Annotated in this window: 48 protein-coding genes (2 of these 48 running past the window's edge); 13 read left to right on the top strand and 35 right to left on the bottom strand. The window is 57.5% G+C overall.

What is annotated here, in order from left to right; genetic code table 11:
* Nucleotides 1–973, bottom strand: partial view of a CoA-acylating methylmalonate-semialdehyde dehydrogenase gene (locus tag ELK40_RS16795; RefSeq protein ID WP_127731940.1) — the 5' portion only. Its footprint begins 533 nt before the window's first position; 973 of the gene's 1,506 nt are visible here — the first part of the coding sequence; the start codon lies at nt 971–973; its stop codon lies off the left edge, out of view.
* Between the two features lie 292 nt (nt 974–1,265).
* On the opposite strand from ELK40_RS16795, the gene ELK40_RS16800 reads away from it, so the two are divergent.
* The gene (locus ELK40_RS16800) at nt 1,266–2,096 is read left to right on the top strand and encodes a MurR/RpiR family transcriptional regulator (protein ID WP_008502123.1); all 831 of its coding nucleotides are present in this window, start codon (nt 1,266–1,268) and stop codon (nt 2,094–2,096) included.
* Nucleotides 2,097–2,152: 56 nt separating this feature from the next.
* Here ELK40_RS16800 and guaA read toward each other — a convergent pair whose 3' ends face one another.
* Together guaA and guaB are read right to left on the bottom strand one after the other, a co-directional pair.
* Nucleotides 2,153–3,730: a glutamine-hydrolyzing GMP synthase gene (gene guaA / locus ELK40_RS16805; RefSeq protein ID WP_127731942.1), complete on the bottom strand. Its 1,578-nt coding sequence runs from the start codon at nt 3,728–3,730 to the stop codon at nt 2,153–2,155.
* 67 nt (nt 3,731–3,797) lie between these two features.
* A complete protein-coding gene (guaB, locus tag ELK40_RS16810) occupies nt 3,798–5,264 on the bottom strand; it encodes an IMP dehydrogenase (protein ID WP_008502128.1) in 1,467 nt (488 codons plus the stop codon).
* A gap of 158 nt (nt 5,265–5,422) precedes the next feature.
* Here guaB and xseA point away from each other — a divergent pair, with 158 nt between their 5' ends.
* From xseA to ELK40_RS16825, 3 genes are read left to right on the top strand one after another with little or no spacing between them, the layout of a single operon-like run.
* A complete protein-coding gene (gene xseA, locus ELK40_RS16815; RefSeq protein WP_127731944.1) occupies nt 5,423–6,796 on the top strand; it encodes an exodeoxyribonuclease VII large subunit in 1,374 nt (457 codons plus the stop codon).
* Nucleotides 6,797–6,854: 58 nt separating this feature from the next.
* Complete coding sequence (locus tag ELK40_RS16820) at nt 6,855–7,874, top strand: M4 family metallopeptidase (protein WP_127731946.1); 1,020 nt, start codon at nt 6,855–6,857, stop codon at nt 7,872–7,874.
* Complete coding sequence (locus ELK40_RS16825) at nt 7,875–8,225, top strand: protealysin inhibitor emfourin (RefSeq protein ID WP_021241848.1); 351 nt, start codon at nt 7,875–7,877, stop codon at nt 8,223–8,225. It abuts the gene before it with no gap.
* On the opposite strand, the gene ELK40_RS16830 is transcribed toward ELK40_RS16825, so the two are convergent.
* From ELK40_RS16830 to ELK40_RS16885, 12 genes are all read right to left on the bottom strand, one after another.
* Nucleotides 8,222–8,443 carry a zinc ribbon domain-containing protein gene (locus ELK40_RS16830; protein WP_127731948.1) on the bottom strand — a complete coding sequence of 74 codons (222 nt, stop codon included), beginning with the start codon at nt 8,441–8,443 and terminating at the stop codon, nt 8,222–8,224. The genes ELK40_RS16825 and ELK40_RS16830 overlap by 4 nt on opposite strands.
* A 58-nt stretch (nt 8,444–8,501) precedes the next feature.
* Nucleotides 8,502–10,043 carry a peptide MFS transporter gene (locus tag ELK40_RS16835; RefSeq protein WP_127731950.1) on the bottom strand — a complete coding sequence of 514 codons (1,542 nt, stop codon included), beginning with the start codon at nt 10,041–10,043 and terminating at the stop codon, nt 8,502–8,504.
* A gap of 300 nt (nt 10,044–10,343) precedes the next feature.
* On the bottom strand, nt 10,344–11,819 hold the full coding sequence (gene der, locus ELK40_RS16840; RefSeq protein WP_127731952.1) for a ribosome biogenesis GTPase Der: 1,476 nt from the start codon (nt 11,817–11,819) through the stop codon (nt 10,344–10,346).
* Between the two features lie 112 nt (nt 11,820–11,931).
* A complete protein-coding gene (gene bamB, locus ELK40_RS16845; RefSeq protein ID WP_008502135.1) occupies nt 11,932–13,110 on the bottom strand; it encodes an outer membrane protein assembly factor BamB in 1,179 nt (392 codons plus the stop codon).
* A gap of 10 nt (nt 13,111–13,120) precedes the next feature.
* Nucleotides 13,121–13,741, bottom strand: coding sequence for a YfgM family protein (locus tag ELK40_RS16850; RefSeq protein ID WP_115875997.1), 621 nt, complete (start codon nt 13,739–13,741; stop codon nt 13,121–13,123).
* Between the two features lie 13 nt (nt 13,742–13,754).
* Nucleotides 13,755–15,029, bottom strand: a complete 1,275-nt coding sequence (hisS, locus tag ELK40_RS16855; RefSeq protein ID WP_032622984.1) for a histidine--tRNA ligase — start codon at nt 15,027–15,029, stop codon at nt 13,755–13,757.
* Between the two features lie 80 nt (nt 15,030–15,109).
* On the bottom strand, nt 15,110–16,228 hold the full coding sequence (gene ispG, locus ELK40_RS16860; protein WP_111965152.1) for a flavodoxin-dependent (E)-4-hydroxy-3-methylbut-2-enyl-diphosphate synthase: 1,119 nt from the start codon (nt 16,226–16,228) through the stop codon (nt 15,110–15,112).
* A gap of 26 nt (nt 16,229–16,254) precedes the next feature.
* Complete coding sequence (gene rodZ, locus ELK40_RS16865) at nt 16,255–17,268, bottom strand: cytoskeleton protein RodZ (protein WP_115875999.1); 1,014 nt, start codon at nt 17,266–17,268, stop codon at nt 16,255–16,257.
* A gap of 292 nt (nt 17,269–17,560) precedes the next feature.
* A complete protein-coding gene (locus ELK40_RS16870; RefSeq protein ID WP_014171168.1) occupies nt 17,561–18,727 on the bottom strand; it encodes a bifunctional tRNA (adenosine(37)-C2)-methyltransferase TrmG/ribosomal RNA large subunit methyltransferase RlmN in 1,167 nt (388 codons plus the stop codon).
* A 169-nt stretch (nt 18,728–18,896) separates the two neighbouring features.
* Entirely contained in the window at nt 18,897–19,328 is a 432-nt protein-coding gene (gene ndk / locus ELK40_RS16875; RefSeq protein ID WP_003860625.1) for a nucleoside-diphosphate kinase, read from the bottom strand.
* Nucleotides 19,329–19,484: 156 nt separating this feature from the next.
* Nucleotides 19,485–21,809 (bottom strand): peptidoglycan glycosyltransferase PbpC, encoded by a 2,325-nt coding sequence (gene pbpC, locus ELK40_RS16880; RefSeq protein ID WP_127731954.1) that lies wholly within the window; start codon nt 21,807–21,809, stop codon nt 19,485–19,487.
* 1 nt (nt 21,810) lies between these two features.
* Entirely contained in the window at nt 21,811–26,763 is a 4,953-nt protein-coding gene (locus ELK40_RS16885) for an alpha-2-macroglobulin (RefSeq protein ID WP_127731956.1), read from the bottom strand.
* Nucleotides 26,764–27,049: 286 nt separating this feature from the next.
* Here ELK40_RS16885 and ELK40_RS16890 point away from each other — a divergent pair, with 286 nt between their 5' ends.
* From ELK40_RS16890 to ELK40_RS16905, 4 genes are all read left to right on the top strand, one after another.
* Nucleotides 27,050–28,594, top strand: a complete 1,545-nt coding sequence (locus ELK40_RS16890; protein WP_115876002.1) for a PTS transporter subunit EIIC — start codon at nt 27,050–27,052, stop codon at nt 28,592–28,594.
* Nucleotides 28,595–28,606: 12 nt separating this feature from the next.
* Complete coding sequence (locus ELK40_RS16895; protein WP_115876003.1) at nt 28,607–29,974, top strand: 6-phospho-alpha-glucosidase; 1,368 nt, start codon at nt 28,607–28,609, stop codon at nt 29,972–29,974.
* A 91-nt stretch (nt 29,975–30,065) separates the two neighbouring features.
* The gene (sseA, locus tag ELK40_RS16900; protein WP_127731958.1) at nt 30,066–30,911 is read left to right on the top strand and encodes a 3-mercaptopyruvate sulfurtransferase; all 846 of its coding nucleotides are present in this window, start codon (nt 30,066–30,068) and stop codon (nt 30,909–30,911) included.
* Nucleotides 30,911–31,681: a MurR/RpiR family transcriptional regulator gene (locus ELK40_RS16905; protein ID WP_115876005.1), complete on the top strand. Its 771-nt coding sequence runs from the start codon at nt 30,911–30,913 to the stop codon at nt 31,679–31,681. Before sseA ends, ELK40_RS16905 begins: the two co-directional genes overlap by 1 nt.
* A gap of 17 nt (nt 31,682–31,698) precedes the next feature.
* Here ELK40_RS16905 and sseB read toward each other — a convergent pair whose 3' ends face one another.
* The 11 genes from sseB to trmJ form a co-directional block, all read right to left on the bottom strand.
* Nucleotides 31,699–32,475, bottom strand: coding sequence for an enhanced serine sensitivity protein SseB (gene sseB / locus ELK40_RS16910; RefSeq protein ID WP_115876006.1), 777 nt, complete (start codon nt 32,473–32,475; stop codon nt 31,699–31,701).
* A gap of 73 nt (nt 32,476–32,548) precedes the next feature.
* Nucleotides 32,549–33,835, bottom strand: a complete 1,287-nt coding sequence (pepB, locus tag ELK40_RS16915; RefSeq protein ID WP_127731960.1) for an aminopeptidase PepB — start codon at nt 33,833–33,835, stop codon at nt 32,549–32,551.
* Nucleotides 33,836–33,895: 60 nt separating this feature from the next.
* Nucleotides 33,896–34,096: a Fe-S cluster assembly protein IscX gene (gene iscX, locus ELK40_RS16920; RefSeq protein WP_003860650.1), complete on the bottom strand. Its 201-nt coding sequence runs from the start codon at nt 34,094–34,096 to the stop codon at nt 33,896–33,898.
* A gap of 1 nt (nt 34,097) precedes the next feature.
* Nucleotides 34,098–34,433: an ISC system 2Fe-2S type ferredoxin gene (fdx, locus tag ELK40_RS16925; RefSeq protein WP_003860652.1), complete on the bottom strand. Its 336-nt coding sequence runs from the start codon at nt 34,431–34,433 to the stop codon at nt 34,098–34,100.
* A 1-nt stretch (nt 34,434) separates the two neighbouring features.
* Nucleotides 34,435–36,285: a Fe-S protein assembly chaperone HscA gene (gene hscA / locus ELK40_RS16930; RefSeq protein ID WP_127731962.1), complete on the bottom strand. Its 1,851-nt coding sequence runs from the start codon at nt 36,283–36,285 to the stop codon at nt 34,435–34,437.
* A 14-nt stretch (nt 36,286–36,299) separates the two neighbouring features.
* Nucleotides 36,300–36,815: a co-chaperone HscB gene (hscB, locus tag ELK40_RS16935; protein ID WP_115876009.1), complete on the bottom strand. Its 516-nt coding sequence runs from the start codon at nt 36,813–36,815 to the stop codon at nt 36,300–36,302.
* A gap of 80 nt (nt 36,816–36,895) precedes the next feature.
* Nucleotides 36,896–37,219 (bottom strand): iron-sulfur cluster assembly protein IscA, encoded by a 324-nt coding sequence (gene iscA / locus ELK40_RS16940; protein ID WP_003860659.1) that lies wholly within the window; start codon nt 37,217–37,219, stop codon nt 36,896–36,898.
* Nucleotides 37,220–37,232: 13 nt separating this feature from the next.
* The gene (gene iscU, locus ELK40_RS16945) at nt 37,233–37,619 is read right to left on the bottom strand and encodes a Fe-S cluster assembly scaffold IscU (RefSeq protein WP_003860661.1); all 387 of its coding nucleotides are present in this window, start codon (nt 37,617–37,619) and stop codon (nt 37,233–37,235) included.
* A gap of 24 nt (nt 37,620–37,643) precedes the next feature.
* Nucleotides 37,644–38,858 (bottom strand): cysteine desulfurase, encoded by a 1,215-nt coding sequence (iscS, locus tag ELK40_RS16950; RefSeq protein WP_008502157.1) that lies wholly within the window; start codon nt 38,856–38,858, stop codon nt 37,644–37,646.
* A 119-nt stretch (nt 38,859–38,977) separates the two neighbouring features.
* Complete coding sequence (gene iscR / locus ELK40_RS16955; protein WP_045399615.1) at nt 38,978–39,469, bottom strand: Fe-S cluster assembly transcriptional regulator IscR; 492 nt, start codon at nt 39,467–39,469, stop codon at nt 38,978–38,980.
* A 216-nt stretch (nt 39,470–39,685) separates the two neighbouring features.
* Nucleotides 39,686–40,411, bottom strand: a complete 726-nt coding sequence (trmJ, locus tag ELK40_RS16960) for a tRNA (cytosine(32)/uridine(32)-2'-O)-methyltransferase TrmJ (RefSeq protein WP_111965142.1) — start codon at nt 40,409–40,411, stop codon at nt 39,686–39,688.
* Between the two features lie 131 nt (nt 40,412–40,542).
* Between trmJ and suhB the strand changes: the two genes are divergently transcribed.
* Nucleotides 40,543–41,346 carry an inositol-1-monophosphatase gene (suhB, locus tag ELK40_RS16965; protein ID WP_003860668.1) on the top strand — a complete coding sequence of 268 codons (804 nt, stop codon included), beginning with the start codon at nt 40,543–40,545 and terminating at the stop codon, nt 41,344–41,346.
* 40 nt (nt 41,347–41,386) lie between these two features.
* Here suhB and ELK40_RS16970 read toward each other — a convergent pair whose 3' ends face one another.
* On the bottom strand, nt 41,387–42,367 hold the full coding sequence (locus ELK40_RS16970) for a nickel/cobalt transporter (RefSeq protein ID WP_115876010.1): 981 nt from the start codon (nt 42,365–42,367) through the stop codon (nt 41,387–41,389).
* Complete coding sequence (locus ELK40_RS16975) at nt 42,358–42,996, bottom strand: DUF1007 family protein (RefSeq protein ID WP_127731964.1); 639 nt, start codon at nt 42,994–42,996, stop codon at nt 42,358–42,360. The genes ELK40_RS16970 and ELK40_RS16975 overlap by 10 nt, the downstream gene beginning before the upstream one ends.
* A 125-nt stretch (nt 42,997–43,121) precedes the next feature.
* On the opposite strand from ELK40_RS16975, the gene csiE reads away from it, so the two are divergent.
* A complete protein-coding gene (gene csiE, locus ELK40_RS16980) occupies nt 43,122–44,399 on the top strand; it encodes a stationary phase inducible protein CsiE (protein WP_127731966.1) in 1,278 nt (425 codons plus the stop codon).
* Here csiE and ELK40_RS16985 read toward each other — a convergent pair whose 3' ends face one another.
* Nucleotides 44,400–45,539 carry a 3-phenylpropionate MFS transporter gene (locus tag ELK40_RS16985; RefSeq protein ID WP_127731968.1) on the bottom strand — a complete coding sequence of 380 codons (1,140 nt, stop codon included), beginning with the start codon at nt 45,537–45,539 and terminating at the stop codon, nt 44,400–44,402.
* A gap of 173 nt (nt 45,540–45,712) precedes the next feature.
* Here ELK40_RS16985 and ELK40_RS16990 point away from each other — a divergent pair, with 173 nt between their 5' ends.
* Nucleotides 45,713–46,135, top strand: coding sequence for a DoxX family protein (locus ELK40_RS16990; protein ID WP_023615984.1), 423 nt, complete (start codon nt 45,713–45,715; stop codon nt 46,133–46,135).
* Nucleotides 46,136–46,189: 54 nt separating this feature from the next.
* On the opposite strand, the gene glyA is transcribed toward ELK40_RS16990, so the two are convergent.
* Entirely contained in the window at nt 46,190–47,443 is a 1,254-nt protein-coding gene (gene glyA, locus ELK40_RS16995) for a serine hydroxymethyltransferase (RefSeq protein WP_008502165.1), read from the bottom strand.
* A 304-nt stretch (nt 47,444–47,747) separates the two neighbouring features.
* Here glyA and hmpA point away from each other — a divergent pair, with 304 nt between their 5' ends.
* The gene (gene hmpA / locus ELK40_RS17000) at nt 47,748–48,938 is read left to right on the top strand and encodes an NO-inducible flavohemoprotein (RefSeq protein ID WP_127731970.1); all 1,191 of its coding nucleotides are present in this window, start codon (nt 47,748–47,750) and stop codon (nt 48,936–48,938) included.
* A gap of 73 nt (nt 48,939–49,011) precedes the next feature.
* Here the strand turns inward: hmpA and glnB are convergent, their stop codons facing one another.
* The 5 genes from glnB to purL all read right to left on the bottom strand — a co-directional run bounded on the left by glnB (nt 49,012) and on the right by purL (nt 57,343).
* Complete coding sequence (glnB, locus tag ELK40_RS17005; RefSeq protein ID WP_003860685.1) at nt 49,012–49,350, bottom strand: nitrogen regulatory protein P-II; 339 nt, start codon at nt 49,348–49,350, stop codon at nt 49,012–49,014.
* 80 nt (nt 49,351–49,430) lie between these two features.
* Nucleotides 49,431–50,768, bottom strand: a complete 1,338-nt coding sequence (glrR, locus tag ELK40_RS17010; protein ID WP_021241871.1) for a two-component system response regulator GlrR — start codon at nt 50,766–50,768, stop codon at nt 49,431–49,433.
* A complete protein-coding gene (gene qseG, locus ELK40_RS17015) occupies nt 50,755–51,492 on the bottom strand; it encodes a two-component system QseEF-associated lipoprotein QseG (RefSeq protein ID WP_127731972.1) in 738 nt (245 codons plus the stop codon). The genes glrR and qseG overlap by 14 nt, the downstream gene beginning before the upstream one ends.
* 1 nt (nt 51,493) lies before the next feature.
* Complete coding sequence (gene qseE, locus ELK40_RS17020) at nt 51,494–52,921, bottom strand: two component system sensor histidine kinase QseE/GlrK (protein WP_127731974.1); 1,428 nt, start codon at nt 52,919–52,921, stop codon at nt 51,494–51,496.
* Between the two features lie 534 nt (nt 52,922–53,455).
* On the bottom strand, nt 53,456–57,343 hold the full coding sequence (gene purL / locus ELK40_RS17025) for a phosphoribosylformylglycinamidine synthase (protein ID WP_115876016.1): 3,888 nt from the start codon (nt 57,341–57,343) through the stop codon (nt 53,456–53,458).
* Nucleotides 57,344–57,610: 267 nt separating this feature from the next.
* Between purL and mltF the strand changes: the two genes are divergently transcribed.
* Nucleotides 57,611–57,671, top strand: partial view of a membrane-bound lytic murein transglycosylase MltF gene (gene mltF / locus ELK40_RS17035; RefSeq protein ID WP_127731976.1) — the 5' end (the start) only. 1,490 nt of this gene lie beyond the right edge of the window; only the first 61 of its 1,551 coding nucleotides appear in the window; the start codon lies at nt 57,611–57,613; its stop codon lies beyond the right edge, outside the window.

The following is a 57,671-nucleotide window of genomic DNA, read 5'->3' on the forward strand; positions in this document are numbered from 1 at the left end:
GCCCCATTTCGTTTTCCGGCGACTGGTCCAGCCCCGGCCCGACGCGCAGCGCGGCAATCTGTTTTTCCAGCCGGGCGCAGAGGTCATCGGCGGTGTTATCGCCCACCGCCAGCACCACCGAGAGCGCCATGCAGCGCTCGCCCGCCGCGCCGTAGGCCGCGCCCATGATGGCGTTGGTCGCCATCTCCATGTCGGCATCCGGCATTAAAATGCAGTGGTTTTTCGCACCGCCCAGCGCCTGGCAGCGCTTACCGTGGGCGGACGCGGTCTGGTAAATGTATTCCGCAATCGGCGTGGAGCCGACAAAGCTCACCGCCTGCACGCGCGGGTCGGTCAGGAGCACGTCAACGGACTCTTTATCGCCCTGCACCACGTTGAAGACGCCGTCCGGCAGGCCGGCTTCTTTCAGCAGCTGCGCCAGCGCAAGCGCCAGAGAAGGGTCTTTTTCCGACGGCTTCAGCACGAAGGTGTTGCCGGTCGCCAGCGCAATCGGGAACATCCACATCGGCACCATCGCCGGGAAGTTAAACGGCGTGATCCCGGCGCAGACGCCGAGCGGCTGCATCAGCGAGTGGCTGTCGACGCCGGTACCGACGTTCGCCGAGTGTTCTCCCTTTTGCAGATGCGGGATGCCGCAAGCAAACTCCACCACTTCCAGGCCGCGGGTCAGTTCGCCCACCGCGTCGGAGAAGACCTTGCCGTGCTCTTCGCTGATGAGGCGGGCCAGGCGATCCATGTTCTCTTCAAGCAGCGCTTTGAAGCGGAACATCACGCGCGCGCGCTTAAGCGGAGCATGACGCGCCCACGCCGGAAACGCCTGCTGCGCGGCGGCAATCGCCTGCTCCGTTTCCTGTGCCGTACTCATCACCACCTGGCGGATCTGCTCGCCGGTGGCCGGGTTGAAGATCGCCTGTACGCGCTGGCCTGAACCGGTGACACATTCGCCGTGAATAAAATTCGCTACCGTCTCCATCCTTAACCTCTCGCTGTTGATACGTGACTGTTACCTGAACGCTGTGTACTGAACACTATATATGAAACAAATATTCCATTTTAAGTTGAAATAAAATAAATGATGATTATTGTGATCAAGGATGGATTTTTATGTTAACAGCCAGCACCACTGACGCCGCGTGCGCTATTAAGGAATTTCGGGCGAGGAAATGACTGAAGCTTCTGTTTCATTTTTGCTGCCAGATGGATGGCCGACATTTAAAAGACGCGGTTTTGCGTTTAGAATCATATGACTGTATTTGGGGGATAAGATGACGACAGCAACCAGCCTGAACGAACTGCAGCAGCAAATCCGCGATCGCTACGATAGCCTGAGCAAGAGGCTGCAGCAGGTCTCACGCTACGTGCTGGACAACACCAACAGCGTGGCGTTTGATACGGTTGCCGTCATTGCCGAGCGCGCCGACGTGCCGCCCTCGACGCTGATCCGCTTTGCCAACGCCTTTGACTTCACTGGCTTCAACGAAATGAAACAGCTGTTTCGCATGAACCTGGTAGAGGAGACCGCCAGCTACAGCGACCGCGCCCGGCTGTTCCGCGAGATGGAGAGCGAGGCCGTGCCGGAAACGCCGCTCGATATCCTGCAGGAGTTTGCCCGCTCGAACGCGCAGGCGCTGCAGCAGCTGGCCGCCCGCGCCGAGCCGGAGATGCTGGAGCGCGCGGTACAGCTGCTGGCCGACGCCGACACCATCTACATCGCCGGGCTGCGCCGCTCCTTTAGTGTCGCCGCGTATCTTACCTATGCCCTGAGCCATCTGGAGTGCCGCCCTATCCTGCTCGACGGCATGGGCGGGATGCTGCGCGAGCAGATCAGTCGCATTAAGGCGCGCGACATCGTGGTGTCGATCAGCTTCTCGCCGTACGCGGAAGAGACGGTGATGGTCAGCGAAACCGCCGCCAGCGTTGGCGCGCGGCAGATTGTGATTACGGACAGCCAGATAAGCCCGCTGGCGACGTTCAGCGATCTCTGCTTTGTGGTGAAAGAGGCGCAGGTGGACGCGTTTCGGTCTCAGTCGGCGACACTGTGCCTGGTGCAGTCGCTGGTGGTGGCGCTGGCGTATCGGTTGGGTGAAGGGAAGTGAGGAAAGAAAAACCCCCTGCATAGGCAGAGGGTTTTGGGGTTAGATCAGAGGGGGGATTATTCCCACTCAATCGTAGCCGGTGGCTTACCGCTGATGTCATACACCACGCGGGAAATGCCGTTCACTTCATTGATGATGCGGTTAGACACGCGGCCTAAGAAGTCATACGGCAGATGCGCCCAGTGCGCGGTCATGAAGTCGATGGTTTCCACCGCACGCAGGGAAACAACCCAGTCGTACTTACGGCCATCGCCCATGACGCCGACGGAGCGAACCGGCAGGAACACGGTGAACGCCTGGCTGACCTTGTTGTACAGGTCAGCTTTGTGCAGCTCTTCGATGAAGATCGCGTCCGCGCGACGCAGCAGATCGCAGTACTCTTTCTTCACTTCACCCAGCACGCGCACGCCAAGACCCGGGCCCGGGAACGGGTGACGGTAGAGCATGTCGTACGGCAGACCCAGTTCCAGACCGATCTTACGCACTTCGTCTTTGAACAGCTCGCGCAGCGGTTCAACCAGGCCCATCTTCATCTCTTTCGGCAGGCCGCCCACGTTGTGGTGAGATTTGATGACGTGCGCTTTACCGGTGGCGGAAGCCGCAGATTCGATCACGTCAGGGTAGATGGTACCCTGCGCCAGCCACTTCACGTCTTCCAGCTTGAGCGCTTCTTCGTCGAACACTTCCACGAACACGCGGCCGATGATTTTACGTTTGGCTTCCGGATCGTTCTCGCCTTTCAGCGCGTCCAGGAAGCGCTGCTCGCCTTCCACGTGAACGATGTTCAGACCGAAGTGGTCACCAAACATGTCCATAACCTGCTGGGCTTCGTTCAGACGCAGCAGACCGTTGTCCACGAAGACGCAGGTCAGGTTTTTGCCGATGGCGCGGTGCAGCAGCATCGCGGTCACGGAGGAGTCCACGCCGCCGGAGAGGCCGAGGATCACTTTGTCATCGCCAACCTGCTGGCGGATACGCTCAACGGCGTCGTCGATAATTTTTGCCGGGGTCCACAGGGCTTCACACTGGCAGATGTCGCGCACGAAGCGCTCCAGCATGCGCATACCCTGACGGGTGTGGGTCACTTCCGGGTGGAACTGCACGCCGTAGAAGCGTTTTTCTTCGTTCGCCATGATGGCAAACGGGCAGTTTTCGGTGCTGGCAACGGTCACGAAGTCAGACGGGATGGCGGTAACTTTGTCGCCGTGGCTCATCCACACGTCCAGCAGCGGTTTGCCGTCTGCGGTCAGGGAGTCTTCGATACCGCGCACCAGCGCGCTGTCGTTAACCACTTCAACCTGCGCATAGCCGAACTCGCGCTCGCTGGAGCCTTCTACGTGGCCGCCCAGCTGCATTGCCATGGTCTGCATACCGTAGCAAACGCCGAATACCGGCACGCCAGCTTCGAATACGTACTGCGGCGCGCGCGGGCTGTTCTCTTCGGTGGTGCTTTCCGGGCCGCCGGACAGGATGATGCCGCTTGGATTGAATTCGCGAATCTGTGCTTCCGTGACATCCCACGCCCACAGTTCACAGTAAACGCCCAGTTCACGCACGCGACGCGCCACCAGCTGAGTGTACTGAGAACCAAAGTCCAGGATGAGAATGCGATGTTTATGAATGTTTTCCGTCATTGACGCTAATTCCGAGGCAAGTGAAACAAAAACAGAGCGCCCGGCAGAAGCCGGGCGCGGAAATTAATCAGGAGCCCAGACGGTAGTTCGGGGACTCTTTGGTGATCGTCACGTCGTGAACGTGGCTCTCCTGGATACCCGCACCGCTGATGCGCACGAATTCCGCTTTAGTACGCAGCAGGTCAATGGTACCACAGCCGGTCAGACCCATACAGGAGCGCAGGCCGCCCATCTGCTGGTGAATGATCTCTTTCAGACGGCCTTTATAGGCAACGCGACCTTCGATACCTTCCGGCACCAGTTTGTCTGCGGCGTTATCGGTCTGGAAGTAACGGTCAGAGGAACCTTTGGACATCGCGCCCAGAGAACCCATACCGCGGTAAGATTTGTAAGAACGGCCCTGGTAGAGTTCGATTTCACCCGGGGATTCTTCAGTACCGGCCAGCATGGAGCCTACCATCACCGCAGCTGCGCCCGCTGCGATCGCTTTCGCGATGTCGCCAGAGAAGCGGATACCGCCGTCAGCGATAACCGGAATACCGGTGCCTTCCAGCGCTTCAACCGCGTCAGAGACCGCGGTGATCTGCGGAACGCCCACGCCGGTCACGATACGGGTAGTACAGATAGAGCCAGGGCCGATACCCACTTTCACCGCGCTGCAGCCGGCGTCAGCCAGCGCCCGAGCGCCTGCGCCCGTCGCCACGTTACCGCCGATGATCTGCAGGTCAGGGTATTTGGCACGGGTGTCACGGATACGCTGCAGAACGCCTTCGGAGTGGCCGTGAGAGGAGTCAATCAGCAGGACGTCAACGCCCGCTGCAACCAGCGCGTCAACGCGCTCTTCGTTACCGGCACCTGCGCCAACCGCAGCGCCGACGCGCAGACGGCCATGCTCGTCTTTACAGGCGTTAGGCTTACGTTCTGCTTTCTGGAAATCTTTAACGGTGATCATGCCGCGCAGGTGGAAGTTGCTGTCAACAACCAGCGCTTTTTCAACGCGTTTTTCGTGCATTTTTGCCAGCACCACGTCGCGGGTTTCACCTTCGCGAACGGTAACCAGACGCTCTTTTGGCGTCATGTACACGCTAACAGGCTGGTTCAGGTCAGTCACGAAACGCACGTCACGACCGGTAATAATACCAACCAGTTCGTTCTCTTCGGTCACCACCGGGTAACCGGCAAAGCCGTTACGCTCGGTCAGGGCTTTCACTTCGTGCAGCGTGGTGGTTGGCAGAACGGTCTGTGGGTCAGACACGATGCCGGATTCATGCTTCTTCACGCGGCGAACTTCTTCTGCCTGACGTTCGATGGACATGTTTTTGTGGATAAAGCCAATGCCGCCTTCCTGTGCCAGGGCAATAGCCAGGCGCGCTTCAGTCACGGTGTCCATTGCCGCAGAGAGCATAGGAATGTTCAGGCGAATGGTTTTCGTCAACTGCGTGCTGAGGTCGGCAGTATTCGGCAGAACGGTGGAGTGAGCGGGAACGAGGAGGACGTCGTCAAACGTCAGTGCTTCTTTAGCGATACGTAGCATGGGCAATATCTCTGACCTGGGTGGTTAAATATTGCCGTGGCATTATACAGAGCGTAACCGATTGCATCTACACTTTTTTATAAAAAAGCTTGCGATTGCCTCTCAGCAGGTTACTATCGACTGAATAACTTGCTGATTTAGAATTTGATCCCGCTCACATGTTATCCTCTCAATCCCCCTCAATTTATACCGTCAGCCGCCTGAATCAGACGGTGCGTTTGCTGCTTGAGCAGGAAATGGGGCAGGTCTGGATCAGCGGTGAGATCTCTAACTTCACGCAGCCGTCCTCCGGTCACTGGTACTTTACCTTAAAAGACGACACCGCCCAGGTGCGCTGCGCGATGTTCCGCAACAGCAACCGCCGCGTGATGTTCCGCCCTCAGCACGGCCAGCAGGTTCTGGTTCGCGCCAATATCACCCTGTATGAGCCGCGCGGCGACTATCAGATTATCGTCGAGAGCATGCAACCCGCGGGCGAAGGCCTGCTGCAGCAGAAGTATGAACAGTTAAAAGCCCGGCTCTCTGCCGAGGGGCTGTTCGACCAGCAGTACAAAAAGACGCTGCCCTCCCCCGCCCACTGCGTTGGGGTCATCACCTCGAAAACCGGTGCGGCACTGCACGATATTTTGCACGTGCTGAAGCGTCGCGACCCTTCCCTGCCCGTCATCATCTACCCGACCGCCGTGCAGGGTGACGATGCGCCGGGCCAGATTGTGCGCGCCATTGAGCTGGCGAACGCGCGTCAGGAGTGCGACGTCTTAATCGTCGGACGCGGCGGCGGCTCGCTGGAAGACTTGTGGAGCTTTAACGACGAGCGCGTGGCGCGGGCAATCTTTGCAAGCCTTATCCCCGTGGTGAGCGCCGTCGGCCACGAAACGGACGTAACGATCGCCGATTTTGTCGCGGATCTCCGCGCGCCGACGCCGTCCGCGGCGGCGGAAGTGGTCAGCCGCAACCAGCTGGAGCTGCTGCGTCAGATTCAGAACGGCCAGCAGCGTCTTGAGATGGCGATGGACTACTACCTCGCCAACCGGACCCGGCGCTTTACCCAGCTTCACCACCGTCTACAGCAGCAGCACCCACAGCTGCGTCTGGCGCGTCAGCAGACCGTTCTGGAACGTCTGCGTCAGCGCATGAACGTTGCGGTGGACGCGCAGCTTAAGCGCGCAATATCGCGCCAGCAGCGCGCGATCCAGCGCCTGAACCAGCAGAACCCGCAGCCGAAAATTTATCGCGCGCAAACGCGAATTCAGCAGCTGGAGTATCGTCTGGCGGAAACTATCCGTGCGCGACTGAGCACCACCCGCGAACGCTTTGGCAATGCGGTGACCCACCTTGAAGCGGTTAGCCCCCTCTCCACGCTGGCGCGCGGCTATAGCGTGACGACGGCGACGGACGGCAAAGTGCTGAAGCAAACCAAACAGGTGAGTACCGGCGATGTGCTGACGACGCGCCTGTCAGACGGCTGGGTAGAAAGCGAAGTGAAATCAATTAAACCGGTGAAAAAAACGCGTCAGCGTAAAACCGGATAATTCTTCGCCGGTTACTTACTATACTGCTGCTATTCCCTTTTTTAATAAGGAGAGCAGCATGACCCATCTTAATAGCGTTATTCCGCCGTATATTCTTCGTCGTATTATCGAAAGCGGTTCCGAACCGCAGCAGCGCTGTGCCCGCCAGACCTTAACCCATGTCCAGACGCTGATGGCACATATGCCCGGCAAACCCGCTGCGCCGCACGTGAATAAAGCCGGGCAGCTTGAGCGTGATATTTACGACGCAAAGCAGACTCAGGAACTACCAGGTACGCAGGTGCGTTACGAAGGCCAGCCGTCGAACGGCGATATAGCGGTGGATGAGGCCTACGAGTATTTAGGTATTACCCATGATTTCTTCTGGAAGGAATATCAGCGCGATTCGCTCGATAATAAAGGGCTTATTTTAACCGGTACCGTTCACTATGGCCGGGAATATCAGAACGCCTTCTGGAACGGACAGCAGATGGTATTCGGCGACGGTGACGGGGAAATATTTAACCGCTTTACCATCGCCATAGACGTCGTGGCGCACGAGCTGAGCCACGGCGTGACCGAGACCGAAGCCGGGCTTATCTACTTTGAGCAGTCCGGCGCGCTGAACGAGTCGCTGTCGGACGTGTTTGGATCACTGGTGAAGCAGTACCATCTGAAGCAAACCGCCGATAAAGCGGACTGGCTGATTGGTGAGGGATTACTGGCAAAAGGCATCAACGGCAAAGGGCTGCGCTCGATGTCTGAACCGGGCACCGCCTACAACGATCCGCTGCTCGGCAAAGACCCGCAGCCTGCACACATGAAAGATTTCATCAAAACGCGTGAGGATAACGGCGGCGTGCACTTGAACTCCGGCATCCCCAACCGGGCATTTTATCTGGCCGCGACGGCGATCGGCGGCTACGCCTGGAAAAAAGCGGGTTATGCCTGGTACGACACGGTTTGCGATCGCAATCTGGCGCAGGATGCGGATTTTGAGGCTTTCGCAAAACTGACGATCGCGCACGGAGAGAAACGTTCCGGCGGCGACGTTGGGGCGGTCATTAAACAAGCCTGGGAACAGGTGGGAGTGTTGTAAATGCAGGTTCCGGAACTGACGGATGACGCCGTGGTTGAGCTGGCCCGGGAAGGCGGCGTCGCCTATATTCCCAAGCTGAGCGGCCAGCGCACCATCGCGCTCTCCTCGCTCAATGAGGCCCAGCGCCAGCGTCTGGTAAGCATCCTGGAGCAGGCCTTTCCGCGCGGTCAGCCGCCGGGACAGGCCTCGTCACCCGGCAGCGGCGACCAGCGCTATTTCCGCATCCAGATAATCTGGACCGGGCAAAATCAGGCGCACTACGCCGATATCATCGTGCTGGTACCGGAGCAGGAAGCGCCCGAGTCGCTGGTCGAGCTGTGGAAGAAAGGCGAAGGCTGCGTGTGCGATTAACCTTCGGCCCGAACGAACTCCACGAGTTTTTTGGAGATAAGACCATGGCCGTTCTGGCAGAAATAATCCACCGCCCCGCAGGCTTTTAAGACCTGGAGTGGCTGATGGCACTCCGGGCAGCGGGCTTCAAGCGCAATATCCTTATTACAGCTCTCGCAGTGTGCCACCCCATTCAGGGGCTCAAGCGGTGCCCGGCAATCCGGGCAGGTAATCGTCATATTCTCTCCTGTTGGGTTTTATCGGGGCAAGATAACTGCCCCGCCAGGGTGAATTTTATCAGGCTTCAGCCGCCGGTTTAGTCTGCGCATTTTCCAGCATGCGGCGTACCGGAACAATGAGGACGATCAGTACCGCTGCACAAATCAGCAGCGCGATGGAGCAACGCGCAAAGAGATCCGGCAGCATATCCAGCTGGTCGGCCTTCACATGGCCGCCAATCAGGCCCGCCGCCAGGTTACCCAGCGCGCTCGCACAGAACCACAGCCCCATCATCTGGCCGCGCATTCTTTCGGGCGCAAGCAGCGTCATGGTCGCCAGGCCAATCGGGCTCAGACACAATTCGCCGAGCGTCAGCATCAGGATGCTGCCCACCAGCCAGAACGGCGATACGCCCGCCCCACCGCTGCTCAGCACGTTCTGTGCCGCCAGCATCATCAGGCCAAAGCCCGCTGCGGCACACAGAATACCGATAACAAACTTGGTGATGCTGCTCGGACGAATGTTCATGCTCGCCAGCTTCGGCCACGCCCAGCTGAACACCGGTGCCAGCAGGATGATGAACAGGGCGTTGATTGACTGGAACCACACCGCCGGGACTTCGAAATCGCCGATCATGCGGTTAGTGTAGTCGTTGGCAAACAGGTTGAACGAGGTTGGCTTCTGTTCAAACGCGGACCAGAAGAACGCCGCGGAGATCAGCAGAATAAAGCAGACCAGCAGCCTGGCGCGCTCTTTACGGTTCAAGCCTGCAAAAACAAACAGATAAATAAAGTAGAGGGCAACGGACGCCGCAATCACGTAGACCAGCACGCTGGCTACCGCGACCGGGTTAATCACAATCACGCCCTGCGCAATCAGCGTCACGAGCGTTGCCACGCCTGCCGCCAGCGCCAGCAGCCAAACGCCCACGCCGTTACGCTTCACCACCGGGCTGTTCCAGGTGGAGTCGAGGCCAACTTCGCCGTCATAGCGTTTCATGGCCGGAACGGCAAACACGCGGAAGATAATCAGCGCTACCAGCATCCCGATACCGCCAATACCAAAGCCCCAGTGCCAGCCGTGGGTTTTAATCAGCCAGCCGGAAATCAGCGGCGCGATGAACGAGCCCATGTTGATACCCATATAGAACAGCGAGAAACCGCCGTCACGACGCGCGTCGCCTTTTTTATACAGGGTACCGACCATTACCGAGATACAGGTCTTAAACAGCCCGGAGCCGAGCACGATGAACATCAGGCCGATAAAGAACAGGTTGTTCCCCATCACCGCCGAGAGCGCAATCGACAGGTGACCAAGCGCAATCAGAATCGAACCGTACCAGACGGCTCTCTGCTGGCCGAGCCAGTTATCCGCCAGCCAGCCGCCCGGCAGCGCGGCCAGGTACATGGTACCGGCAAAGATACCGACAATCGCCGAGGCGTTTTCTCGCGCCAGGCCCATCCCGCCGTCATAGACTGTGGCGGCCATAAACAGGATCAGTAACGGACGAATGCCGTAAAACGAGAAACGCTCCCACATCTCGGTGAAGAACAACGAACCGAGCGGATACGGGTGGCCGAAGAACGTTCGGCTCTCTTTTTGATTAACAGTGGATTGCATAATTCTCCCGAAAGGTATGTCGTCGTGCTTGTAAACACCAGCAGGTACGCCGGCCAGTTACGTATCTGGCCGATTTTTTACATGCGGCGAAAAGTTAGTTAACCATTTGATAACCAGGCGCTAGTTTTGTCTAGTACCGGACCCTGGACTTTAAGATGAAAATTCGACGATTGTCTACTTTCTTAGATTTAAACATGGTTAAAAGTGAATAGTGATTGACTTCACACAGAGAAAACCGGCGGTATGATTGGGTAAAAAAAAGCCCGCGATATTCGCGGGCTTTCGTGAGAGCAGCAAAGCTTATTTGCTTTTCTTAATGTGTTTGATCAGGCGCTTACGCTTACGCATCTGGTTTGGCGTCAGGGTGTTGCGCTTGTTGGCGAACGGGTTTTCCCCTTCCTTAAACTGGATACGGATAGGCGTGCCCATCACGTCCAGCGATTTACGGAAGTAGTTCATCAGGTAGCGCTTGTAGGAGTCCGGCAGGTCTTTCACCTGGTTGCCGTGGATCACCACGATTGGCGGGTTATAACCACCGGCGTGGGCGTATTTCAGCTTCACGCGACGACCGCGCACCAGCGGCGGCTGATGGTCTTCCGCAGCCATGTTCATGATACGGGTCAGCATGGCGGTGCTCTGACGACGGGTGGAGCTGTCGTAAGCTTCACGCACGGATTCGAACAGGTTACCCACACCGCTGCCGTGCAGCGCAGAGATAAAGTGCACGCGGGCAAAGTCGATAAAGCCCAGACGGAAGTCGAGGGTCTCTTTCACCTGCTCGCGCACTTCGTTGCTCAGGCCATCCCATTTGTTGACCACGATAACCAGTGAGCGCCCACTATTGAGGATAAAGCCGAGCAGAGAGAGGTCCTGATCGGAGATCCCTTCGCGTGCGTCGATGACGAGCAGCACTACGTTAGCATCTTCGATCGCCTGCAGGGTTTTGATAACGGAGAATTTCTCCACCACATCGGTGATTTTCCCGCGCTTACGCACCCCGGCGGTGTCGATGAGAACATATTCACGCTCATCGCGCTGCATCGGGATGTAGATGCTGTCGCGGGTGGTCCCCGGCATGTCATAAACGACCACGCGCTCTTCGCCCAGAATACGGTTAGTAAGCGTAGACTTACCTACGTTTGGACGACCGACGATAGCCAGCTTGATCGGCAGATCCTGCGGGTTGAAGTCGTCTTCAGGCTCTTCTTCTTCGCCCTCTTCTGCGTCTTCAAACTGCGCCCAGTATTCAGCGTCTTCGTCCACCTCTTCCGGCGGGTTCACTTCGTCAACCCACGGCAGCAGAACGGTTTCCAGCAGGCTGGTAACGCCACGGCCATGCGATGCCGCGATAGGATAGATTTCACCCAGGCCCAGAGACCAGAAATCCGCGATGGCCTGATCGGCATCGATACCGTCAGTTTTGTTCGCCACCAGGAAGGTCGGCTTTTCGCGTGAACGCAGGTGTTTGGCAATAGCGGAGTCCGCCGGCATCAGGCCAGCGCGTGCATCCACCATGAACAGCACCACGTCCGCTTCTTCAATCGCCAGCAGCGACTGTTCCGCCATGCGGGTTTCCACGCCGTCTTCCGTGCCGTCAATACCGCCGGTATCAATACAGATGAACTCGCGTCCTTCCACCTCTGCACGACCGTACTTACGGTCACGCGTCAGCCCCGGGAAATCCGCAACCAGCGCATCACGGGTGCGTGTTAAACGGTTAAAAAGAGTGGATTTTCCAACGTTAGGGCGCCCGACAAGCGCGACCACAGGTACCATGTTTGAAGCCTCATAAAATTCAAAATAACGTCGCTTTCGCGGCGTTTTTAAAAATGTCAAAACGGCTCCTGAGTGAACAGGAGCCGTTTAGTATACTACAACCGCCGGGTAATTAACGCGTGATCGCGTACAGCGTGCCGTCTTTTGCCTGAATCAGCAGTTTGCCGTCGGCCACAACCGGGTCGGTCAGGAAACCGGAGCTGTCGACTTTTTGCTGCGCAACAAAGCGGCCGTTATCCGGATCGATCCAGTGCATATACCCTTCGCTGTCGCCGACAACCAGGCTACCGTTGTACAGCGCCGGTGCGGTCAGGAGACGGTGCAGCAGGTCGCTTTGCGTCCACAGCGTTACGCCGCCTTCGGTGCTCAGGGCCAGCAGACGGTCGTTCTGGTCTACCATATAGATACGGTTACCCTCAACGATGAAATCGTTCACCGAGCCCAGCTCACGTTTCCACATGATCTGGCCGCTGCGCAGATCCAGCGCGGTCAGGTTGCCGTTATAGGCCAGCGCGTAAACCACACCGTTAACGATAACAGGCGTTGTATCCACGTCGCTCAGACGGTCAATTTCCGTTGAGCCAGTGGCCTGAGAGATACGCTGCTGCCAGATCATCTGGCCCTGCTGCATCAGCACTGCGCTCACGCGACCGTTATCACCGCCCACAATGGCAGCACCAAATGCGGTAGCCGGGGCAGATTCGCCGCGCAGAGAGAGCGCAGGCATATCCAGGTTAACGGTCCATTTCACCAGACCGTCCGCTTCGTTCAGCGCCTGCAGCTGGCCGTTGCTGGTATGAATCAGCACCAGGCCGTCGCTCACCACCGGACGAGACAGGGATTCACCCGCCACGGTTGTTTGCCAGGCAATGGAGCCGTCGCTGCTGTTCAGCGCATACACCTGCGCCTTTTCGCTGCCCACGTAGACGTGGCCACCAGCAACGGTCAGACCGCCAGAGAGCAGTGCAGGTTTACGGGAGAACCAGCCGTCTTTTTCCGCCAGGTTAACGGACCATACTTCCTTCCCGTCATCGGCGTTCACCGCTTTCACGGTACCTTTGCGGTCAGCGGCATAGACAACGCTGTCTGCATACGCAGGATGAAGGTTGGAATAGAAATCACCAATCCCATTGCCCACGGAGACATCCCACGCGGTGGATGGGGTAAACTGGTTTTCAACCGTCGGCAGTGGGGACATTTTCACAACGTCTTCTTCGCCACTGAACAGTGAACAACCACTCAATAACGTAACAGAAAGCAGTCCTGGCAGAAGTAATTTACGCAATTGCATCGGGTCCCTCTCAGACGGACAAATTATTTATTTTCATCTGCATCATTTCGCTCAGCGCAGGTGAAGCATTGCTCTCTACGCCAGCTTGCCACGCTTTACGCGCGCCCGCTTTGTCACCTTTGCTCAGCAGTGCTTCACCGCGCAGATCGGCAACGATGGCAGCAAAGCCTTCGCCTTTGATGGTATCGAGCGTTTTCAGCGCATCGTCAGCTTTCTTCTGCTGAACCTGAATACGTGCCAGGCGCAGATTGATCACCGCTTTCAGGTTTTCATCACTGGCGGCAGCAAGGCCCTGAGACAGCTGTGCAGCGGCTTTATCCAGTTCATTCTTATCAACGTACTGCTGAGCCACTTCCAGCGCAGCCAGTGCACCGTAGGTGTTTTTGTTGTCAGCCGCAAACTTTTCTGCCGCCGTCAGCGTTTGAGGCTGATCGGCACGAATTGCGCTCACGGTATTTTCATAGGACAGAGACGCGCCGCGCGCGGAATCTGCCTGATGATTGTTCCAGTAACGCCAGCCCACCAGCGCACCGATACCTAAAACAACCCCAACAACCAGCGCTTTGCCGTTTTCAACAAAGAAGCGCTTAATCGCGTCGACCTGATCGTGTTCGTTCTCGTAAATTTCCACGCAGTCCTTCTCCTTAGCCCAATAGAGTGCGCAAGTGCGCCGCAACGCCGTCCTGCGTTACCGTTGTCTGCTCACCAGAGCGCAGGTCCTTCACCACCACTTCGCCGTTAGCCACTTCGGACTCGCCCAGCACCAGTGCAATACTTGCGCCCCACTTATCGGCACGAGCAAACTGTTTTTTAAAGTTGCCGCCGCCATGGTTGGTCATCAGCTTAACGCCCGGCAGCGCATCGCGCACGCGTTCGGCAAGCTGCATCGCCGCAGACTGCGTTTCCGCGCCTGAGGCCACCAGGTATATATCGACAACGGAATCTGCTTTAAATTCCGGATTAACTGCCTGAACCAGCAAAACAAGTCGCTCAAGACCCATCGCGAAGCCAACAGCAGGTGCTGCGCGACCGCCAAGTTGCTCTACCAGACCGTCATAACGACCGCCCGCGCACACGGTGCCCTGAGAGCCGAGGCTCGTGGTCACCCACTCAAACACGGTACGGTTGTAGTAGTCCAGACCGCGCACCAGGCGCTGGTTTACGGTATAGGCGATGCCTGCCGCTTCAAGGAGCTTGCACAGGCCCGCGAAGTGTTCGCGAGATTCTTCATCCAGATAGTCACCCAGCGCAGGCGCATCGTTCAGCAAAGCCTGAACATCGGCGTTTTTGGAATCCAGAACGCGCAGCGGGTTGCTGTACATACGACGTTTGCAGTCTTCGTCCAGCTTCTCTTTATGCTGTTCCAGGAACGCCACCAGCGCATCGCGGTAGTTAGCGCGCGCTTCCAGAGAACCAATAGAGTTCAGCTCAAGGGAAACGTGATCGGCGATACCGAGGGCGCGCCACCAGCGGGCGGTCAGCATAATCAGTTCGGCGTCGATGTCCGGGCCCTGCAGACCAAAGACTTCCACACCCAGCTGATTGAACTGGCGATAACGACCTTTCTGAGGACGTTCGTGGCGGAACATCGGGCCGATATACCACAGGCGCTGCTCCTGATTGTACAGAAGACCATGTTCGATGCCGGCGCGTACGCAGCCCGCCGTACCTTCCGGACGCAGGGTCAGGCTGTCGCCGTTGCGGTCCTCAAAGGTGTACATCTCTTTTTCAACCACGTCGGTGACTTCACCGATCGCGCGTTTGAATAACGGGGTCTGCTCTACAATCGGCAAACGGATTTCGCTGTAACCGTAGCTGCCGAGCACCTGCTTCAGCGTGCCTTCAATGCGCTGCCAGATGGCGGTTTCGCCAGGCAGATAATCGTTCATGCCGCGGATGGCTTGAATGTTTTTTGCCACGTTTATTCTCTTTCTATATACAAAAAAAACCCAAAGAATGGGTTCAATCATACATGGGAAGCGGCACGCTTCCCATCACGTTATTTTTCAACCTGCTGGATGCTGATACGCTGTGTCTCGTCCATCATGGCGGCTTTGGCGCGGATGCGGGCTTCAAGCTGGTCGATCATGTCGCTATTATCCAGACGATCTTTACGAACGCCATCTTCATAGAGACCACTTTTCTTGTTACCGCCGGTCACGCCCAGGGTTGACACCAGCGCTTCACCCGGACCGTTCACCACGCAGCCGATGATGGAGACGTCCATCGGGGTGATAATGTCTTCCAGGCGTTGCTCCAGGGCATTCACCGTCCCGATCACATCAAACTCCTGACGTGAGCAGGTTGGGCAGGCAATGAAGTTGATCCCACGCGCGCGAATACGCAGCGACTTCAGGATATCGAAACCGACCTTGATCTCTTCGACCGGATCGGCCGCCAGCGAGACGCGCAGGGTGTCACCGATCCCTTCAGAGAGCAGCAGCCCAAGACCGATCGCGGATTTTACCGAGCCGCTGCGCAGGCCGCCCGCTTCGGTGATCCCGAGGTGCAGAGGCTGGTCGATCTGCTTTGCCAGCAGGCGATAAGACTCTACCGCCAGGAACACGTCGGACGCTTTTACGCTGACTTTGAACTGTTCGAAGTTAAGACGATCAAGATGATCGACGTGACGCATCGCGGATTCGAGCAGCGCCTGTGGCGTAGGCTCGCCGTATTTTTCCTGCAGGTCTTTTTCCAGGGAACCGGCGTTAACGCCAATACGGATAGGGATATTTTTATCGCGGGCGCAGTCCACGACCATGCGGATACGCTCTTCGTTACCGATGTTGCCCGGATTAATACGCAGGCAATCGACGCCGTATTCGGCCACTTTCAGTGCGATGCGGTAGTCGAAGTGGATATCAGCCACCAGCGGAACGCTGACCTGCTGTTTGATCAGTTTGAACGCCTCTGCGGCATCCATGGTCGGGACGGAGACGCGAACAATGTCCGCACCTACACGCTCTAATGCTTTGATTTGGTTGACCGTCGCTTCCACATCGGTGGTGCGCGTGTTGGTCATCGACTGAACGGCGATAGGTGCCCCATCGCCGATTGGCACATTCCCAACGTAAATCCGTTTCGATTTTCTACGTTGAATCGGAGCCTGGTTATGCATGAAAAATCTCCCGCGTTGCCCGTCTGTTACTGTGCTGCTGATTGTTCGGCATTAACGGTAAGACGTGCAACCTGGTTAGTTCTGATAAAGCGGCTCAGGTCGACAGGTTTTCCTTGATACTGGATCTGTACCGCTGCCGGAGCGCCGATTTTAAGTTTATAAGGAGCCTGGCCGATTAGATTTAACGTGCCATCTTTACGCTGCAGGCCGCTGAACAGTTTTTTACCTGTCGCGTCAGTAACTTCCAGCCAGCAGTCGGCGCTGAAGTTCATCACCAGTGCGTTAGGATCGGCTGCTGTCGCCGTACCCGCCGGGCTGGTTGGCAAAGACGCTGCGGTATTATCTGCAGGCTGAGTAGCCGCAGGCGCGTTCGCCGCCGTATCAACATTTGCCTGAGAAGGGGCAACAACCGCGTTTTGATCCTGAGCCTGCGGCGCAGCGGTGTCAGCTGTTGCTGCAGGAGCCTGTGCCGCACCGGTTGCAGACGCGTCTGGCGCTGCGGTCTGTGGTTCGCTGGAGGACGCCGCACCGTCGGTATTCAGCGGCACGCTCTGGGCGTTATCATTTCCGGCCTGGTTGAGTTCAGCAGACGATTGATCGGCCATGGTGGTGATCTCTTCCTGCTGCGCCTTGTGGTTTTGCCACCACCATGCACCGGTCAGACCGATCACCACAAACAGCACAAGCCAGGTAAAGCTCATCAGCCAGCCGTCACGTTTTTTACGACGTTTTCCCAGAGAGAAGGTCTGCATCGGCGCAACTTTTGCTGCACGGACCGGCGCCTGCTTCTCCATCATTGGCAGTAATTCGTTTTCGGGGATATGCACCAGTTTTGCGTAAGAGCGGATATAACCGCGCAAGAACGTTGAAGCCAGATCGGCAGGCGCCTTATCTTCTTCAATATCGCGAACCGTGGAAACCTTCAGGCACAAGCGTTCCGCAACGGCTTGCTGGCTGAGTCCGAGTTGTTCACGGGCGTTGCGAAGACGAACGCCAGTGGAGAGTGCTTCATGTTGGTCGTGAGTGGCTTCAGTATTCATTCGCTACAACTACTGGTACGTGAAAAATAAGGGTTCAGGCGCCGGTGAGTCACAATGCCACCCGCACCGCGAAACTTCTGGTCAGTTAACCTTGAACAGAGAGTATAAGACTGTCAGCCCGGAGATGACAGTACAGCCCTGCCCGTTCGGCTAAACTGTTGTTACGTCGTTACATACTGCCCGAAAGTCGGATGAAACGCACCGTAATTATTGATCAGTCATCACGAATCTGACTGATTATTCATAAGACTATGCCTCACGGCGCAGATAATGCGCCGTGAGTGCATAATAATCAAACAGCTTTAACCGCGATCGTCTCGCCCTGCATGCGTTTACGCAGGGTACGTTTGGTACGGTCAATAACATCACCCGCCAGCTGTCCGCATGCGGCATCAATGTCATCACCACGGGTTTTACGCACGATGGTGGTGAAACCATACTCCATCAGCACCTTGGAGAAACGGTCGATACGGCTGTTCGAGCTACGGCCATACGGCGCGCCCGGGAACGGGTTCCATGGGATCAGGTTGATTTTGCATGGCGTATCTTTCAGCAATTCAGCCAGCTGATGCGCATGTTCAGTACCGTCGTTGACGTGGTCAAGCATCACGTACTCGATAGTGACGCGGCCCTGGTTGGCGTTTGATTTCTCCAGGTAGCGACGCACCGCAGCGAGGAAGGTTTCGATATTGTACTTTTTGTTGATCGGCACAATTTCGTCACGAATTTCATCGTTTGGCGCGTGCAGGGAGATCGCCAGCGCGACGTCAATCATGTCGCCGAGCTTGTCCAGCGCAGGCACAACGCCAGAAGTAGACAGCGTGACGCGACGCTTGGACAGACCAAAACCGAAGTCATCCAGCATGATTTCCATCGCCGGAACGACGTTGGTCAGGTTCAGCAGCGGCTCACCCATCCCCATCATCACCACGTTGGTGATAGGACGCGTACCGGTTACTTTTGCCGCGCCCACGATTTTCGCGGCACGCCAGACCTGGCCAATAATTTCTGAAACGCGCAGGTTACGGTTAAAGCCTTGCTGCGCGGTTGAGCAGAATTTGCACTCCAGCGCGCAGCCAACCTGGGAGGAGACGCACAGCGTAGCGCGGTCTTCTTCCGGGATGTAGACGGTTTCAACGCGCTGATCGCCAACCGCAATCGCCCATTTGATGGTGCCATCCGCGGAGCGCTGCTCTTCCACCACTTCCGGCGCGCGGATTTCAGCCACTTCTTTGAGCTTGTTGCGCAGGACCTTGTTGATGTCAGTCATGTCATCAAAATTGTCGCTGCAGTAATGGTACATCCACTTCATGACCTGATCGGCACGAAACGGCTTTTCGCCCATCTCTTTAAAGAACTCGCGCATCTGCTGACGGTTCAGATCCAGCAGGTTGATTTTTCCATTTTTATTGGGAACCGCAGGAATGGCGACTTCGGAGGTATTCACTAATTCAGACATAATATTTACCGGCCTCGTTGTTACACGTTATGGCCCATGGAGGGTTGAATAGAAACGCCCCGGAAAGCGGTCTGCTCGTCCGGGGCGTTGCATTGTACAAAGTCTGGCGCAGGGATGCCACGTCTGGACGCGGCATTTACGAAAATAATGTGTAAACGAAACCGTTAAATTAACGGGTACGTGGACACACTTCGCCTTCAGCGAAGAAGAAAGCGATTTCGCGTGCAGCAGATTCAACAGAGTCAGAACCGTGGGTACCGTTCTCGGTGAAGCTATCTGCATAATCAGCGCGCAGAGTACCAGCCAGCGCGTTGTCCGGGTTGGTTGCGCCCAGCAGGTCGCGGTGACGCTGTACGGCGTTTTCGCCTTCCAGCACGGAGACCACGATTGGACCGGAGGTCATGAACTCAACCAGGCCGTCAAAGAATGGGCGACCTTCGTGCTCAGCGTAGAAGCCGCGAGCCTGCTCAACGGTCAGGTGCAGCATTTTGGTGCCAACAATTTTGAACCCTGCAGATTCAAAGCGAGCGAAGATGCTGCCAATAACGTTTTTTGCCACCGCGTTTGGTTTGATGATGGAAAAAGTACGTTCAATAGCCATGATAACCTCTGTCAATGTTCTGTTGTTTTGCATACCTGAGTATGGTGTGGCGCGGATTATAATGAGCAATGGCGCCATTGCCTATGGATTCAGGTAACATTTTTTTAAAATAAGACGAGTTTTAGCAACAGCTCACATCAGAAAGCTTTTTTCAGGTCACTGCAGCGTAAAATTCACCGTCGCGACCTGCCCGGTCTCATCCATAACGAGTAACTGATAATCGCCCGGTTTATCAAGCTGTAATGTGTAAACTCTTCCCTTCACATTCAGCGGTTCACCGTTCAAAAACCACCAGCGCTCACCGCTATTGCCGGTCGCCTGAAGCGGCAGCGAAACGCGGGGTTCCCCCGGCAGACGTTTGATGACGGCCCCTTCGCGCACGCCTGTCAGAATGAGTGGCGCAGGTGCGTCCTGCGACAGCGGAGGACAGGTTGTTGATGAAGGAGGGACCCGTACCGCACGACGCTCGGTTGCGGGTAGCCACGGCTCCAGCGGCAGTGGCCAGACATCCAGGACTTTCTCTGTAGCATCCGGGCAATCTGCCGCCACGCGTTTACCTGATTTATCCAGCCAGACCGGGAAACGGATCCCGCGTATGCCTTCCTGTTCGGGCAAGAGCAGCGTGGGCGGTTCACTCCCATCCAGCAGCCAGGTCGACAGGCGACGTCGACAGTTTTCACTGCCTTCAGGCAGCGACTGGCCGCCCGGCCAGCAGATCACGCCCCGCCCGACGCCTGCCGGACGCGGATCGCGCGGCAGGCGGGCTTCGTCTACCGTTGAGCGCGACTGAAGCAGGTTATTGACCTGGTTTAATAGCGGCACCGCGCTGGCAAACCCAAACTGTCCCGCCACGGGCGTACCGTCCGGTCGCCCGGTCCAGATGCCTATCACGTAACGGGCATTCAGACCGATGGCCCAGGCATCACGGTAGCCGTAGCTGGTGCCGGTTTTCCACGCCAGCGGCGCAACCTGCGGTAGCGCATTATCCGGCAACGGCTGCGCTTCATTGGCCAGAATACGGCGAATAATCCACGCCGAGCCTGGCGATAATAAAGGGCGTTCAGTGAGCGGATCGCCCGGCTGCAGGCGCAGCCTTCCCGCCTTACCGTGTCGGGCAAAGGCGCTGTAGGCAGCGGCGATATCTGCCAGCCGCGCGCCTGCCCCGCCGAGGATCAGAGACAGATTTGGCTGCGCCCCCGCTGGCAGGATCAGCGGCAAGCCTGCATTGCTCAGCATCCCGGCAAACCGTTTTGGTCCGTAGGCTTCCAGCACCTGTACGGCCGGCAGGTTGAGAGAGCGCACGAGCGCTTCACTCATGCTGACCGGTCCGTGGAAACCGCTGTCAAAATTTCCCGGGCGATAATCACCGGTTTTTCTTGGAACGTCCTGAAGCAGCGAGGCGGGATGGATCAGTCCTTCATCCAGCGCCATGCCGTAGATAAAGGGCTTTAACACCGATCCCGGAGATCGGATCGCATTGACCATATCCACGTGGCTGAAACGCGTGTCATCGTTGATATCCACCGATCCCACCCAGCCGCGCACTTTCATATCGGTATGATCGACCACGACCATCGCCAGCGAGCTGCGTGCCGGCAGACGAGATTTCCAGTTCATCGCCAGCTCTTCCAGCTGCCGCTGCAGTCCGGCATCCAGCGTGGTGACTATTTTCGTGGCGCGACTTTTGCCGAGCATCATGCGCGCAAAGAGCGGCGCCAGCTGCGGCATCTGTCGGGGTGCCAGCCATACCGATTCTTCACGGGATTCTTTAACCTGCTTTGCGGACCAGACGCCCTGGCTCATCATGCGTTCGAGCACTTTGTTGCGTGCCGCTTCGGCCCGCTCAGGCCAGCGATCCGGGCGTAAACGACTCGGTGCCTGCGGAAGCACCGCCAGCAGCGCCGCGTCGGAATAGCTGAGCTGCGACGGCGGCTTGCCCAGATACGTCCAGCTTGCTGCCCCCACACCCTGCAGCGTACCGCCAAACGGGGCGCGGTTGAGATAGAGCGTAAGGATCTCGCGTTTGGAAAGATGCCACTCCAGCTGCATCGCCCGCCAGAGCTGGCGAATTTTGCCGCCAATGGTGCGCGGATGCGGGTCCACCAGTCGCGCGACCTGCATGGTGAGCGTGCTGCCGCCGGAAACCACTCTTCCGGAAGTGAGATCCTGCCAGGCAGCACGCAGAACAGAGAGCGGGTTTACGCCGGGGTGATCCCAGAACCAGCGATCTTCATACTGAATCAGCGCCTCAAGATAACGGGGAGATACCTCTTCGATCGTCACCGGATAGCGCCAGATCCCATCGCTATCGGCAAAACGCCAGAGCGGCGTGCCCTTCTCATCCACCACCACCCGGGCAGGGTTAACCTCTTTCAGAGGCAACGGCCACAGGCGGTCGGCGGCGACAATTAGCCCCCATAAAACGAGAAGCGCTCCCGCCAGCCAGAGCCAGCGGGAGCGTGTCAAACGTGCCATTCGCATATTACGGAACAACAATCAGCGGGCCACTGGCCGCCCCCGTTGCCCGCCACTGCGGCACATACATGGACTCGACCATCGGAACCGGCACCTGGTAGGTTCCCGGCGTCACGGCGCGCGCCAGATAGACCAGCGTGACCGGCTGACCTTCATTTACCGGCACGGCGGCCACAAAGCGGTCGTCGCGGAATTCCATATGCTGAATGTCCGCCTGCTGCATCTGGCTGAGCAGGTTCTGTACTTCACTACCGCTGTCCTGCAGGCTGGCGCTGCTGCTTGCCAGGTTCTGGTTTTCCAGCTCCAGACCCGCAGGGAGGAGATCCACCACCAGCGCATCCGGCACGTTCTGGCTGGCTTTAACTTCCAGCCACACCAGCACCAGCTCACCGCTCTTCAGGGAAGAGAGTGATTTAGTACTGCCGTCGGTTGCCAGGATATGACGTTCAACCTGCAGCACGTTCGCGCTCGGCTGAGGGGCGTATTCCGGATAGCCGGTGCTGTCCAGACGCACCCACAGCGGAGTCGTGCCGGTATTGGTCACCTGCAGCGCGCCAAGCTGGTCGCCGCTCACGTTTTGTACCAGTGACTTATCGCCGCCTGATGCGGTCTCAGACAGAGAGGTTTTCGCCTGCCATGTACCGGACAAGGTTTGCAGCGAACGTCCGGCCAGGAACAGCGCGTTGCTCTCCTGCGTTGACAGCCAGCGCTGGCTGAAGGCCTGTTCAGACAGAGCATTCAGCAGCGTATTCTGCGCATCCGGCAGCAGCTTGTACTCCGCCAGCAGGGAGAGCATCAGCGCGTTATCGCGAAGCTGGCTGCCGTAATCGGCCATCCAGGTTTTGCTGTCGTTACGCGGTGTTTTGAGCGCCAGATCCAGCGCCTGCTGGCTGCGCGGCGCATCGCCCATCAGCTTGAGCGCCATGCCCAGCTGCATCAGCGGTAGCCCGGACGCCGCCTGAGCGTGACGTTCCCAGATTTCACGCAGCGCGCCCAGCGGTGCTTTTTGCTGACGTGCCAGCACCAGAGCGGCATAGGCCTGCACGGCAAATTTACTGGCCTGAGTATCGTCGCTGTAGCGAATGGACATCATGCCCGGATCCTGCAGGTAGCGCAGCAGGCGGCTATTGGCGTTATTCACCGCATCGGCAGGTACGCTGTAACCCTGCTCGCCCGCGCGCACCAGGAAGTCGGTCACGTAGGCCGTCAGCCAGTACTCTTCCGGACCGTTTTTATCCCACAGCGCGAACCCGCCGTCTTCACGCTGCATCTGCAGCAGACGGGAAATACCGATATCAATGGCGGCACGGCGCTTGTCATCGGTGTCGCCCTTGATGCCAAGTGCAGTAAGCTGCGCCGCGTTGGTGTAGAGCGACGGGAACAGGCCGCTGGCGGTCTGCTCCAGGCAGCCATACGGATAGGCCTGCAGCTCACGAATGTAGCGCGCCAGGTTGAGCGGTGGTTTTCCGCTCAGCAGCAGTTGCCCCTGCAGGGTGGCAGGAGAGAAACCGTTACTGTGCTGCGCCGGTGCGGTCCAGGATTCGCCAGGGTTCAGCATGGCACCGGTATTGACCGTCTGCGCCGGGAACGCCGGACGCACGCCGATTTTCCAGCTCTTCTGCTGTGGCGCAAAGGTCTCGCCAGGAAGCTGCAGGCCGGTAACCTGTGCTGTCACCTCACCGTCACCATAGCCTTCCAGCGCACGCACCGGAATAAAGAGGGTGGTTCGTGCCCCCGGAGGCAGTTGCACCGGCTGCGGCTGCCCGCCTTCCAGCGATAATTTGCCTGTTGCGGTCAGGGCAACGTTCAGCGTTTGCGGCTGGTCGGTCAGGTTGGTTAGATCCAGCGTCAGGCGTGAGGTGTCCCCACTTGCCAGGAAGCGTGGGGTATTAAGCTCGGTAATAACCGGCGCGGCCACAATAATCTTGCTTTCACTGCTACCGAAATCGTCCTCCGTCCAGGCCTGCGCCATCAGACGCAGCTCACCGTTAAAGTCTCCAATCGGCAGCGTAATCGTGCCTTCCCCGTTGGCATCCAGCGTGACCGGCTGTGCCTGCTGGGCAATGATGGTGACGTGGTTCACCGGCGGTTTGCCGCCGCGCTTCAGTTCATCCCCATCGCCACCGAAGCGCAGCGCGGCCAGGCGGCCCTGCCCTTCAATGACCTGGCCATAAATGTCGTAGATATCCGCGCCGTAGCGCTTCTGACCAAAGAAAGCCTGCCAGGGATCAGGCGTCACGTAATCGGTAATGTTCAGCACGCCGCTGTCCACCGCCGATACCAGGACGTTCACCTTCTGCGGCACGGCCCCCTCTTTCACGCTGGCTTTCACCTTCACCGAGAGCGTCTGGTTTGGACGCATTTTCTGTGGGTTATCGAGCGCAATATTCAGGCGACGGTTTTCGTCGCCCATCGGCAGATGCAGCAGGCCGACCGCGCGTTTCGGCGTAGCGGATTTTGATTTATCCCCAGGACGCACCACCAGCGTACTCAAATAAAGATCGTGACGTTTCCACGCCTTGTCGACCGGGATAGCGAGATCAAGCCCGTTTGCCGGTACGTCGATCTCCTTCCACCACAGCGGCCCTTCGCTGGATTCGATCATCGCATAGCCCTTGCCTGCGGCCGGCGCTGCAATGTGCAGGTTGATGGTATCGCCTGGCTGATAGGCTGGCTTATCCAGCTTCAGCGTCACGCGATCAGGGCGCGCTGCCCCGGTGCCGTCGCTGTTATCCTGCCAGCTGTACCCCGCCCAGAAGCGCACGCTGCTGACCATCTCATCAGGCGCTTTCACCTCCAGACGATAAGAGCCCCACTCCACCGGGAAGGTGACTTTACCCGTCTCATCGGCCTTGAGAGTTAGCTCCTGCTCGCCCTCGACCAGGTCTTTCTGATCGAACTGAGACTGCCAGCCTTCGCTCTCAGACCAGTTCCAGAAGTAGTCCCGACGCTCGCGAATCAGACGAACCTGTAACCCGGAAACCGCTTTTTTCGCTCCGCTGGCATCGGCATACACGATGTCGAAGCTGGCGTTGCCGTTCTCGTCAACAATCGGTTGGTTGACGGTGGTATCGGTGCGGTAGTCATAAACGGCTTTACTGGCGAACTGAGGGCGAATCCCCGGCAACTCAGCCGCCGGCCAGATAGCCTGCTCAGCACGACGCGTTACCGGACGGCCGCCGGACTCCAGCAGGCTGGCCTGCAATATCAGCTGCAGCGGAGAATGCACCTCTTTCCACTGGCTTTCGGTAGAAACCTGCCCACGCCCCTGCTCATCAAGCGTAAGCTGCACTTCATCCAGACTGCGGCTCAGGTTCTCTTCGGCGATATCGCCAAACTGGAAGCCCGGCAGCGCAGACACCGCGTCACGCAGCGGACGCAGGAAAAGCTGGCCCTGCAGAGAATTACCGTTGGCCGGTGCGCCATACAGGTAATAGCCCACCACGTTAAAGTCGACGTTATCCTGCGGTGATAGCGGCGTTTTTTGTCCGCTCAGGTTGAGCGCCATGCGCTCTGGCATGAAGTCTTCGACATGGAAGTCCCACAGACGCTGCAGGTTATCGCCCGTGTTGGCGCGGATATGCCACATGCCGGTCTGCGCTCCGCTGTCCAGCGTATAGTTAAAGCGATAGAGCCCGTTCTCTGGCTTGACGACAATGGTACGCGCGACCTGTCCATCCGGACGCAGCACGTCAAGCTTCACGGGCTGATCCGGAAGTGGCTTACCGTCACTGTCGCGCAGCAGGCCCTTGAGGATCACCGTTTCACCCGGGCGGTAGAGATCGCGCGGGCCAAACATAAAGAACTGCTTGCTGTAGCCGGGGCTACCGGCAATATCGAACTCCGCCAGATCGAGCGCCGGCAGCTTGAGGTCAAGGAGCGTAGTCTGGCCGTCTTTGCTGGCCAGAATCAGCGCGGCCTCTTTGTCGGTTTCAAGCTTCGCATGGCCGTCGGCATCGCTGTTTGCTTCGGCAAGGGTCTGCCCTTTGTCATTCAGCAGGGTAACGGTAACCCCGGACTGCGCCGCCCCGTTTTCCAGGCTCTGGGTGAAGATGTCCAGGCGGTTATGATAACGGTGAGCGGACAGTCCAATATCGCTTAAGGTAAAGAGCGTCGCGGCGTTGCTGTAGTTGTAGTGCCCGGCCTGGTTCATGACCGCGATATAAACGCCAGACTGCTGGAGCGGTTTAATATCCTTCAGAGGCAATAGCAATTTTTCGCGCGTGTTGCGCGCCGGATTAAGATCGAATCGACCGGTGTAAACCAGTTCCGCCATCTTCAGCAGGTTGTCGGATTCCCAGTTGGTCAGCGAGTTACGGTACTCCCACTGGCTAACAAGGGAGGCCAACGATTCAGGCTTCACGCGGTAAAAGTTGACATCGACATTGTTGACGTTGAGCGCCATAACCGGCAGCCCTTCCACCACTTTACCCGGCAGCAGCGAGCCGCGGCTGGCAAAACCGACGGTGGGTTCAACGTCCCGGGTGGTCAGGGCTTTCTCATAATCAGTACCAAACGTCGCTTTGTTCAGCGCCTGCAGGCCAGGTTCAACGGTGACGACCAGGTTGCGGTTAGGCTCCAGATGGCGCAGGCGAAGCTCTTTCAGGTTAGGCGCAAGTTCCCACGCCCCGTCAACCTTGCCGCTTTTCTTATCCACGACATGCACTGTTTTCGCGAAATCCTGTTCAGGATTCAGCGGAACAGAAAAGGTCAGCACCAGCGTGGCAGCACCGTCTAGCTGGACTTCAGAGGCATCCAGCAAGGTCAGCGCTTTTCCCTGACTCTGGGCGGCCAGTTTAGCTAGCGTTTCAGCATTGGGCTTTTCAGCGGCTTTTGGTGTGGATGCAGTGGATGCCGCGGGAGCCGCAGCCTGAGATTTATCGTCGCTGTTATCACAGCCGACAAGCGTAAACGTGGTAAGCAGCGCAAGAGAGAGCGCGGCTAAGCGAAACGGTTTCATCCTTTGTCCCTGGCCCAGGAGGCCTGTTGGTCGTCGTCCGGATAAGTATTATCCGCAAGTTTCATTAATTCAAAAAGTCCAATTTTAGAGTCTGGAAAGCGCCTCGCAGAATGGCATCACGCCGCTACGCCGTGATGGAACCGCGATCACAAGACATAACGTCACATGTTACCTTCCAAGTCATTTGTTTTTAAAACAATAAGATAGCTGGATAAACGTGCCTGAAGACTGCTAGTTTTATGACCATGACGCACCCCGAGTGCGCGGTTCAATAAGAGAGAAAGCCATGAAACGAGCCGTGAACGCCCTACAAAATTTCGGAAAATCATTGTACGGACCGGTACTTATCTTACCGATCGTCGGTCTGTTTATCGCCTTTGGTAACGTGCTAGGTAACGGTAATCTCGCGGAGTACCTGCCGTTTCTTGGACATCCTCTGATTCAGCATACTGGTCAGCTTATCGCGAAATCTGCCGTGTCGGTGCTGGTTAACCTGGCGCTGGTGTTTGCCGTCGGTATTCCGATTGGTCTGGCGACGCGTGATAAAGGCTATGCCGCACTGATTGGCCTGGTCACCTTTATCGTGTTCATCAACGCCATGAACGTCACGCTGCAGCTGCAGGGCGCGCTGGCGCCAGTTGCCCAGATGAAAGCGGCCGGACAGACAATGGTGCTGGGCGTGCAGGTGCTAGAGATGGGGGTCTTTGCCGGGATCCTGACCGGAGCGCTCTCCGGATATCTGTACAATAAATACTCCGGCGTACAGTTTAACGGCGCGATGGCGATTTACTCCGGCCACTGTTTTGTCGCCATTGTAATGCTTCCGGTCTCCATGCTGCTCGGCGTGGTGATGAGTGAACTGTGGCCCTTTGCCCAGCACGGCATCAGCGCCCTGGCGCTTGCCATCAAAGGCTCCGGGCCGTTTGGCGTGGCCATCTACGGCTTCCTGGAACGCATTCTGGTTCCCACTGGCCTGCACCATCTGGTTTATACGCCGTTTCTCTATACCGAGCTGGGCGGTACGCAGGAGGTGTGCGGCGCAACATATCAGGGCGCGCGCAATATCTACTTCGCCGAGATGGCTTGCCCGAACGTGAAGCAGCTCAGCAGCACGGTGGTGTGGGACGCGCGCGGCATCAGCAAAATGTTCGGCCTGCCTGCCGCCGCGCTGGCGATGTATATGACCGCAAAGCCGGAGCGTAAAGTCATTGCGAAAGCCATTCTTATCCCCGCGGCGCTGACCTCGCTGCTGGTCGGCGTGACCGAGCCGATTGAGTTTTCATTCCTCTTCGTCGCCCCGCTGCTGTTCGTGGTGCACGCGGTGCTGACCGGCATCGGCATGATGCTGTTCTCGCTGCTGGGCGTTCACGCCATCGGCGCCAACGGGATTATCGACTTCATCCTTTACAACCTGCCGCTCGGCACGGAGAAGTCCAACTGGCCGATGTACATCGTGGTGGGGCTGATCGTGTTTGCCCTCTACTTCGTGGTGTTCCGCTTCCTGATCCTGCACTTCAACATGAAAACGCCGGGCCGTGAGGATGACGACAAGGAAACGCGCCTTTACAGCAAGCAGGAGTACCAGGCGAAGGGGAATAACGACGGGCTCGGCGAATCCATCGTGGTAGGTCTCGGAGGCCGGGAAAATATTCAGGTCGTGGATAACTGCTACACCCGCTTACGCGTCACGGTGAAGGACGTCGCCATTATCGACGAGCCTCGGCTGAAGGCGACCGGCGCGAAAGGGATTATCAAACAAGGTAACAACGTTCAGGTGGTCTACGGGCTGCACGTCAAAAAAATGCGAGAAGCCGTTGAGACGTTTCTCTGAAAGGAGCTAAAGATGTTTACACCCCCATTCATTCTGTCGATTGCCGGCGGCGGCAGCACCTACACGCCGGGTATTGTGAAAAGCCTGATGGTGCGCCTGCAGGATTTCCCTCTGGCCGAAATCCGCCTTTATGACATCGACGAGGCGCGTCAAAACACCATTGCGCCCGTCGTCGAGAAGGTGATTCGCGACCACAGTCAGAGCATCAAATTTACCGTCACCAGCGATCCGGAAGTGGCCTTCAGCGGCGCGCATTTCGTCTTCGCCCAGATGCGCGTCGGCCAGTATAAAATGCGCGAGCAGGATGAGAAGATCCCGCTGCGTCACGGCGTGGTGGGCCAGGAAACGTGCGGACCCGGCGGACTTGCCTACGGCCTGCGCACGATCCTGCCGATGGTGGAGCTTATCGATCTGGTCGATCGCTACGCGCACGAGAAAGCCTGGATCGTGAACTATTCCAACCCGGCGGCGATCGTCGCGGAAGGCGTGCGCCGCCTGCGCCCGAACGCGAGGGTGCTGAATATCTGCGATATGCCGGTGGCCGCGATGCGCAATATGGGGGCAATTCTGGGTGTCGATCGCCACAAGCTGGAGGTCGACTACTTCGGCCTGAACCACTTCGGCTGGTTTACCCGCGTGCTGGTGGACGGCGAAGACAAGCTGCCCGAGCTGCGTAAGCATATCGCAAAGTTTGGCCTGCTGACGGAAGACGCGGCTAAAACCGATCCGCAGCATTCCGATCCTTCATGGGTGAAGACCTGGCGCAATATCAAGCCGATCATGGACAACTTCCCGGAGTATCTGCCGAACCCGTATCTGCAGTACTACCTGATGCCGAACCAGATTGTGGAGCATCAGAACCCGGACTATACCCGCGCCAATGAAGTGATGGACGGGCGTGAGAAAAAGCTGTTCGCCGCTGCCGAAGAATATAAGCGAACCGGGATCCTGCCTGATGCCTTCCACGTGGGCGTCCACGGCGAGTTTATTGTTGATGTCGCCTGCTCGCTGGCCTTTAACCTGCGCAGCCGACATCTGGTGATGGTGGAAAACCGCGGGGCGATCGCCAACCTGCCGTACGATGCCGTGGTGGAAGTGCCCGCTTATATCACCTCCGAAGGCCCGGAACCGATTCGCGTCGGTCAGGTGCCGCTGTTCCATCAGACCCTGCTGCAACAGCAGCTCGCCTCGGAACAGCTTCTGGTGGAGGCGACCATCGAGGGCAGCTATGAGAAAGCCCTGCAGGCGTTCACCCTCAACCGCACCGTGCCGACCATGGAACATGCGAAAGTGATTCTTGATGAGATGATCGTGGCCAACCGCGACTACTGGCCTGCGCTGCAAAAAGCCTGGCAGGACGGCGAACCGGTGAAAAAATAGGGGCTTGCTCGCGAGTTGAACGTGGTTTGCTTGTCGGTGTCAGAAAAAACACCGACAATCCTTTTTTACGGAAAAAGAATGGAGGCAACCCATGTCCACCTCATATTTTGTCGCTGCCGACTGGCTGATTGAGCACGGCGACGATCCGGAAGTTCAGATTATTGACGCGCGTATGGCCCCTCCGGGGCAAGAGCATCGTGACGTGCCCGGTGAATACCGTGCCGGGCATCTGCCTGGCGCGGTATTTTTTGATATCGAAGCCCTTTCCGATCGCAACTCTCCCCTGCCGCACATGCTGCCGCGCCCGGAAGCGTTTTCCGTGGCGATGCGCGAGCTGGGCATCAGCAAAGATAAGCACCTCGTTGTGTATGATGAAGGTAACCTCTTCTCCGCACCGCGCGCGTGGTGGATGCTGAAAAACTTCGGCGTAGAAAAAGTCTCGATTCTCGCGGGCGGGCTGGCGGGCTGGAAGCGCGACGAGCTGCCCCTTCAGCAGGGTGACGTAACGCTGCCGGAAGGCGAATTCGACGCGACCTTTGACGCCCATGTGGTGAAACGCCTGACCGACGTACTGGTCGTGAGCCATGAAAAAACGGCGCAAATCGTCGATGCCCGCCCTGCTCCGCGCTTCAATGCCCAAGCGGATGAACCACGTCCGGGGCTGAAGCGCGGACATATTCCGGGCGCGCTGAACGTGCCGTGGGGCGATCTGGTGTTTGAGGGCGAGCTGAAAACCACCGACGAGCTGCGCGCTATTTTTGACCAGTCAGGGGTTGATTTACATCGTCCGATTATTGCCAGCTGCGGTTCCGGCGTGACGGCCTGCGTAGTGATTCTGGCGCTCGCCACGCTCGGCGTAAGCGACGTCACGCTCTACGACGGCGCCTGGAGCGAATGGGGTGCGCGAGACGATCTGCCTGTCGAACCCGCGAAATAATGGATAACCGCCTGGCCACGCTGTTAACGCGCGGGGCGTCGCTGACCCGCGCGGAGTATCGCGTCCTCGCCCACCTCACGGAGCATCCGCTGCTGGTGGGCAACATCACGGTTCGCGAGCTGGCGCAGGCGACGTTCGTTTCTACCGCCACCATCATGCGGCTGTGTCAGAAGCTGGGGTTTAGCGGCTTTAGCGAGTTTATCTGGCACTGCAAGCAGCTGCTCTCCGACACGCCGCATATTGCCGCTCAGGCGCAGTCGCGTCCTGAACTCCCGGTGCTGTTTAATCAGTTTATAGCCAACTATCAGCACACCTTTCAGTGGGTTACCCAGGACAAACGCCAGCAGTTTGCTAACCTGCTGCGCCAGAAAGAGAGTTTCTTTCTCTACGGCGCCGGGTTTTCTTATCTGTTTGCGGAGTACCTGACCAAGAAGCTGCAGGTACTGGGCAAAACGGCGTTTATCTCCGGGCCGGGAGACAGCCGGAATATTTTCCTCAGCAACGCCGCCCGCTATCAGGTGTTTATTGCCGTCTCGCGCAGCGGCGAAACGGAACAGGTGCTGGATAAAGCGCGGATAGCCAAAAACGTCGGTATGACGATCGTCGCATTTACCCGCGCCTCCGCCAATACGCTGGCGGGAATGGCTGACGTGCATTTTGCGCTCTATGACGAAGCGGTACACTTCGCCGCCGAAGCGGCAGGGGTGACGTCGTTTGAGTCGAATCTGGTGCTGCTGATGGATTTACTGCTGCTGGAAGCAACGGGGTGATATTCACCCCGCCGTAATCAGATGATGCGGTTAGTTTTAAGATCGCGCAGGAAACCGCCCCAGCGACGCTCGTAGAACGGGGTGATGTGCTCGGTAATAAAGTGGCTGATGCCCTTCTCACCGTTTTTCACCTGGCAGATATCAATCGGCTCGTCGCCCGGCAGCGTGTCGGTTGCCACGCTACCCGCCGCCTGAATGATGTCGTCGATATCGCCGTCCGCCTCAATACCAATCAGCAGAACCGGCTGTTCGTCCGCGCGCTCTTTAATGGAGCAGAGAAACGCGCGTCTAACCGGTTTCAGGGTTTTGAACAGCGTCGTCAGGGAATCAATCATCTGCGCGGGTGGCTCGGCCACCTCAGAGAGCAGCAGCGTTTCGCCCCCTTCCAGCACTTCCTGCGTGCTGAGCGGGTTGCCCTCTTCGCCAATCAGGTGGCTGATTTCACGCGGCGTAAACTCTTTCCCGATCGGCAGCTTCGCGTTCAGGAATAGCGTCTGGCCGAGCGTCATTTCAAACAGGGTACGCACCGGCATCACCACGAAAGCCTGTTCGTCTTCTACCGCTTTCTGAAGCGCTTCCAGCGAGGTGAAGAACGGGATCACCGACGTGCCGTCGTCTTTCTCCCAGTGCAGCAGATCCAGCGCGCTGTCTTCTACGACCTGCTCACCTTCCGCGGCGGTGCCAGGCACCCAGACGGTGGATTCCAGCAGGGTGCGGAAAAATGCCGGACGGTGGGCGGGCTCGGTCGCCGCCTGCTCCAGCAGGGTTTCTAATTCGTTTTTGGTTTCGGACATAGCAATTCCAGATGATGCATTTCCCCCCCGGCCCTCTCCCCGTGGGAGAGGGTTAGGGTGAGGGCAATGAAGATTACTCAGCCGTCAGCAGGTTCGCCACGGTACGCACGCCCAGACCGGTCGCGCCCGCGGACCACTGCTCCACCGCCGCTTTACGGTAGGTTGCGGAGCAGTCAATGTGCAGCCAGCCTTCGTGATAATTCTCAACGAAGTGGGACAGGAAGCCTGCCGCCGTGCTTGCACCCGCCGGGTACGCCGCGCTGGCGGTATTGTTCAGCTCGGCAAAGTTGGACGGCAGCTGGCTGCGGTGGAACTCGGCCAGCGGCAGACGCCAGAACGGTTCGTTTTCCGCAACGGCGCTTGCCAGCAGGCGAGCGGCCAGCTTGTCGTCAAAGCTGAACAGCGCATGGTAATCGTTGCCCAGGGCGGTTTTCGCCGCGCCGGTCAGGGTCGCCATGTCGATGATCAGCTCAGGCTTCTGGGCAGACGCGTCGATCAGGCCATCGGCCAGCACCAGACGGCCTTCGGCGTCGGTGTTCATCACCTCAACGTTTTTACCGTTGCGGTAGCGAATGATGTCGCCCAGCTTGAAGGCGTTACCGCTCACCATGTTGTCCGCGCAGCACAGATACAGCTTCACGCGCTTTTTCAGACCGCGGGTAATCGCAAACGCCAGCGCACCGGTGATGGTTGCCGCGCCGCCCATGTCGGACTTCATGGAGTCCATGAACGCGCTCTGCTTCAGGCTGTAGCCGCCGGTGTCGAAGGTGATGCCTTTACCTACCAGGCAGGCAAAGACTGGCGCTGCTTTATCGCCGGTTGGGTTGTAGTCCAGCGCCAGCAGCACCGGTGGACGCTCGGAGCCGCGGCCCACGGTGTGGATACCCATGTAGTTCTGCTCGCGCAGGTCTTCACCCTTGGTGATGCGGTAGGACATTTTGTCGCCCGCCACGCCGCACAGCAGGTCAACCGCGCGCTGCGCCAGCTGCTCAGGGCCTAACTCTTCCGCCGGAGCGTTAATGGTGTCGCGTACCCAGTCGATGATTTGCAGGCGGCTTTCCAGCTCTTTCTGACCGGCTTCGTCGAGGTTCGCCCACTCAATTTTGCGGCTGCCTTTCGGCCCTTTGTAACCCGCCCAGAATGCCCAGCTGCGGTCGGTGTCCCAGCCTTCACCTTCCAGCGAGACATGCTTAATGCCCAGACCGTCAATTTTACGCGCGGCGCGCTGGATCAGGCCCAAATCATCGTTGCCCATCAGGTGCAGGGTAATACCGTCGTTGTTGATGCTGTAGGTGGCTTTTTCGCCCCAGCGCGCGTCGGCGGGCTGCGTAGAGAGCGTAATCTTCATCGCTTCGGTCATTTTATTTTTCCTTATTAGCAACTAGCAAACGGGCCGCCTGAAGGCAGCCCGTTTTGTTATTTATTCTGCTTCATCTAACCAGACTAACAGAATCGCCTCCAGAATTTTTTCATTCGATGCGTTTGGATCGTCGTCGAAATCCTCTAAATCGCAGATCCACTGATGCATATCGGTGAATCGTACGGTCTTCGGATCGAGATCCGGGTTCGCGTCGTAGAGCGCTTCGCCGATTTCACGGCTGTCTGTCCACTTCAGTCCCATATTAATGCTCGCGTGCGTGGTTGATGGTGTAGCGTGGGAATTCCACGACCAGATCTTCATCGGTCACCGCGGCCTGGCAGCTCAAGCGACTGTCTGGCTCCAGACCCCATGCTTTATCCAGCATGTCGTCTTCATCTTCGGTGCTCTCGGCGAGAGAGTCGAAACCTTCACGCACGATGCAGTGGCAGGTGGTGCAGGCACAGGATTTTTCACAGGCGTGTTCCACTTCGATACCTGCACGCAGGGCTACATCGAGAATGGTTTCACCGGTCTTCGCTTCCAGAACAGCGCCATCCGGACAGAGGTCCGCATGAGGCAAAATAACAATCTTTGGCATATTAAACCTCGTCCACGGACTGGCCTTTCAGCGCGACGCGGACAGATTTGTCCATGCGGCGAGCAGCGAAGTCCTGGGTTTGTTTATCAACGTTTTTAATGGCTTCTTCTATTGCGTCAGCGTCATTGCCTTCGGCCACGGCGCTTAAGCGCGCGGCAGCGTCGTCAATCACCTGGCGCTCAGCGGCGCTGAGCAGCGCGGCGTCGGCAGCGAGCGCGCCGTTCAGGCTTTCCAGCACGCGTGCGGCTTCCACTTTTTGTTCCGCCAGCATACGCGCCTTCACATCCTGCTCGGCGTAGCTCATTGAGTCCTGAATCATGGAGGCGATTTCGCCATCGGTCAGGCCGTAGGACGGCTTCACCTGAATGGACGATTCCACGCCGGTGGATTTTTCCATCGCCGTGACGCTCAGCAGACCGTCGGCGTCCACCTGGAAGGTGACGCGAATATGTGCCCCACCCGCAGGCAGCGCCGGGATGCCGCGCAGCGCAAAGCGCGCCAGAGAGCGGCAGTCCTGCACCAGCTCGCGCTCACCCTGCATCACGTGGATGGACATCGCTGTCTGACCGTCTTTGAAGGTGGTGAACTCCTGCGCGCGCGCCACCGGAATGGTGGTGTTACGCGGGATCACTTTCTCCACCAGGCCGCCCATGGTTTCTAAGCCCAGCGACAGCGGGATGACGTCCAGCAGCAGCATTTCGCTGTCCGGCTTGTTGCCGACCAGAATATCGGCCTGGATCGCTGCGCCCACGGCAACCACTTTGTCCGGGTCGATGGAGGTCAGCGGCGTGCGGCCAAAGAATTCGCCCACGCGCTCGCGCACCAGCGGCACGCGGGTCGAACCGCCCACCATGACCACTTCCAGCACCTCGTTCGCCTCAACGCCCGCATCTTTCAGTGCGCGACGGCAGGCCAGCAGGGTGCGTTTAACTAAAGGCGCAATAAGTTCGTTGAACTGGTCGCGGGTGATCTCTCCCTGCCAGCCCGCAACGTTCACACTTACGGACTGCGCATCGCTCAGGGCGATTTTGGCGTCAATGGCCGCATCCAGCAGTTCACGCTGTACGCGCGCATCGCTGCGATCGCTGATGCCCGCCTGCTCGCGGATGTAGTCCGCCAGCAGGTGGTCGAAGTCATCGCCGCCCAGCGCGGAATCCCCGCCGGTCGCCAGTACTTCAAACACCCCGCGGCTCAGGCGCAGGATAGAGATATCAAACGTCCCGCCGCCGAGATCGTAAACCGCGATTACCCCTTCCTGACCGGAATCGAGGCCGTAGGCAATCGCAGCCGCCGTCGGTTCGTTCAGCAAACGCAGCACGTGCAGGCCCGCCAGACGCGCGGCGTCTTTGGTGCCCTGGCGCTGTGCGTCGTCAAAGTAGGCAGGAACGGTGATCACCACGCCGTCCAGATCGCCGCCGAGCGTCGCCGTGGCACGCGCCGCCAGCGCTTTGAGGATGTCAGCAGAAACACGAATCGGGTTCAGCAGACCGGCCGCGGTCGCAATCATCGGCAGGCCGTTTTCACTGGCCTGCAGCTGATACGGCAGATGCGGGTAGCGGGTCTGAATATCGGCCAGCGAGCGGCCCATCATGCGCTTGACGGAGCTGATGGTGTTGGCCGGATCGCGCGCGGCGTTAGCGCGGGCGTCATAGCCTACCGCGTGACCCTGCTGCTGGTAGTGGACCACGGAAGGCAGCAGATGGCGGCCCTGCTCGTCAGCCAGCGTTTCCGCCTGGCCGCTGCGCACGGTCGCCACGAGGGAATTGGTGGTGCCCAGATCGATACCCACCGCCAGACGACGCTGGTGCGGTGCGGCACTTAAGCCAGGCTCACTAATTTGTAATAAGGCCATAATTGCTTCCGAAATTAAAAATCGAGCAGCTTTTCTTCGAGTTGTTCAGCACTGCTTCGCAGTTTATCGAGAAAACGGAGTTTGCGCACAGTATCTGCCGCCACGTCCCAGGTCTCGTTGTTCAGTTGCTCCACCATCTGCTGATGGCGGGTATCGAACATGCCCTTCACGCGCGTAATAAAGCTTTCCAGACGCACTTCGTCTTTGGCCTGTTCAATCTCATCCAGCTCTTCGCGAAGCTCCAGCTGCTCCATCAGAAACGCCGTGTCACGCACGGTGTGCTGTTCGCTCGCCAGATCGAAACCGTGGAGCGAGAGCAGATATTCAGCGCGCGCCAGCGGGTGGCGCAGCGTCTGCCAGGCCTGGTTGATGGTGGCAGAGTGGGAAACCGCAGCCAGCTGCTCTGCCTGAGTACCGCTCGCGAATTTGTCCGGATGGTACTGACGCTGCAGATCCTGAAAACGGATCGTCAACGCCTGGAGATCGATCGGGTATTGAGCGGGTAGTCCGAAGAGAGTGAAGTAATCCATAACAATCTCAGGGGTAGCCTGTTAGAACAAACCCCACGCGCAGCGGGTAACGCCACGGTGGGGTTTCGGATGACGCGCGGTTAAACGTGGAAGCTTTCGCCGCAACCACACTCGTCTTTGACGTTCGGGTTCGTGAACTTGAACCCTTCGTTCAGGCCTTCTTTAACGAAGTCCAGCTGAGTGCCGTTGAGGAATTGCAGGCTTTTGCCATCGACCACCACCTTCACGCCCTTGTCTTCAAACACGGTGTCGTCAGACGCCGGTTCGTCAACAAACTCCAGTACGTAAGCCATACCAGAACAGCCGGAGGTACGTACGCCCAGTCGCAGGCCAAAGCCTTTACCACGGTTCGCCAGAAAAGAGCTTACTCGCGCGGCAGCGCTGTCGCTAAGGGTAATCGACATACTCAAACCTCAATTATTTTGCTTCACGTTTGCTTTTGTAATCCGCAATGGCGGCTTTGATCGCGTCTTCTGCCAGAATTGAGCAGTGAATTTTCACCGGTGGCAGTTCGAGTTCTTCAGCAATATCCGTGTTCTTGATTGCCTGTGCTTCGTCCAGAGACTTGCCCTTCACCCATTCGGTAACCAGGGAGCTGGACGCGATAGCAGAACCGCAGCCGTAGGTCTTGAAGCGCGCATCTTCAATGATACCTTCATTGTTGACTTTAATCTGCAACTTCATCACGTCGCCACACGCTGGCGCACCGACCATGCCGCTTCCAACAGATTCGTCGCTGTTGTCAAAAGAGCCAACGTTGCGTGGGTTTTCGTAATGATCGATGACTTTTTCGCTGTATGCCATGATTGAATTCTCCTTATGTACCGATTAGTGATGTGACCATTCAATGCTGTTCAGATCCACGCCCTGCTTGAACATTTCCCACAGTGGAGAAAGGTCGCGCAGACGGCCAATGGAGTTGCGAACCAGCTTGATGGTGTAGTCAATCTCTTCTTCGGTAGTGAAACGACCTAAAGAGAAACGGATAGAACTGTGTGCCAGCTCGTCAGTCATACCCAGCGCACGCAGCACGTAGGATGGCTCAAGGCTTGCAGACGTACAGGCAGAACCGGAAGAAACCGCCAGGTCTTTCAGCGCCATGATCAGCGATTCGCCTTCAACATAGTTGAAGCTGACGTTGAGGATGTTCGGAGCACCCTGCTCGAGATCGCCGTTCAGATACACTTCTTCCATATCTTTCACGCCGTCCCACAGACGGTTACGCAGCGTGCGCAGGCGTGCCATCTCGGTTTCCATCTCTTCTTTTGCAATGCGGTAGGCTTCGCCCATGCCCACGATCTGGTGAACAGGCAGCGTACCGGAACGCATGCCGCGCTCGTGACCACCGCCGTGCATCTGTGCTTCGATGCGGATACGTGGTTTACGACGAACGTACAGCGCGCCGATCCCTTTCGGGCCATAGATTTTGTGGCCGGAGAAGGACATCAGGTCCACTTTCAGCTGGCTCAGGTCGATAGGCAGTTTGCCCACGCTCTGAGTCGCGTCCACATGATAGATGATACCGCGCGCGCGGCACATTTCGCCGATGGTCGCGATGTCCTGAACGACGCCGATTTCGTTGTTAACGTGCATGATGGAGACCAAAATGGTGTCATCACGCATGGCCGCTTCGAGCTCTTTCAGATCGATAATGCCGTTGCTCTGTGGCGCCAGATAGGTGACTTCATACCCTTCACGTTCCAGCTGACGGCAGGTGTCCAGCACGGCTTTGTGTTCGGTTTTGCTGGTGATGATGTGCTTGCCTTTTTTCTGATAAAAGTTGGCTGCACCTTTGATCGCCAGGTTGTCGGATTCGGTCGCGCCGGAGGTGAAAACAATTTCACGCGGGTCGGCACCGACCAGGTCAGCAATCTGATTACGGGCGATATCAACCGCCTCTTCAGCATGCCAGCCAAAACGGTGTGAACGGGAAGCTGGGTTACCAAAGTTTCCGTCCAGGGTCAGACACTGCATCATTTTCTCGGCAACACGCGGGTCCACCGGCGTGGTTGCGGAGTAGTCGAGATAAATCGGTAATTTCATTGCTCTATAAACTCCGTACATCGCTTCAATGCAAGGAATCAGGCAACCGGCTGGATGTACGACCGAGTACACGGGGCGAGTCTTCGCCCCGGCCTGATTCTGAAATACTTATCGTTTTATTACGCGCGCAGTTTGACGTCGATAGCGTCCTGCGCGCGGGTGCTGCGTTGGGAATCATGGCCGTGCTGACGGCCCGATACGTCCAGAACTTCCTGGTTATTCACCAGCTCACCGAGGGTGATGTTGTTGAGGAAGCCGGTCAAACGGTCGCTCAGATCGCGCCACAGCGCGTGGGTCAGGCACTTATCGCCGCCCTGGCAGCCACCTTTACCCTGGCAACGGGTCGCGTCAACGGATTCGTCAACTGCGCTGATCACTTCGCCAACTGCAATACTGCCCGCGTCTTTACCCAGCAGATAACCGCCGCCTGGGCCACGAACGCTGGAAACCAGTCCATTTTTACGCAGTCTGGAGAACAGCTGTTCCAGGTAAGAGAGGGAGATCCCTTGTCGTTCAGAAATATCAGCCAACGGAACCGGGCCCGCTTCGGAGTTGAGCGCAACGTCCAGCATCGCGGTCACGGCATAACGCCCTTTAGATGTCAGTCTCATGTCTTACTTAACCTCAAACTCGCCCCTGCCCGGGGTTTTTTATTGTAAAATGGGGGTATTGCATAGCAGGGCCAAGTCTGACATTCCTGACTAAAATGGTCAACTATTTACTTGACTGTTTTAGTCAGGTATTTAACCTTCTGTGCCTTCATAACCCAGGTGCGGGCTGATGCCCTCACCCCGCCCTTCTCCCACAGGGAGAGGAGGAAATCGACACTACTCTTTATTCTTCTGCTCAATCGACGCAAGAATCCCGCGCAGGATGTTCAGCTCCTGACTTTCCGGACGCGCGCGGGTAAACAGACGGCGCAGCTTGTTCATCACCTGCCCCGGGTGGCCTTCGCGAATAAAGCCGGTTGAGAGCAGCGTCTGCTCCAGATGACCGTAGAAGCGCTCAAGGTCATCCACCAGCGGGTAAGCCGTCTCTTCTTTTGGCTCGACCTCTTTCTCCTGCGTCGCCAGCCACGCCATTCGTACTTCGTAAGCGATAACCTGCACCGCCATCGCCAGGTTTAGCGAGCTGTACTCCGGGTTTGCCGCAATCGCGACGTGATAATGACACTTCTGCAGCTCGTCGTTAGTCAGGCCTACGCGCTCGCGGCCAAACACCAGCGCAACCGGTGCCTGTGCTGCTTCCGAGACACTTTTCAGGCCGCATTCACGCGGATCGAGCATTGGCCACGGCAGCGTGCGTGAACGCGCGCTGGTACCGACAACGAGGCTGCAGCCGGCCAGCGCTTCGTCAAGGGTATCGACGATCTGGGCATTGCCGATTACGTCGCTGGCACCTGCCGCCAGAGCAATCGCCTGAGAGTCAGGCTTCACCAGCGGGTTAACCAGCCACAGGTTCGTTAAGCCCATGGTTTTCATAGCGCGGGCAACGGAGCCCATGTTGCCGGTATGCGATGTTTCAACCAGCACAATTCGAATGTTTTGCAGCATAATTTTTAATGTCTGAATTCAGTGTCTGAAGAATATTCGGGCATATTATCATAAACGGGAGACATAATCCGATCCCGCTGCTATACTCTGCGCCGATTTTCCTGTTCTTTAACATCCAGTGAGAGAGACCGATGCATCCGATGCTGACCATCGCCGTGCGCGCAGCGCGCAAGGCGGGTAATGTAATTGCCAAACACTACGAAACGCCAGACTCCGTAGAAACCAGCCAGAAAGGCAGCAATGATTTCGTGACTAACGTCGATAAAGCCGCAGAAGCGATTATTATCGAAACGATCCGCAAATCTTACCCACAGCACACCATCATCACCGAAGAAAGCGGTGAACATGAAGGTACCGATCAGGATGTTCAATGGGTTATCGATCCACTGGATGGCACCACCAACTTCGTTAAACGCCTGCCACACTTCTCTGTGTCTATCGCAGTACGCATTAAAGGCCGTACTGAAGTCGCCGTTGTGTATGATCCAATGCGTAACGAACTGTTCACCGCGACCCGCGGTCAGGGCGCACAGCTGAACGGCTACCGTCTGCGCTGCAGCAACGCACGCGATCTGGACGGCACCATCCTGGCGACCGGTTTCCCGTTCAAGGCGAAACAGCACGCGACCACCTACATGAATATCCTGGGCAAACTGTTCACCGAATGCGCGGACTTCCGTCGCACCGGTTCTGCTGCGCTGGATCTGGCCTACGTGGCAACCGGCCGCGTTGACGGTTACTTCGAACTCTCACTGAAGCCATGGGATTTTGCAGCGGGCGAGCTGATCGCACGTGAAGCAGGCGCCATCGTGTGTGACTTCACCGGCGGCCATAACTATATGTCTACCGGCAACATCGTTGCGGGTAACCCACGCGTTGTTAAAGCCATGCTGGCAAACATGCGTGATGAACTGAGCGATGCGCTGAAGCGTTAATCCCGGTAATTCCCTCTCCCTGTGGGAGAGGGGATCCCAACTAAAACGGCCGTAATCCCCTTCCCAGCGGCACCGCACTCATCCACATTGTTACCGCAGCCACCAGCAAAATGACCCCGCCCGCCAGCGCAAGCGTGGTCCATCCTACCTGCCGCCACAGTACCGGCGTTTTATTGCCGCTGAGTTTGACCGCCAGCTGACGGAAGCTGTGTACCAGCAGCGCTAACGACGAAATAGTGAGAGAGGTTCCTGCCGCCATCGCCAGCGCGGACAGCATGCCCCAGCCGAACACGCCAATCACCTTACTGAAAAGCAGCACCATGATGGCACCCGAGCACGGGCGCATACCCATCGAGAGAACAATCATCAACCGCGCGCGCCAGTCGTCGCCGTTCTGCAACTGTTCCTGCGTGGGCAAATGCTGATGCCCGCAGCCGCAGTGTTCATCATGAACGTGGTGCGGCGTAAAGGATTTGAACGTTGGCTTTCGCAGCAGCGCGCGCAGCTTTTTCAGCGCCCGCCAGCACAGGATCAGCCCCAGCACGCCCACCAGCGCGTAGCTGCCCTTCTCAAGCCAGAAGCTGCTCATGTGCAGCTGGCGCGCGGGAAGCTGTAACAGCGAAAGGACGACCACGACCAGCGCAATCGCCACGCCGCCCTGAAGCAGCGAGGAGGCCAGCGTCAGGCCGATACTTGATTTCAGCTTTGACGGATGGGTGGCGAGCCAGGTCGTAATGACAATTTTGCCGTGCCCCGGCCCCAGCGCGTGCAGCACGCCATAGATAAAGCTGAACGCCAGCAGGGAACCGCCCGCCTTTGTCGGATTCTCCGCCACCGCCTTCAGCAGACCGCTCATCTGCTGGTTGACCTCACGCTGCCAGATAATGCTTTTCATCATGACCTGCGGCCAGGCCTGCCACAGCCACATCGCGCCGCAAACGGCGAACAGCAAAAAGATCGCCAGCGGCCAGAGGTGCAGCCAGCGGCGCTGTTTTCGAACCGGAGAAGAGATCACTGACATTGTAACGTCACCTCCTGCGCGAACTGTTTACCCAATTCCATGTCCTCAGGCGGGGCATCTTCCTTGTCGAGAGAGACCGCAAAGTTCAGCGTCTCTTCGCTGGGCTTCGGGGTATGAACGCCGATTTTGCAGCTTTTTTGCAGCGCGTCCGGCAGCCGCACGTCGCTGTCTTTGTCATAGCGCATGTCGACATAGTAGGTAGGGTCAAAAGTGGAAAAGCGGTACGTTTGCCCCGCCAGCGGCTGAGGGTGCGCCAGCGGGAGCACGAACGTCAGCACCGCCCGGTGCCCGTCGCGCGTCATCCCGTATTCCGTGGGTCGGTTCAGAAATTTGACCTTTTGCCCGTTATGCCAGAACTCGGTGAAGTAGTGCTGGCCGAGCACGTTGGCCATCACTTCTGCCGCCAGCTTTTTCCATATTTCGTCACCGGGCTTCGCGTTTCCCGCATCATAGAGCAGATCGGCCGAGGTGATTTCATCCATCGTCCAGCGCATTTTCAGGCCGCTGAGCTGCGTGCCGTCGGTGACCAGCTCGGTCTGGAGGTCAATAAAACTGTGAGGGTGTGCGCTGGCGGTGAAGCTGATAACCGCCAAAAATAACGCCATCGCACTTTGTTTAACTGTTTGCATCAATTCCTCACGTCAAAAATTCTGTGATGTTCCCCAGCAATCCTGAATGAAAGGCCTGCCGGCGCGCTTTTCAGCGTTCATCCTTTAGCTATTCTTATCAAACATTCACACTGGATACCCGACAGATGATGACGACGCTTGAAATTCCATCTGTGCTTTCCAGTTCGCAGCGCCGCTGCCAGGTGCTTTTGATGCTTTACCTGCCCGATGCTGCCGTCACCGCACAGAGCATAATTGCTGCCAACGGCGTGGACGACGCGATGGCACGGCAAGATATAGCCGAGACGCGCGATGAAATCCAGCGCTATCACCGGCTGGATATCGTCACGCACCACGACGGCAGCTACCGGATTGAAGGTACAGCCCTGAATCAGCGTTTATGCCTGCTGCACTGGCTGCGCCGGGCGCTGCGGCTTTGCCCGCAGTTTGTCTCGCACCAGTTTACCCCCGCATTAAAAACCGCGCTTAAACAACACGGCATCGCGCGTCCGCTTTACGACGATGCGAACCTGCGGGCGCTGATCGGCTTCTGCTCTCGCAAGCTTCAGCGTCAGTTTGAATGCCGCGACGTCCAGTTTTTACAGCTCTATCTGCAATACTGCCTTATTCAGCACCAGCTCGGGAATACGCCGCAGTTTTCCCACGTTCAGCGCAGCTGGACCCAGTCGAGAGGGGAGTATTTTACGGCGCAGGAGATCGTGCGCCACTGGAGACGGCGCGTCCCGCAGGGTGCACACGGGGATGAACAGCTGTTTCTGGCGCTGCTGTTTATGATGCTCCGCACGCCCGACCCGGTGCTCGATAAACACCAGCAGGATCAGCGTTTGCGCCGGGCCATCGTCCGCATGGTCGCCCGCTTTCGCTCGCAGACCGGCATGAACTTCAGCGATGAGCAAGGGCTCACCGATCAGCTGTATATCCACCTTGCTCAGGCGCTGGACCGCTCGCTGTTTGAGATCGGCATCGATAATAGCCTGCCGGAGGAGATCCACCGTCTCTATCCCCGGCTGTTACGCACCACGAAGGAAGCGCTGTTTGAGTTGGAAGCGGAGTTTGGGCTGCGTTTTTCCGATGAAGAGATGAGCCTCGTGGCGGTGATTTTCGGTGCCTGGCTGATGCAGGAGACCGATCTGCACGAAAAACAGGTGATCCTGCTGACGGGAGACGATAAAGCCAGTGAGGACCTGATTGAACAGCAGCTTCGCGAGCTGACGCTGTTGCCGCTCAACATTCGCTATCTGACGCTACAGGCTTTCCAGAAAGAGGGGGCACCGCGCGAAGCCGCGCTGGTTATCACCCCCTACCCTACGGCCCTGCCGCTGTTCTCGCCGCCGTTGATTCATGCCGTTGAGACATTGAACGCGCAGCAGCAAGAACATATTCGCGCCATGCTGGAATCGTAGTTACGCGCGTGCGGCCACTTTCGGTCGAACAAACATTGCCGGTAGCGCCACCAGCGCCATTACCCAGAACACGCCATGCCCCAGGTGCTGGTAAAGGAACCCCGCAAAGACCGTCATGATCGCGATACTGCCCCCCATGGCTACCGCCGAATAGACGGCCTGCAGACGAATAACGTCTCCGCCCTCGCGCGCTGCGATATAGCGCATGGCCGCCAGATGGCACACGGTAAAGGTGCCGCAGTGAAGGATTTGCGCCACAATCAGCCACGGCAGATCGGTCGTCCAGCCCATAATCCCCCAGCGCGCCACGCCGCACACGGCGGAAAGCAGCAGCAGGTCACGTGCGCCAAAGCGTCGAAACAGCTTCTTGCTCAGGGCGAAAATAATGACTTCGGCCACCACGCCCAGCGACCAAAGATAGCCCACTGCAGAAGCAGAATATCCCGCTCCCTGCCAGTAGATGGCGCTGAAGCCATAGTACGCCGCATGTGCCCCCTGAAGCAGACAGACACACGCCAGAAAACGCCAGCTCTGTGCAACCAGGCTCCGCCACGCGGGCCAGCCCGCGCTCTCCTGATTGCGACTTTCCCCTTGCGGCATCACCGACGGTCGCAGCAGCATGCCCAGCAGCATCGAGGCAATACCGATACTCAGCAGGGCAAGAATGGCGCGGTAATCGTAAAGGCTGACCAGTTTCCCCACCAGCGCAGAGCCAATCACAAAGGCGATAGAGCCCCACAGGCGCACGCGACCGTAGTCCATGGTGATCTGCTTTTGCCAGGTGTTCGCAAGGGCATCCGTCAGCGGTACCAGGGGTGAGAAGAAAAGGTTAAAGCCAACCATCACCACCATCAGCCAGGCAAACTGGTGGCTGACCCAGAAGCAGGCCACAAAGACCAGGGTCAGCAGAGCAAGAATGCGCACGGCCTTGATCAGTAAGGAGGGATCGCTGACGCGCGGGGCAATCAGCAGGCTGCCCAGGAAACGCGCCACCAGCCCGGCCCCGAGCAGGACGCCGATGGTCTCGGGCGTCAGGCCGATACCCTTAAGCCAGACGCTCCAGAAAGGCAGAAAAATGCCGTAGCTAAAGAAATAGGTGAAATAACTGAGCGCCAGCCAGCGCGTGGAATGCAAGACCATGAATCCCTCCCGAAATCGAGGCCATAGTCTGGCGAGAATATAAAAATTAAGCAAGTAGATAGCCTGCTATAAATTAACGAAAATTTAACATCTTGTGCAATCGTCTGGCTTATGGCAGGGAATGAAAATATGTATTACGTTTAAATTACTCCACTTGCAGAGGTTTTTCTGCCATGAACTCACTACGTTATCTCGATTTCGGCCAGTCACGTCACCTGCTGCTGCTCATTGGCCGCATCGCACTTGTCGTGCTGTTTATTATCTTTGGTTATCCAAAACTGACGGGGTTTAGCGGCACCGTACAATACATGACCTCGCTGGGAACGCCGATGCCCATGCTGGCGGCCATTATTGCGGTAGTGATGGAAGTGCCTGCCGCCATTCTGATCGTACTGGGCTTTTTCACACGTCCTCTCGCGGTACTGTTTGTGTTCTATACCCTGGGCACGGCGATTATCGGTCACCATTACTGGGATATGACCGGTGATGCGGTCGTGCCGAATATGATTAACTTCTATAAGAACGTCAGTATTGCTGGCGCCTTTATTTTGCTGGCCATTGTTGGGCCGGGGGCTATTTCCCTGGACCGGCGTTAAACCATAAAAAAAGGCCGCAAGCGCGGCCTTTTTTATTTCTGCAGGGCAGAGGAATTATGCGTAGACCGGGAAGCGTGCGCAGATATCCAGAACTTTACCTTTGACGCGCTCGATAACCGCTTCGTCATTGATGTTGTCCAGAACGTCGCACATCCAGCCAGCCAGCTCTTTCACTTCCGCTTCTTTGAAGCCGCGGCGAGTCACGGCCGGAGAACCGATACGAATACCGGAGGTCACGAACGGGCTCTTCGGATCGTTTGGCACGCTGTTTTTGTTCACGGTGATGTTGGCACGGCCCAGGGCAGCGTCAGCTTCTTTACCGGTCAGGTTCTTATCAACCAGATCCAGCAGGAACAGGTGGTTTTCAGTCCCGCCGGATACCACTTTGTAGCCGCGGTTCAGGAACACTTCCACCATCGCTTTGGCGTTCTTAGCAACCTGCTGCTGGTAAACCTTGAACTCTGGCTCCATCGCTTCTTTCAGCGCTACCGCTTTTGCCGCGATAACGTGCATCAGCGGGCCACCCTGCGCGCTTGGGAACACCGCGGAGTTCAGTTTTTTGTACAGCTCTTCGTCACCGCCTTTCGCCAGGATCAGGCCACCGCGTGGACCCGCCAGGGTTTTGTGGGTGGTGGTGGTCACAACGTGAGCGTGTGGAACCGGGTTCGGGTAAACGCCTGCGGCAATCAGACCCGCAACGTGCGCCATGTCAACGAACAGGTAAGCACCGATGCTGTCTGCGATTTCACGCATTTTTGCCCAGTCAACGATACCGGAGTAAGCAGAGAAGCCACCGATGATCATCTTCGGCTTGTGCTCTTTAGCCTGCTTCGCCATGTCTTCGTAGTCAATTTTGCCGGACTCATCAATACCGTAAGGGATGATGTTGTACAGTTTGCCGGAGAAGTTAACCGGGGAGCCGTGAGTCAGGTGGCCACCCTGCGCCAGGTTCATACCCAGAACGGTATCGCCCGGCTGCAGCAGCGCGGTGTAGACCGCAAAGTTAGCCTGAGAGCCAGAGTGCGGCTGCACGTTCGCGTAGTCAGCGCCAAAAAGTTCTTTCGCACGGTCGATAGCCAGCTGCTCAACGATATCAACGTACTCGCAACCGCCGTAATAGCGTTTGCCCGGGTAACCTTCAGCGTATTTGTTGGTCAGCTGAGACCCCTGCGCCTGCATAACGCGCGGGCTGGTGTAGTTTTCGGAGGCGATCAGTTCGATGTGCTCTTCCTGACGTACTTTTTCCTGCTCCATAGCCTGCCACAGTTCGGCATCATAATCGGCAATGTTCATTTCACGCTTTAACATCCGCATCTCCTGACTCAGCTAACAAGTAAATTTTGGCCTGAAAAGGCAGTCCTGTTGGACGACGGGCAACAGTATAACTGATTAGTTCTGTGATAACAGGTCTTGACAAACGATTTTACGCAAACGTTTTCCTACCCGCCACGCAAGGGTTTGAGGAATAAAGCTCTCGCCCTTTCCAGCGGATTTCTTTTCAGGTTTGTGATGCATATTTTTCATCTTGCAAAGAACCATTTACAACGCAGGGGTATTTTTTATAAGATGCATTTAAAATACATTATTAAAGTCACATCGGAAGGAAGCAGCTATGCTCGACGCTCAAACCATCGCTACCGTAAAGGCCACCATTCCCCTGCTGGTGGAAACTGGCCCTAAACTCACCGCCCATTTCTACGATCGCATGTTCACGCACAACCCGGAGCTCAAAGAAATTTTCAACATGAGCAACCAGCGTAACGGCGATCAGCGTGAAGCGCTGTTCAACGCCATCGCGGCCTACGCCAGCAATATTGAAAACCTGCCAGCATTGCTGCCTGCGGTGGAAAAAATCGCGCAGAAACATACTAGCTTCCAGATCCAACCTGAACAGTACAACATCGTGGGCGGACACCTGCTGGCAACCCTGGACGAGATGTTCAGCCCGGGCCAGGAGGTGCTGGACGCGTGGGGTAAAGCCTACGGGGTGCTGGCAAACGTGTTTATCAACCGTGAAGCGCAGATCTACAGCGAAAACGCCAGCAAGAACGGCGGCTGGAAAGGCACGCGCGCGTTCCGCATCGTTGAGAAAACGCCGCGCAGCGCTTTAATCACCAGCTTCGAATTTGAACCGGTGGACGGACAGCCGGTGGCCGATTACCAGCCAGGGCAGTATCTGGGCGTGTGGCTGAAGCCTGAAGGATTCCCGCATCAGGAGATCCGCCAGTATTCCCTTACCCGCAAGCCAAACGGCAAAGGCTACCGCATTGCGGTGAAGCGTGAGGACGGCGGTCAGGTTTCCAGCTGGCTGCACAACGAAGCTAACGTGGGCGACGTGGTGCATCTGGCCGCGCCGGCGGGCGATTTCTTTATGGCCGTTGACACCAATACGCCGGTCACGCTGATCTCTGCGGGCGTCGGCCAAACGCCGATGCTGGCGATGCTCGATACGCTGGCAAGATCACAGCACGGGGCGCAGGTTAACTGGTTCCATGCAGCCGAAAACGGCGACGTGCACGCTTTTGCGGATGAGGTGAAAACGCTCGGGGCCTCCCTGCCGCGCTTCACCGCGCACACCTGGTATCGCCTGCCGACGGAAGCTGACCGCGCAGCTGCCCGCTTTGACAGCGAAGGTCTGATGAATCTTAGCCAGCACGAAGGCCTATTCAGCGCACCGGAGATGCAGTTCTACGTCTGCGGGCCGGTGGCGTTTATGCAGTATGCCGCGAAGCAGCTGGTTGAGCTGGGCGTGAACAAGGACAACATTCATTACGAATGCTTCGGGCCGCATAAGGTGCTGTAATGCAAAAAGCCCCTCGTTTGAGGGGCTTTTTTTCGTCGGATGGCGGCTGCGCCTTACCCGGCCTGGAAAATATTTAAATCGCCGCGTCGTCTTCTTCGCCGGTACGGATACGGATCACGCGCGCCACGTCGAAGACGAAGATTTTACCATCGCCAATCTTGCCGGTCTGCGCCGTGCGGATAATGGTGTCCACACAGGTATCGACGATATCGTCGCTGACCACGATTTCAATTTTTACTTTCGGCAGAAAGTCGACCATGTACTCTGCGCCACGGTAAAGCTCGGTGTGGCCCTTCTGACGACCAAAACCTTTCACTTCCGTCACGGTCATCCCGGTGATGCCGACTTCCGCCAGCGCTTCACGCACATCATCCAGTTTGAAAGGTTTAATAATCGCATCAATCTTTTTCATGGTGGGTCCTTAAACTCTTGCCTGTAAGCTGCCTCGTAATCGATTGCTCACAGTATCATATTCAAGCGAATTTTGCGGTACTACTCTTTAAAATCGTTCGCTTCAAGCTCATGACGTGACAGCAACTTGTAGAATTCGGTGCGGTTGCGTCCGGCCATGCGCGCCGCGTGGGTCACGTTGCCTTTAGTGATCTGCAATAGCTTGCGCAGATAGTTCAGTTCGAACTGATTCCGCGCTTCTGCAAACGTCGGTAAGGCCGTGTTTTCCCCTTCCAGCGCCTGCTCCACCAGCGCGTCGCTGATCACCGGTGACGAGGTCAGCGCCACGCACTGCTCAATCACGTTCACCAGCTGACGCACGTTACCCGGCCAGCTTGCGGCCATCAGCCGCTTCATCGCATCGGTGGAAAATGCGCGCACGAACGGTTTATGGCGGTCGGCCGCCTGGCGCAAAAGATGGTTCGCCAGCAGCGGAATGTCTTCCGCACGTTCCGCAAGCGCAGGGATCTTCAGGTTAACCACGTTCAGACGGTAGTAGAGATCTTCGCGAAACTCGTTGCGAGCCATCACTTTTGGCAGATCGCGGTGGGTTGCCGAAATAATTCGCACGTTAATATCGATATCGCGGTTGCTGCCCAGCGGGCGCACTTTGCGTTCCTGCAGCACGCGCAGCAGCTTGACCTGCAGCGGCGCGGGCATGTCACCAATCTCGTCCAGGAACAGCGTGCCGCCTTCCGCGGCCTGGAATAGCCCTTCCCGGCTGCTTACCGCCCCGGTGAATGCGCCGCGGGCGTGACCAAACAGTTCCGATTCAAGCAGCTGCTCCGGGAGCGCGCCACAGTTAATCGCAATAAAAGCGTTCTTGCTGCGCGGGCTGGCGTTATGAATCGCCTGCGCCAGGATCTCTTTCCCGGTTCCGCTCTGGCCGTTGATGAGCACGCTGACGTCAGACTGCGCCACCATCCTCGCCTGCTCTAGCAGGCGCAGCATCACGGGGCTGCGGGTGACGATAGACTCCCGCCACGCCTCATCCCCCGCCGGAGCAGCATGTTCCAGCGCGCTGTCGATAGCCTTATACAGCGCGTCTTTGTCCACCGGCTTGGTCAGAAAGCTGAATACCCCCTGCTGCGTCGCGGCAACCGCATCCGGGATAGACCCGTGCGCGGTCAGGATAATCACGGGCATACCCGGCTGCTGCTTCTGGATCTCCGCGAACAGCTGCAGGCCGTCCATTTCATCCATCCGCAGGTCGCTTATCACCAGATCGATTTTCTCGCGGCTGAGAATTTTCAGCCCCTCCAGCCCGCTTTCCGCGGTCACGACGCTGTAGCCCTCACTCACCAGACGCATCCCCAGCAGCTTTAATAGCCCGGGATCGTCATCCACCAGTAAGAGATGGGCTGGTTTACGGCTCGTCATGCTTCACGTCCTCTTGTTTCGGCGTATCGCTGTCCGGCGCAGCGGATGAACTCCCCGGCTGATATTTACGCGACGAGAGCTGTCTTTCGATATCGGTCAGGTTCTCCAGCTTACGCGTCGTGGTATCCAGCTGGGTACGTAAATGTTGCTGCTGCTGACGCAGCGTATCAAGCTCGCTGTCGGTTGACTGTTGCAGCTTGCTGTAGCGGGAGCGCTCTTCAGAAAGCTGAAGCTGTAGCGTCTGGCCATCGCGCCAGAGCTGGTATACCGGGCGTACCTGTACGGGTAGATTGACCACAAACGTGTCCAGTCGGGTTACATTGACGCGGCGTTCGATGGGGGTGATTTTGGCATCAGCCAGCAAAATGCCGCGCTTGAAAGCGTCCTGCCAGGTGTCGTCGTCCAGCATCGCCGCCTTCGAGCGGGCGTCTACCGGCGCCAGACGCTGGGCGCAATCTATTCCACGCAGCCAGAAAAGCGGGTTGCTTTCGACGTCATGCCCTGACAGGTTCCAGATGTCTTCGCAGCGGGTCGAGAGGAAATCGGCCAGCTGGTTATCGGGCCATTTATCTTCTTGTTTATCGCTAATGGCACTTTGCGGCACATGGGAAACACACCCTGCCAGAAATAAACAGGGCAGGCTCAGGCGAAGCGTGCGGCGGGAAAACACCGCGCGTACGGCGCGGGAAAAAACGTGTGACATACTCACCAGACATAGATTCATTTTATTGATTTTTCCGGCTCAGGGGCAGTTCAATACGGAAGCAAACATCCGAACGTTCGTCCGTGGCAATGTTTAGCTCACCCTGCATGCGTCGTATGCAGTCCCGGGCAATGCTCAAGCCCAGACCGCTTCCTTTCACCGCACCTTTCCGCTGATGACTCCCCTGGAAAAAGGGCTCGAAGATCATGGCTTTTTCGTCATCGGGGATCGGGGTGCCGGTGTTAGCGACGTCGATAAACACCCGGGAACCCTTCGTATAGCTTCGGATATAAATGTTACCGGATTCAGTACCATAGTGCACCGCATTGGAATAAAGATTATCCAGCACGCTCATTAGCAGCATGGGTTCAGCCAGACAGGTCGGCGCATTCAGCTCTACACCGGTATGCATCATTTTAGCTCTTGCTGGCAAGCTATGGGCGGATATCACCATATCCACCAGCGGTTCAATCTCGACGTTTTCCAGTACGACCGCCCCATCTGCCAGCTTGCGGTTGTAATCCAGCAGTTGCTCAATCAGCTTCTGTAGATTCCGGCTGCTGTTATCCAGGATCTCGACAATTTCTTTCTGTTCGGGCGTAAGCGGCCCTGCCACTTCATCCGCCAGCAGTTCCGTTCCTTCGCGCATGCTGGCCAGCGGCGTTTTAAGCTCATGGGAGATATGGCGCAGGAACTGATGACGCTGTGATTCAAGCCACGCCAGGCGCTCGGACAGCCAGATAATGCGCTGGCCTACGGATCGCAGCTCGCGAGGACCTTTAAAGGCGACCGTATCCCCGAGCGATTTCCCCTCCCCCAGGCGGTTGATCATCCGCTGGATACCCTTCACCGGGCCGATGATCATGCGGGTAAAGAGCAGAACCAGCCCGAGGCTCACCAGGAACAGCACCAGCGCCTGCCAGCCGAAGAACTGGCCGCGCTCGGCAATCTCCTGCTGAAGCTGCTGACCGCGGGAGAAGATCACCGTACGCGTTGACTGCACCATCTCGGTGTTGGCACTGGCAAAAGCTTCGAGGCGTGCGGCGGCAGCGGAATCCGGGCCGCTGTTGCTGCATTGCAGCTGCGCGAGATCGTTCAGATCCTGACGTAACGCCTGATACAGCCTGTCGTCAGGCAAAACCCCCGCATGAGCGTCCAGCATTTCGCTGTAGCGTTTGCGCTGACTCTGATAAACCTTTTCCAGCGTTCGATCGTCAAGCACGCAATACTGACGATAGCTACGCTCCATCTCCAGGGCGGCGTTGGTCATCGCTTCACTGCGTCTGGCGTCGATGAGCGTCGTGCGATTGGTCAATGCCGCCTGCGCGCTCAGCGCGTTCAGACTTTGCCACGCCTGCCAGGCAAGGATCAGCAGCGGCAGCAGAATCAGCAGGAAGGCCATCATGACGAGCTGCCGCAGGGAGCGGGGGAAAACGGGCCAGCGTTTCAACGCATTACTCTCTTAATGGGGGTTTACGCAGAGCGTAACTGAGTCTGCCCTTCAGATACAACAAAGCCGGGTAAAAACCCGGCTTTGTCATGGAATGAGGCGGTGCCTAACTCGACGTTTCGCCCTGGCCTGATAAAGCATCGCTATGATCAGTAGTTGGACGGCAGGCACCTTTTTGTGCGTCATTCGAAGTTTATGTAGCGCTTCCCGAAGGGGCTGACATAAGAAGGTGAATGAGCCACTGGTTAATATTATGCAACACCCGTGCCAGAATGCAAAACAAAATATTAACATATTGAAATATAACGCTTTTACTCGTTAAGTTTGTTAATTATCGGTTGAATGATTTTCAGGCTAAGTGTCGCTATTAAGCAACACCTTAACGGAAACCTTTCCTGCCATATATATATCAATAACTTAAATGTCTCTTTTTGGAGACACTTAAGTTGCCGGTCTGTCGCAATTATGCGACACAAATAAAAAAGCCCGGTTGAGCTTTCGCTTACCGGGCCTGGAAGGATGTGGGACTAAAACTTAACCCAATTGCTTACGCGCATTGCGGAAGATACGCATCCATGGGCTGTCCTCGCCCCAGTTTTCCGGGTGCCAGGAGTTGCTCACGGTGCGGAACACGCGTTCCGGATGCGGCATCATGATGGTCGCGCGACCGCTTTCGCTGGTTACCGCCGTAATACCGTTAGCGGAGCCGTTCGGGTTAGCCGGGTAGGTTTCCGTGACTTTGCCGAAGTTATCGACAAAGCGCAGTGCCACCAGGCCTTTGCTCTCCAGCTGAGCCAGATGCGCAGCATCACGCACTTCTACCTGACCTTCGCCATGGGACACCGCGATTGGCATCTGTGAACCGACCATTCCCTGCAGCAGCAGAGACGGGCTCTGGGTCACTTCCACCAGGCTGAAGCGCGCTTCGAAGCGGTCAGACTGGTTACGAACAAAGCGCGGCCAGGCTTCACTGCCCGGGATCAGTTCGCGCAGGTTAGACATCATCTGGCAGCCGTTACACACGCCCAGCGCCAGGGTCTGCGGACGGTGGAAGAAGGTTTCGAACTCGTCGCGCACGCGGCTGTTAAACAGGATGGACTTCGCCCAGCCTTCGCCTGCGCCCAGCACGTCGCCGTAGGAGAAGCCGCCGCACGCCACCAGCGCCTGGAAATCTTCCAGACCGGTACGTCCGGCCAGCAGATCGCTCATGTGGACGTCGATAGCGTCAAAGCCCGCGCGGTGGAAGGCCGCAGCCATCTCAACGTGGGAGTTAACGCCCTGCTCGCGCAGCACCGCCACTTTTGGACGCGCGCCGGTCGCAATGTACGGCGCAGCGATGTCTTCGTTAATATCGAAGGAGAGCTTCACGTTCAGGCCAGGATCCTGGTCATTGGCCTTCGCGTTGTGCTCCTGATCGGCACATTCCGGGTTATCACGCAGGCGCTGCATCTGCCAGGTGGTTTCCGCCCACCACATGCGCAGCGTGGTGCGGCTTTCGCTGAACACGGCATGGCCGTCTGCTTCAATGACGAAGCGGTCGCCCTGAACGGCTTTACCCAGATAGTGCACGCAGTCTGCCAGTCCGTGCTTCGCCAGAATCGCTTCAACCGCATCGCGATCCGCCGCACGCACCTGAATCACAGCGCCCAGCTCTTCGTTGAACAGCGCAGCCAGACGGTCTTCGCCAAGCGTAGCGATGTTGGCTTCCACGCCACAGTGGCCGGTGAAGGCCATCTCTGCCAGGGTCACCAGCAGGCCGCCGTCGGAACGGTCATGGTAGGCCAGCAGCTTACGCTGCGCCACCAGCGCCTGAATCGCGTCGTAGAAGCCTTTCAGCTGCGCCACGTCGCGCACGTCGGCTGGCTTATCGCCAAGCTGACGGTAAACCTGCGCCAGCGCGGTGGCGCCCAGCGCGTTGTGGCCTTTACCCAGGTCAATCAGCAGCAGGGCGTTGTCTTCGGTCGCAAGCTGCGGCGTAACGGTGTGACGCACGTCTTCCACGCGGGCAAACGCGGTGATCACCAGCGACAGTGGAGAGGTCATCTCGCGCTGCTCGTTACCCTCCTGCCAGCGGGTTTTCATCGACATGGAGTCTTTACCCACCGGAATGGTCAGGCCGAGGGCTGGACACAGCTCCTCACCCACCGCCTTCACGGCTTCATACAGGCCAGCATCTTCGCCAGGGTGGCCGGCTGCGGCCATCCAGTTTGCGGAGAGCTTGATACGTTTAATGTCGCCAATCTGCGTCGCGGCGATGTTGGTCAGCGCTTCACCGACCGCCAGACGGGCAGATGCGGCGAAGTCCAGCAGCGCCACCGGGGTGCGTTCGCCCAGCGCCATCGCTTCGCCGTAGTAGCTGTCGAGGCTCGCGGTGGTCACGGCGCAGTTCGCCACCGGGATCTGCCAAGGGCCGACCATCTGGTCGCGGGATACCATACCGGTCACGGTACGGTCGCCGATGGTCACCAGGAAGGTTTTCTCTGCCACAGCAGGCAGGTGCAGCACGCGGTTAACCGCTTCTGCCACGGTGATGCCCTGGCGATCCAGCGCTTTTCCCGCAGCCTTGCGGGTCTGCACGTCGCGGGTCATCTTCGGCGTTTTACCGAGCAGGACGTCGAGCGGCAGATCGATCGGCTGGTTGTCGAAATGTGTATCGCTCAAGGAGAGATGCTGCTCTTCGGTCGCTTCACCGATGACGGCATACGGCGCGCGCTCGCGGCGGCACAGCTCGTCAAACAGCGGCAGCTGGTCCGCCGCAACGGCCAGCACGTAGCGCTCCTGGGATTCGTTACACCAAATTTCCAGCGGGCTCATGCCCGGTTCATCGCTCAGGATGTCGCGCAGGTTGAAGCGACCGCCGCGGCCGCCGTCGCTCACCAGCTCCGGCATGGCGTTGGACAAGCCGCCCGCGCCCACGTCGTGGATGAAGAGGATTGGGTTGGCATCACCCAGCTGCCAGCAGCGGTCGATCACTTCCTGGCAGCGGCGCTCCATCTCAGGGTTGTCACGCTGCACGGACGCGAAGTCGAGATCCGCATCAGACTGGCCGGAGGCCATCGAAGAGGCCGCACCGCCGCCCAGACCGATGTTCATCGCCGGGCCGCCGAGTACGATCAGCTTCGCGCCGACGACGATCTCGCCTTTCTGCACGTGATCGGCACGGATGTTGCCGATCCCGCCTGCCAGCATGATCGGTTTGTGGTAGCCGCGCAGCTCTTCGCCGTTGTGGCTGTCCACTTTCTCTTCATAGGTACGGAAGTAACCGTTCAGCGCCGGACGGCCAAACTCGTTGTTAAACGCCGCGCCGCCCAGCGGACCTTCGGTCATGATATCCAGGGCGGTTACAATGCGCTCTGGCTTGCCGAAATCTTCTTCCCACGGCTGTTCAAAGCCCGGGATACGCAGGTTGGAGACGGAGAAACCGACCAGACCCGCTTTTGGTTTTGCACCACGACCAGTCGCCCCTTCGTCACGGATTTCACCGCCGGAGCCGGTAGCCGCACCCGGCCACGGGGAGATCGCCGTCGGGTGGTTGTGGGTTTCAACCTTCATCAGGATATGCGCGGGCTCCTGATGGAAGTCATAGCGCCCTGCTTCGCGATCGGCGAAGAAGCGGCCCACCTCGGAGCCTTCCATCACCGCGGCATTGTCTTTATAGGCAGACAGCACGTGGTCAGGGGTTTGCTCCATGGTGTTTTTGATCATTTTGAACAGCGACTTCGGCTGCTGTTCGCCGTCAATAATCCAGTCGGCGTTGAAAATCTTATGGCGGCAGTGCTCAGAGTTAGCCTGCGCGAACATGTAAAGTTCGATGTCGTTCGGGTTACGGTTGAGCTTAACGAACGCATCCTGCAGGTAGTCGATTTCGTCTTCTGCCAGCGCCAGGCCGAGACGCAGGTTGGCGTCGATCAGTGCCTGACGGCCCTGCCCCAGCAGGTCCACGCTCTGTACTGGCGCAGGCTGATGGTGGGAGAAAAGCTTCTGTGCGTCATCGAGAGAGGCAAATACGCTCTCCATCATGCGGTCGTGCAGCTCAGCCGCAACCGCCTGCCACTGCGCGTCGCTCAGGGTTGAGGCTTCCACGTAGTACGCCACGCCGCGCTCCAGACGGTTAATCTGGCTCAGGCCACAGTTGTGGGCGATGTCGGTGGCTTTGGAAGACCAGGGGGAGATGGTGCCCGGACGCGGCGTCGCAAGGATCAGTTTGCCGGTTGGCGTATGGCTGCTGAGGCTTGGGCCATACTTGAGCAGGCGTTCCAGCTGTACGCGCTCCTCTGCATTCAGGGGGGCATTCAGGTCAGCAAAATGGACATACTCAGCGTAAATATTGCTTACCGGAAGGTCGGCCGCCTGAAAACGTGCCAGCAGTTTAGTGATACGGAAGGCAGACAGTGCAGGCGAACCACGCAGAATTTCCATCATAAGTCTCTCGTCTTCGAAGCGCCGGGGCGCTTACAGTGTGCGCAAGGGGGGAAAACGGGCGTCATTATAGAGAATCCTGAGCGCCGACGAAACCGTTTGCGTCGAAATAAAATTTGCCCAGAGGTTTAACAATAGATGTGACCTGTCTCTCTAATTGGTTGCCAAGTGGCGCAAGTTTACGCAAAATGCCGCTCATTCAATGGCAAACCTTATTATTAACATGGCTACAGCAAACTGAGGCAACCGGCGTCGCAGAGAATTAACTAATTGAAAAAATTAAAGATTAATTATCTGCTCATCGGCATTGTAACGTTGCTGTTGGCAGTGG

This window comes from Enterobacter sp. N18-03635, assembly GCF_004006055.1.
GTDB lineage: Bacteria > Pseudomonadota > Gammaproteobacteria > Enterobacterales > Enterobacteriaceae > Enterobacter > Enterobacter vonholyi.

Bases quoted from the DNA above. Each gene is read 5' to 3' on its own strand.
- ELK40_RS16800 (WP_008502123.1), top strand. From the start codon at position 1,266: ATGACGACAGCAACCAGCCTGAACGAACTGCAGCAGCAAATCCGCGAT.
- guaA (WP_127731942.1), bottom strand. From the start codon at position 3,730: ATGACGGAAAACATTCATAAACATCGCATTCTCATCCTGGACTTTGGT.
- guaB (WP_008502128.1), bottom strand. From the start codon at position 5,264: ATGCTACGTATCGCTAAAGAAGCACTGACGTTTGACGACGTCCTCCTC.
- xseA (WP_127731944.1), top strand. From the start codon at position 5,423: ATGTTATCCTCTCAATCCCCCTCAATTTATACCGTCAGCCGCCTGAAT.
- ELK40_RS16820 (WP_127731946.1), top strand. From the start codon at position 6,855: ATGACCCATCTTAATAGCGTTATTCCGCCGTATATTCTTCGTCGTATT.
- ELK40_RS16825 (WP_021241848.1), top strand. From the start codon at position 7,875: ATGCAGGTTCCGGAACTGACGGATGACGCCGTGGTTGAGCTGGCCCGG.
- ELK40_RS16830 (WP_127731948.1), bottom strand. From the start codon at position 8,443: ATGACGATTACCTGCCCGGATTGCCGGGCACCGCTTGAGCCCCTGAAT.
- ELK40_RS16835 (WP_127731950.1), bottom strand. From the start codon at position 10,043: ATGCAATCCACTGTTAATCAAAAAGAGAGCCGAACGTTCTTCGGCCAC.
- der (WP_127731952.1), bottom strand. From the start codon at position 11,819: ATGGTACCTGTGGTCGCGCTTGTCGGGCGCCCTAACGTTGGAAAATCC.
- bamB (WP_008502135.1), bottom strand. From the start codon at position 13,110: ATGCAATTGCGTAAATTACTTCTGCCAGGACTGCTTTCTGTTACGTTA.
- ispG (WP_111965152.1), bottom strand. From the start codon at position 16,228: ATGCATAACCAGGCTCCGATTCAACGTAGAAAATCGAAACGGATTTAC.
- rodZ (WP_115875999.1), bottom strand. From the start codon at position 17,268: ATGAATACTGAAGCCACTCACGACCAACATGAAGCACTCTCCACTGGC.
- ELK40_RS16870 (WP_014171168.1), bottom strand. From the start codon at position 18,727: ATGTCTGAATTAGTGAATACCTCCGAAGTCGCCATTCCTGCGGTTCCC.
- ndk (WP_003860625.1), bottom strand. From the start codon at position 19,328: ATGGCTATTGAACGTACTTTTTCCATCATCAAACCAAACGCGGTGGCA.
- pbpC (WP_127731954.1), bottom strand. From the start codon at position 21,809: ATGCGAATGGCACGTTTGACACGCTCCCGCTGGCTCTGGCTGGCGGGA.
- ELK40_RS16885 (WP_127731956.1), bottom strand. From the start codon at position 26,763: ATGAAACCGTTTCGCTTAGCCGCGCTCTCTCTTGCGCTGCTTACCACG.
- ELK40_RS16890 (WP_115876002.1), top strand. From the start codon at position 27,050: ATGAAACGAGCCGTGAACGCCCTACAAAATTTCGGAAAATCATTGTAC.
- ELK40_RS16895 (WP_115876003.1), top strand. From the start codon at position 28,607: ATGTTTACACCCCCATTCATTCTGTCGATTGCCGGCGGCGGCAGCACC.
- sseA (WP_127731958.1), top strand. From the start codon at position 30,066: ATGTCCACCTCATATTTTGTCGCTGCCGACTGGCTGATTGAGCACGGC.
- ELK40_RS16905 (WP_115876005.1), top strand. From the start codon at position 30,911: ATGGATAACCGCCTGGCCACGCTGTTAACGCGCGGGGCGTCGCTGACC.
- sseB (WP_115876006.1), bottom strand. From the start codon at position 32,475: ATGTCCGAAACCAAAAACGAATTAGAAACCCTGCTGGAGCAGGCGGCG.
- pepB (WP_127731960.1), bottom strand. From the start codon at position 33,835: ATGACCGAAGCGATGAAGATTACGCTCTCTACGCAGCCCGCCGACGCG.
- iscX (WP_003860650.1), bottom strand. From the start codon at position 34,096: ATGGGACTGAAGTGGACAGACAGCCGTGAAATCGGCGAAGCGCTCTAC.
- fdx (WP_003860652.1), bottom strand. From the start codon at position 34,433: ATGCCAAAGATTGTTATTTTGCCTCATGCGGACCTCTGTCCGGATGGC.
- hscA (WP_127731962.1), bottom strand. From the start codon at position 36,285: ATGGCCTTATTACAAATTAGTGAGCCTGGCTTAAGTGCCGCACCGCAC.
- hscB (WP_115876009.1), bottom strand. From the start codon at position 36,815: ATGGATTACTTCACTCTCTTCGGACTACCCGCTCAATACCCGATCGAT.
- iscA (WP_003860659.1), bottom strand. From the start codon at position 37,219: ATGTCGATTACCCTTAGCGACAGCGCTGCCGCGCGAGTAAGCTCTTTT.
- iscU (WP_003860661.1), bottom strand. From the start codon at position 37,619: ATGGCATACAGCGAAAAAGTCATCGATCATTACGAAAACCCACGCAAC.
- iscS (WP_008502157.1), bottom strand. From the start codon at position 38,858: ATGAAATTACCGATTTATCTCGACTACTCCGCAACCACGCCGGTGGAC.
- iscR (WP_045399615.1), bottom strand. From the start codon at position 39,469: ATGAGACTGACATCTAAAGGGCGTTATGCCGTGACCGCGATGCTGGAC.
- trmJ (WP_111965142.1), bottom strand. From the start codon at position 40,411: ATGCTGCAAAACATTCGAATTGTGCTGGTTGAAACATCGCATACCGGC.
- suhB (WP_003860668.1), top strand. From the start codon at position 40,543: ATGCATCCGATGCTGACCATCGCCGTGCGCGCAGCGCGCAAGGCGGGT.
- ELK40_RS16970 (WP_115876010.1), bottom strand. From the start codon at position 42,367: ATGTCAGTGATCTCTTCTCCGGTTCGAAAACAGCGCCGCTGGCTGCAC.
- ELK40_RS16975 (WP_127731964.1), bottom strand. From the start codon at position 42,996: ATGCAAACAGTTAAACAAAGTGCGATGGCGTTATTTTTGGCGGTTATC.
- csiE (WP_127731966.1), top strand. From the start codon at position 43,122: ATGATGACGACGCTTGAAATTCCATCTGTGCTTTCCAGTTCGCAGCGC.
- ELK40_RS16985 (WP_127731968.1), bottom strand. From the start codon at position 45,539: ATGGTCTTGCATTCCACGCGCTGGCTGGCGCTCAGTTATTTCACCTAT.
- ELK40_RS16990 (WP_023615984.1), top strand. From the start codon at position 45,713: ATGAACTCACTACGTTATCTCGATTTCGGCCAGTCACGTCACCTGCTG.
- glyA (WP_008502165.1), bottom strand. From the start codon at position 47,443: ATGTTAAAGCGTGAAATGAACATTGCCGATTATGATGCCGAACTGTGG.
- hmpA (WP_127731970.1), top strand. From the start codon at position 47,748: ATGCTCGACGCTCAAACCATCGCTACCGTAAAGGCCACCATTCCCCTG.
- glnB (WP_003860685.1), bottom strand. From the start codon at position 49,350: ATGAAAAAGATTGATGCGATTATTAAACCTTTCAAACTGGATGATGTG.
- glrR (WP_021241871.1), bottom strand. From the start codon at position 50,768: ATGACGAGCCGTAAACCAGCCCATCTCTTACTGGTGGATGACGATCCC.
- qseG (WP_127731972.1), bottom strand. From the start codon at position 51,492: ATGAATCTATGTCTGGTGAGTATGTCACACGTTTTTTCCCGCGCCGTA.
- purL (WP_115876016.1), bottom strand. From the start codon at position 57,343: ATGATGGAAATTCTGCGTGGTTCGCCTGCACTGTCTGCCTTCCGTATC.